This is a genomic window from Ruegeria arenilitoris (assembly GCF_013032855.1).
GTDB lineage: Bacteria > Pseudomonadota > Alphaproteobacteria > Rhodobacterales > Rhodobacteraceae > Ruegeria > Ruegeria arenilitoris.
The window spans coordinates 166,772-220,867 of sequence record NZ_WQDA01000005.1 but is presented as its reverse complement, the minus strand read 5'-3'; the positions used below and the strand labels follow the sequence as shown (position 1 = coordinate 220,867).

Here is a 54,096-nt window from a genome sequence, read left to right as displayed (position 1 = left end):
GCGGGCATCGAAAAGGTCGAAGCCGAGCTCGGCCCGATCGACATCGTTGTCGCCAATGCCGGCATCACCCGCGACGCGCCGTTCCACAAGATGACACCGGAACAATGGCACCAGGTGATCGACACCAACCTGACCGGGGTGTTCAACACCGTACACCCCGTCTGGCCCGGCATGCGCGAGCGCAAGTTCGGTCGGGTGATCGTGATCAGCTCGATCAACGGGCAAAAGGGCCAGTTCGCTCAGGTGAACTATGCCGCCACCAAAGCCGGTGATCTGGGCATCGTCAAATCCCTGGCGCAGGAAGGCGCGCGCGCCGGCATCACCGCAAATGCTATCTGCCCCGGATACATCGCGACCGAGATGGTCATGGCCGTTCCGGAAAAGGTGCGTGAAGCCATCATCGGTCAGATCCCCGCAGGCCGTTTGGGCGAACCCGAGGAAATTGCCCGCTGCGTCGCATTCCTGGCCTCGGAAGATTCGCAGTTCATCAACGGGTCGACGATTTCGGCCAACGGCGCGCAGTTTTTCGTCTGATCGCGGCTTATATGAAAACGGGCCGACCCAACGGGTCGGCCCTCCTTTGATCCCGTAAGAACGCGCGCGCAGCGTTCAGCGGGAACCCAGAACCCACTTCCAGAAACTCCGGATCGCCTTGCCGCGCTCTTGATGAGCGCGCAGAATTGCCTTTTGTGCGGCAGGATTGGTCGTCATCTCGATCATGGCTTTTCCCTTCTACTAAAGGTGAACTTGACTTGCATTCAACATGCCTGTTGTTTTTAATAGGTACAAACGAGAGTTTTTCCGCCTTCAGTTTAGAAAATCTTATGTGACGATGAGCGACCGACTTTCCCCACTTACCGCCCTCAGGGCCTTTGACGCCGCCGCCCGCCATATGTCCTTTGCCAAGGCCGCAGACGAGTTGAACGTGACACCAGCCGCGCTGTCGTTTCAGATCAAGTCTCTGGAAGAGCATCTGGGTCAGCCGCTGTTCCGCCGATTGAACCGTGCGGTCGAGCTGACCGAGGCCGGACGAACCCTGGCCCCAGGCACGGAAAAAGGGTTTGCTGCGCTGCAGGCGGCCTGGTCGGCCACCCGCCGCCTGCAGGACAACACAACACTGACAGTGACCGCTGGGCCGGCCCTGACAGCCAAATGGCTGGCCCCCCGCCTTTACGAGTTCGCCCGCGCCCATCCCGAGATCGACCTGAGATTCTCAGCCACGCTGCGCAATCTCGATTTCGAGCGCGACGACGTGGATGTCGCGATCCGGTTCGGGTACGGGCAGGATGACGGGCTGTATTCAGTTCCCGTGCGGCAAGAGTGGCTGACGCCTGTCATGACGCCCGAGCTTGCGGCCCGGTTTCCGACGCCACGGGACCTGACCGAAGCGCCCCTGATCTACGATGACTCGATCAACTTCCTGAATCCGCCCTGTGACTGGCCCGCCTGGTTTCGTGCGGTCGGGGTGGACTTCACGCCGACTCATGGCGCGCATTTCTCGAACGCGGATCACGCCATTGATGCCGCGGTGGCGGGTGTCGGCGTCGCGTTGGGACGGCGCCCGATGATCATCAAGGATGTGATCGAAGGCCGACTGGTCATGCCCTTCAAAACCGCCATCGAAACCAAGGCCCGCTTCCGGTTCCTGTGCCGTTCGGGAGAAGAGACGCGCCCTCAGATTGCCGCCTTCCGGGATTGGTTCCTTGCAGAGATCGAAAAAACCGCGCACATATCCGACGGTCTTGAAATCATACCCGTCGAGGATATCCCCCCCGCATGACAAAGAACCGCGCCACCGCCATCGGTTTTGTCGCCGTCCTTTTGTGGGCACTGCTGGCGCTGTTCACGGTTGGCTCGGCGCCGACCCCGCCGCTTTTGCTGAACGCCATCTGCTTCACGATCGGCGGAACCCTTGGCTTGATCTGGACATGGCACAGCGGTGGGCTTGCGCAACTGAAACAGGTCAGTTGGAAGGTATTCGCCTTCGGAACGGTTGGCTTGTTCGGATACCACGCCCTGTATTTCTCGGCCCTGCGCATGGCACCTGCGGCCGAGGCCGGATTGATCGCCTACCTCTGGCCCTTGCTGATCGTTCTTTTCTCAGGGTTGCTTCCTGGTGAAACCCTGCGTCTGGGCCATCTGCTCGGGGCATGTCTGGGCTTCTCCGGGGCCGCGCTGATCATCACCGGTGGCGGAACCGCAGGGTTTCAGGCCGAACATCTGCCGGGCTATGCGCTGGCGCTTCTGTGTGCCCTTACGTGGTCGGGGTATTCCGTATTGTCGCGCAGGCTGGGTCAAACGCCGACCAGCTCGGTAGCAGTGTTCTGCGTGCTGACCGCCATCGCCTCGTGGATCCTGCATTTCAGCCTTGAGCAGACAGTCTGGCCGCCCGACGCACTGGCCTGGATGTCGACCGTTGCCCTGGGGTTGGGGCCCGTTGGGCTGGCGTTCTATGTCTGGGATATCGGGGTCAAGCACGGTGACATCCAGATGCTGGGCACCAGCTCGTACGCGGCACCCCTGCTGTCAACTCTGGTGCTTGTGGTCGCCGGGATCGCCACGCCGTCCTGGACGCTGGCGATCGCGGCATTGCTTGTTACCGGCGGCGCTGCAATCGCGGCACGCGCCAGCCTACGACGTTAAGCCGACAGGCGTTCAATCTCTTCCTTCAGCTTCAGCTTCTTCTTTTTGAGTTGAGCAATGTGGAGATCGTCGATACCGGGCGAGCGCTGGGCTTGTTCCACTTCGAGACTGAGGGTTTCGTGCTTCTTCTTCAGTTCCGTCAGATGTGCGCTTACGCTCATGGCGATCCTCCTTCTCTGTTTCTGAATATCACATGGGAAGTTGATCACATCATTTCCAGCCTGTCACGCCGCAGACGCTCGGATTCTTGTTCAAATCCGACAATTTCGGCTGGTCATTGCCTATCGGGCGTCCGGCCAGGGCATTGGTCGGCCCTCGCGCAGGATGCCGGATACCGTGTCGGTATAGCTGTCGCCGTCCCTTTCATGGCGGTCACCGCTGTGGAGAATCAGCGGCGCATGCAACCGAAAATCCGCGCGTCCCCCTTTGCGCGCCCGCAGGATCAGCAACTCGGCCCCGCGCCCCATGCGCGGCGCGATGGGCAGAACTTCTACCGAGCCCAACCGACCCGCGCAGGCCGACAGCATGTCCGGCAAGCGTTCCACGCGCTGGATCATGTGCAGGTACCCGCGCGGTGTCAGCCTGCGCGCCGCCGCATCAAACCAGTCGGACAGCGGCGTCTGCTCGCTCAGCGCCGTTCGCCGACCAGCATCGACGGCCGCGCTATGTGCACCGGGCCGATAATAGGGCGGGTTTGCGATCACGTGGTCGAAGTGCTGCTGACGCAGATCAGTCGGCATATTGGACAGGTCGGCCACGTGGACGGACAAATCGATCTCGTTGCATTGCGCGTTTCTTGCGGCCAGAGCGGCATAGTCGGCCTGAAGCTCGACCCCCGTCGGCCGCAGACCGGGAACGCGGGTCACGAGACAAAGAACCGCAGCGCCCGCCCCGCAGCCCAGCTCCAGCACCGACTGCCCGGCTTTGGCCGGAACCGCGGCAGCAAGCAGCACCGGATCGACACCGGCGCGATAACCGTCTCGCGGCTGCCACAGCTTTAGTCGGCCACCCAGAAAGTCGTTGCAAGTCAGCGCGCTGTCAGGAAACCCGGTCATCTTCCCAGCGGAATGTCATTGTCACGCATCACCCGCTCCGCCCGCTCGAGGTCATCGGTCCGAACCATGAGGCGGCGCGGAAAGATTCCGATGCCTCCCTCGAGGACGCTCATATTTACGTCCATCTCAAAGCAGTCTATATCCTCGCCCTCAAGAAGAGCGGATGCAAAGGCGATGATGGTCGGATCGGTGCTGCGCAGAAGTTCTTTCATGGGGATGGATGTAAGGGCAAGGCAGGACGAAAGTCGAGCCTTGTATCAGGAGTGTGATGACGATCAGCACGATCTCGAAACCGCATGAGCGACTGGCCGAGATTTTGGCCGGGGAAATGGAGGCGGTAAACACTCTGATCCGCACCCGCATGGCCTCGGAACACGCGCCCCGCATCCCCGAAGTCACCGCGCATCTGGTCGAAGCCGGCGGCAAACGCCTGCGCCCGATGCTGACATTGGCCGCCGCGCGCCTGTTCGGCTATGGCGGTGACCATCACATCCGCCTGGCCGCCACGGTCGAGTTCATCCACACCGCCACGCTGTTGCACGACGACGTCGTGGATGAAAGCGCCCAGCGGCGCGGCCGGCCCACCGCCAACCTGCTGTGGGACAACAAGTCCAGCGTGCTGGTCGGCGACTATCTGTTTTCGCGCAGCTTCCAGTTGATGGTGGAAACCGGGTCTCTGCGGGTTCTGGACATCTTGGCCAATGCCTCGGCCACCATCGCCGAAGGCGAGGTGCTGCAGATGACCGCAGCCACCGACCTGCGCACGGATGAGGCCGTCTACCTGCAGGTGGTGCGCGGCAAGACCGCCGCGCTGTTCTCCGCGGCAACTGAGGTGGGCGGTGTGATCGCCGGTGCGTCCGAGGAACAGGTCCGGGCGCTGTTCAGCTATGGCGACGCCTTGGGCATCGCCTTCCAGATCGCCGACGACCTGCTGGACTATCAGGGCGACAGCAAGGCCACCGGCAAGAACGTGGGCGACGACTTCCGCGAGCGCAAACTGACTCTGCCCGTCATCAAGGCCGTGGCCCAGGCCACACCCGACGAGCGTGCGTTCTGGGAGCGCACGATCGAGAAAGGCCGGCAACAGGATGGAGACCTGGACCTGGCCCTGAACCTCATGCGCAAATACGGCACCCTGGAGGAGACCCGGACAGACGCTCTGGCTTGGGCTGCCAAGGCCAAAACCGCTCTGACCGCGCTGCCCGATCACGAACTTCGCGACCTGCTCGGCGATCTGGCCGATTACGTCGTGTCCCGCCTCAGCTGAGGACGCTGGCGCGACACCACCAGTCCGGCTGGGAAACACCAATCTCGTAGGCCGCAAAATGTGCGGCCTTCATGGACGGGTACAGCGCAAAGCAGGTCGAACCCGACCCCGACATGCGCACCAGCAGAACGTCCCGCGTTTCACCCAGCGCCTGCAACACGTCTGAAATCTGGGGCGCCAAGCCTATTGCCGCTTCCTGCAAATCATTCCGTTGCCCGGCCAGCCAGTCAGCGCAGGCCTCGGGCGTTTCGAATGCCGGGATCTGATCCGGCATCCCCGGATTGTCGCGCGAAGCCAGCGCGTTGAACACCGGCCCCGTCGGAACCGGCACACCCGGATTGACCAGCAGCGCGGGCAAAGCGGGCAATGCAACCGGGGCGACACGGTCACCAATGCCCTGCATTCGTGCTGCTCTGCCCAGTACACAAACAGGAACATCCGCGCCCAGGGCCAAAGCCGTTTCCAGCGGAACTTCCGCGTCTTCCCCTGCGATGGCCCGCAAAGTCGCAGCCGCATCCGATGAGCCGCCGCCGATTCCCCCGCCATGCGGCAGAACCTTGTCCAACTGGATTTGCCCGCTCCATCCCATTGCCCGAGCAGCCCTCGAGACGAGGTTGCGGTCGTCGGTCGGCACCCCGGCGGAATGAGGTCCGGTCACGGTCAGGTGAATCTCGGGCCCGGGTGACAGGATCAACGTGTCTCCCACATCGGCAAAGGCGACCAGCGAGTCCAGCAGATGGTATCCGTCGACCCGCCGTCCGGTCACATGCAGGGAAAGGTTGATCTTCGCGGGCGCAAAGGCCTCAGTCGCCATTGGCGACCTTGAGGGGGGCCGCGCCTTCCTCGGCCAGCACCGCGTCCAGTCCGACCTCGAGTTTGCGACGGATCCGGTCGGGGTCGGCCTCGCCATCGGTGTCTTCGGGATCGATGAAGGACAACGCGCGCCGCCATTGGAAATCGGCCTCACGGGTGCGCCCGACGGCCCAGTAGACGTCGCCCAAGTGGTCGTTGACCACCGGGTCCACGGCCATCAGTTCAACTGCGCGCTCCATATGCTCGACCGCTTCGTCGTACCGGCCCAAGCGAAACAGGACCCAGCCCAAGCTGTCGACGATATAGCCGCTGTCAGGCTGGATCGAGACGGCGCGCTCGATCATGTCCAGCGCCTCTTCCAGTTTTTCCTGCCGCTCGACCAGCGAGTAACCGAGATAGTTCAAAACCTGCGGCTGATCCGGATTCAACTCCAGGGCACGCCTGAAATCCGCCTCGGCCTTGTCCCAGGCCTTGAGCCGTTCGTGGCAGATGCCGCGAGCGTAGTGCAGGAACCAGTTGCCACCCGAACCGGTTTCGGTCAGTTCGATGGCTCGGTCATACGAGGTGACAGCTGCGGCGTAGTTTTCCTGACGCCGCTGCAGGTCGGCCAAGGCGACATGGACACTGGGCAGATTGGGCTGCCGGGCTGCCAGATTTTCCAGCACTTCGATCGCCGCATCCGGTTTCCCCGACTGAGCCAGGATTTCGGCACGCCCCAGCTCGGCTGCGTGGAAATCGCTGCTATCCGTGGGAACCTTTCGATAGGCTTCGGCGGCCAGGTCGTACTGGCTCAACTGCTCAAGCAGTTCCGCGCTCAGCAGGATCGCATCGATGTGATCGGGCCGGAGGTAAGTCGCGATCCGCGCGTAGAGCAGCACATAGTCATGTGCGGCCTCGGTGTTCAACGCCGCCCCGACCGAGAAAAAGACCTCGGCCACGCCTTCGGTGGCCGATCCGACATGGGTGAAAGGCAAAGTGCCACCGGCGCTGAGCGTGTCCACGTAGGACTCGATCGACGGGTCGCTGCCCGCCGCAAAGACGTTTTCCAGGAATTGCAGAGCTTCGTCGTTGCGGTTGAGCTGCGACAAGACTTCGACCCGCGCCAGCGCTGCACGTCGCGAGAATCGCGCAACGATACTGTCGTCGGCCGCAAAGATCGCCTCGGCCCCTTCGAAATCGCCAACCGACGCCAGCGCCAACGCCTTGTGATACAGCGCGAATTCCCGCAGACCGTCCTGCTGGGCGACCTCATCGAACTGCGCCATCGCCTTGGTCATTTCGCCCTTGCCCAGATGCGCCCAGGCCGTCATCAACCCATCGACCAGCGGGCCAACGCCCTGGTTTTCCGGGTCACGGGCCAGCAATTCGTCGAACTTTCCGTCAGATACCAGTTTGGCGGAAACAACCATGCGCGCGGCCTGGTTGGGTTGCTCGTTTGCCTCCATGTCCTCGGCGATGGGCAGTGCGCGTTCCACATCGCCAAGCGCCACACGCGCAAGTAGCACGCTTTCCTTGAGCTTGGTGTTGCCCGGATCGAAAATCAGGGCCTTGGAGTAGTACTCCTCGGCAGCCTTGTAGTCGCTTTCATAGATGGCTTGGCGTCCAGCCAGATAGGATCCCGCGCCGGAATCCGCGTGAACCGGAACGACAGCTGCTGTCGCAAGAAACACGGCCAGCGCCGTGCGACGAACCAGTGAAACCACCTAATACCTGCCTTGTCTGCCTACGATTGCAGGATAAGCTAGGGCCTTGGCCCGCCAGAGGCAATGGCCGAGCGTTCACGGCCCCGCCATTGCCCGGGTTTTTGCCTACATGTTGGGGTAGTTCGGTCCGTCCCCACCCTGCGGCGTGGTCCACGTGATGTTCTGGCTGGGATCCTTGATGTCACAGGTCTTGCAGTGGACGCAGTTCTGGAAGTTGATCACGAATCGCGGCTCGGCCTCGTCCTTCACCACTTCGTACACGCCCGCCGGGCAATACCGCTGCGCCGGTTCGTCAAACTTGGGCAGGTTGACCTTCACCGGAATCTCGGGGTCGGTCAGCTTCAGGTGACAGGGTTGGCTTTCTTCGTGGTTGGTGAACGAAAAAGCCACGTTGGTCAGACGATCGAAAGACAGCGTGCCATCGGGCTTCGGATAGTCGATGGGGGGGTGCTTGCTGGCATCCTCGGTCGCCTCGGCGTCGTTCTTGCCATGGCCCAGCGTCCCCAGCAGCGAGAAGCCCAGCGTGTTGGTCCACATGTCCATGCCACCCAGCACCAGCGAAGCGGTCAGGCCGTATTTCGACCACAGCGGCTTGACGTTGCGAACCTTCTTGAGGTCGCGGCCGATCGTACCGTTGCGCACCTCGTCTTCATAGGCGTACAGCTCGTCGCCAGACCGGTCGGCCTTGAGGGCCTCGAACGCGGCCTCGGCCGCTGCCTTGCCCGACAGCATCGCGTTGTGGTTGCCCTTGATGCGCGGCACGTTGACCATGCCCGCCGAACAGCCCAGCAGCGCGACACCCGGCGCCACCAGCTTCGGCATCGACTGATATCCGCCCTCGGTGATCGCGCGGGCGCCATAGGCCACGCGCTTGCCGCCTTTCAGCAGGTCGGCCACCACCGGGTGGTGCTTGAACCGCTGGAATTCCATGTAAGGAAACAGGTGCGGGTTCTTGTAGTTCAGGTGAACCACGAAGCCGACATAGACCTGGTTGTTTTCCAGGTGATAGATGAACGACCCGCCCCCGGCATTGCCGCCCAGTGGCCAGCCCATCGTGTGGGTGACGCTGCCTTCCTTGTGCTTGGCGGGGTCGATCTCCCAGATTTCCTTCATGCCGATGCCGTATTTCTGCGGCTCTTTCCCGGCGGACAGGTCGTATTTCGCGATCACTTCCTTGGACAACGACCCGCGCACCCCTTCCGACAGGAAGACGTATTTGCCGTGCAGTTCCATGCCCGGCTCGGTGTTGGGGCCATAGGACCCGTCGGGTTCCAGCCCGAAGACACCTGCCACGACACCCTTGACCTCGCCATTGTCGCCATAGACCAGTTCGGAACAGGCCATGCCGGGGAAGATCTCGACGCCCAGTTCCTCGGCCTGTTCGGCCATCCAGCGGCAGACATTGCCCATCGAGACGATGTAGTTGCCGTGGTTGTTCATCAGCGGCGGCATCGGCCAGTTGGGGATGCGCAGCTTGCCGGCCTCGCCCAGCATATAGAAGTTGTCTTCGCGCACCGGCACATTCAGCGGCGCGCCCTTTTCCTTCCAGTCGGGGATCAGCGCATCCAGACCGCACGGGTCCAACACCGCGCCCGACAGGATATGCGCGCCCACTTCCGAGCCCTTTTCCAGCACGACCACGTTCAGGTCGGCGTCCAGCTGTTTCAGACGAATGGCCGCCGACAGGCCCGCCGGGCCTGCGCCCACGATCACCACGTCGTATTCCATCGCTTCGCGTTCAATTTCGGCCATCGTGGGCTCCTCCGCTAACTCTCCGAATTGGCGCCTGGGGCGCGGGCTCGGCGAAATTTTGTTTCCCGGCTGATTACCTGCTGGAAAAGACCTTGGTCAATCAAAACACGGCGTAACATTGCTGCAATGCGGCAGATCAGCCCTCGGGCGCGTCACCCATCAGGTACCTGGGACCGCTACCATGGGCCTTGGCCCGATCGTCGGGGTTGTAGAGCGCGCATTTCGGCAGGCTCAGGCAACCGCACCCGATGCAGCCGTCCAGATTGTCGCGCAGACGCAGCAGAGTATCGATTCGCTGGTCCAGATGCGCGCGCAGGCCGACGCTGATCTTTTTCCAATCCGCCGGCGTGGGCGTGCGGTTGTCGGGCAGCCCGGCCAGAACCTCGCGGATTTCGGGCAGGGTCAGGCCGAACTGCTGGGCGATCATCACGAAACTCAGCCGACGGATGTCGGCGCGCTGATACCGCCGCTGACCGCCCGGATTGCGCCAGGGGGAAATCAGCCCCTGCGCCTCGTAATAGCGGATGGCCGACACCGCCAACCCCGTGCGGCGTGCCAATGCGCCGATGGAAAGGCCTTCGGATGCGGGCATGATCTCCTCCCAAAAAAATTTCTTGAGCTAAAGTTAGGTTTAGGAATTACGGTGAGTCGAAACAAGCCTGAACATGAAAAGGAGACCCCATGATGGCGACGCTGGAACACACGAACTTCACCGTCCGCAACCCGCAGGCGACCGCCGCTTGGATGCAGGACGTATTCGGATGGAAGACACGCTGGGAAGGCCCCGCCATCGCGGGCGGCTATACCGTGCATGTGGGCAGCGCGCATACTTATCTGGCGCTTTACGCCCCGGCCGACCCGAAACCGTCGGGCGAAAGCAGCTATGACATCGTCGGCGGGCTGAACCATGTGGGCGTGCTGGTCGAGGACATCGACGCGACCGAGGCCAAGGTCCGCGCCGCCGGGTTCAAGCCGCACAACCACGCCGACTATGAACCCGGCCGCCGGTTCTATTTCGACGATGACAACGGTATCGAGTTCGAGGTCGTTCAATATGATTGAAATGCTCTGGTTCGGCGCCGAGGCGCATCGCTGGAAACGCGGTGATCTGCTGGGGCATCGTCACAATCGGAAACCCCCACCGCCCCGACGGCGTTAAGTTGCGGATTGCAGGGGCCAAACCCCTTGGCCTCTTGCATTTCACGCCATATTTGGGTCAGGTAATTGCCAACCCATCTTTCGCCCCGACGCTGGTCTCATGCGGCGGGGCGACTCAATTTGTGCGTGGAAAAAAGAAGATATGGAAAAGATCCCCATGACGCCCGCGGGCTTTGCCGCGCTCGAGGCAGAGCTCAAGCAACTCAAGTCCGTTGAACGCCCCGCCATCATCGAGGCCATCGCCTCAGCGCGCGAACTGGGCGACCTGAAGGAAAACGCCGAATACCACTCGGCCCGCGAAAAGCAGGGCTTCATCGAAGGCCGCATCAAGGAACTGGAAGGCGTTCTGTCGCTGGCCGAGGTGATCGACCCGACCAAACTGTCGGGTGCGATCAAGTTCGGCGCCAAGGTCACCCTGGTGGACGAGGACACCGACGAGGAAAAGACCTGGCAGATCGTGGGCGAGCATGAGGCCAATATCGAAAAGGGCCTGCTGAACATCAAATCGCCCATCGCCCGCGCCCTGATCGGCAAGGAAGAAGGCGACAGTGTCGAGGTGCGCACCCCCGGCGGCGTGCGCTCGTACGAAGTGCTGAGCATCCACTACGCCTGATCGGAGCGCGTCATGTCGGGCCAAGACCCTGATCCGGACAGCAAACGCCCCACCTGGCTGGGCATCTATGACCGTCCGGGCCGACCCAGCGTCAGCGGGATCGAGATTGCGGCCGCGGCCCTCAGCCTGATCTGGCTGGTGGTGGCCGTAGCCTTTCTTGTGCTGCCCGAGCAGACGCAGGCCGGCAGTTTCATCGTGATGCTGCTGGCGGTGTTCATGCCGGTGGCGATGATCTGGGTCGCGGCGCTGGCCATGCGCGCCAGCCGCATCATGCGCGAAGAAAGCGCCCGGCTGCAGACCGCGATCGACGCGATCCGGCAGGCCTATGTATCGCAGCAACAGCGCTCGGCCAGCACCTACGAACCCGCGGTGGCCCGGAAACTGGATGAAATCGCCGCGGCCGCCCGGCACACCCAAAGCACGCTGGCCACGTTCTCCAGCAAGCGGCGGGATCTTGCGCCGCTGGCAAGACCTGCGGCACCCTCGGGCCAGACCTCGTTGGAACTGGGCACCCCGGCCGAAGAGATAACGACTCCTCTGCCCACCGACATTTTCATCCGCGCGCTGAACTTTCCCGAAACCGCCGAGGATACCGAAGGCTTCAACGCCCTGCGCCGCGCGATGAAGGACCGCAAGACCGCGCAACTGGTGCAGGCCGCCGAGGACGTGCTGACTCTGCTCAGCCAGGAAGGCATCTACATGGACGACCTGCGTCCGGACATGGCCCGCCCCGAGGTCTGGCGCCAGTTCGCCAAGGGCGAACGCGGGCGTGCGGTCGCCGCGTTGGGCGGTATCCGCGACCGGTCGTGCCTGGCGCTGACCTCGGCGCGGTTGAAACAGGACCCGATCTTTCGCGATGCGGTGCACCATTTCCTGCGCCGCTTCGACACCATGATCGCCGAGTTCGAACCTCAGGCCAGCGACGCCGACCTGACCGCTTTGGGCGACACGCGCACGGCGCGCGCCTTCATGCTGCTGGGCCGAGTGGCCGGAACGTTCGACTAGCCACCGTTGGGCACGACCCACCGCATTTTCGTGGCCGAACTGAATCCGAAAAGAAGCTTGAACGGGCCGGTATAGTCCTGCCCGATCGCCTGAAACCCTTCGCGCTCGTACAGGATCCGCGCGCGCGGGTTGGTGTCGATCACGTCCAGTTGCACCTCGTGCATGCCCAGCCGCTGCGCCTCGTCCTTGATCGCCCGCAGCAGCAGGGTGCCGACACCCTGCCCGCGCGCCTCGGTCGCCACGCATATGCCGTCCATCTGGAACACGCCCGGCTTCAGGTCGCGCTCCAGAACGCTCAGGATCACGCCCCGCCACAGGGCGCCGAGCCAGCCATAGACCCGGGCCAGATCCGCCAGCCCGCCCTGCGTCAGCCCACCGTCGCGGGTCTTATACCCCGCCAGCCCCAGCATCCGCCCATCCGCGTCCCGCGCCACCAGAGCGAAATCGGGGTTCAGCGCCCGTTCGAAAAACGTCAGGCCGCGCGCATCCGGCCCCATGACGCGCGACAGTTTGCCCGAGAATGCCTGCCAGAACAGCGCGGCCGCCCGTGCGCGCTCATCGGGGGAAAACCCGCGCGAGACCGAAACCGTCACAGGCCGAAACTGCCATAGGGTATGAAACGCACAGGGTCTCCGGGCTGGATGTCCAGCGGGCCGTCCGGCAGTTGGACCAACCCTTCGGCCCAGCTGAGCCCGCTGATGCGACCCGAGCCTTCCGAGTGGAACACCTCGACCCGGCCGTCGCGGACCCGGGCGCGCAGGTATTCGCGGCGGCCCGGTTTCTTGCGCTTGGCGAACGCGGCGGGCAGGTCAAAGCCCTGCGGCTGCCGCCAGCCCTCGCCCGCCATCAGGCCCAGCGCGGGCCGGGCAAAGATCAGGGTGCAGACCATCGCCGCAACCGGGTTGCCCGGCAGGCCGAACACCGGCGTGCCCTGCCACAGGCCCAGCGCCAGCGGGCGGCCCGGCTTCAGCGCGATGCGCCATTCTTGCAAGGCCCCCGCCGCGCGCAGCAGGGCCGAGACATGATCCTCGTCCCCCGCCGAAGCGCCGCCGCTGGTCAGGATCGCGTCGGTCTGTTGCGCAGCTTGGTCCAACCGGTCCCGCAGCGCGGCCCGGTCGTCGCCCACGCGGCCCAGATCGACCGGCACAAAACCCATCCGTTGCAGCATCGCCAACAGCATCGGGCGGTTCGCATCATAGATCTGGCCCGGCCCCGCGGCCTGACCCGGATCACGCAATTCATCGCCGGTAGACAGAACCCCCACGCGCAAGGGCGTGCGGACCGGGACCTCGGCCACGCCCACCGCCGACAGCAGCGCCAGATCGGCAGGCGTCAGGCGTCGCCCGCCAGACAGAGCCAAGGCCCCGGCCTGCACGTCTTCGCCCGCCTTGCGCGTGTTGGCGCCAGCCTTCAAAGGACCGTTGAAGGCGATGTGGCCGTCCTGCACGGTCACGTCCTCTTCCAGAATGACGGTATCCACCCCCTCGGGCAGCGGCGCGCCGGTCAGAACGCGCAGCGCCTGCCCCTCCGGCACGGCCCCCGCAAACGGCACGCCCGCCGCCGCGCGCCCCTCGGCCAGCGGCAGGACATGCGGGCCCTCGGGCCGGCCACCGGCAAAGCCGTACCCGTCCACCGCCGTGTTGGGCAGCGGCGGATTCGACCGTTGCGCGATCACGTCCTGCGCCAGAACGCGCCCGCAGGCTTGACCAACGGGCAGGGTCTCGACGCCGGCAACCGGGTGCAACCGGTCGCGCAGCAGGGCCAGCGCGTCATCGACCGGGGTCCATTCGACCCCCGGCGGCAGGGCGAAACAGTCGTTTTTCAGCGGTGGAGGCGCAATCTTTGGCATGGTCCGGTCCTCGGGCATGGTCAGGGGCTGGGCCGCGGCCCCAAGCCGACCTCGGCCAGGATGAAATCGGCAATTGCAGGCGTGTCGTTCAAGTCAAAAACCGGACGGTCCAGATCCAGCGGCGTGTCGCTGGCCACCGCGCGGATCGTCGGATCGTCGGCGGCGATCAGCGGGTTTCTGGGCTGGGCGCGAAAGGCCTCGACCTTGGGGTGCGGCGCGCGCTTGTATCCCTCGACCAGCACCAGATCGACCGGGGACAGACGCGCCAGAAGGTCGTCCAACAGCGGCTCGGGCGCGCCGCGCAGCTCTTGCATCACGGCGATGCGGCGGCTGGATGCCAGCAGAACCTCGGACGCCCCGGCGGTTCGGTGGCGGTGGCTGTCGGTGCTCGGCTGGTCCACGTCAACCGCGTGGTGAGCGTGTTTGACGGTCGAGACGCTGAACCCGCGCCCGGTGATCTCGGCCACCAGCCGCTCGACCAGTCCGGTCTTTCCCGCATTCTTCCAGCCGGTGACGCCGTAGACCCTCATGCCCGCTCCAACAGGTGCTGCGCCCGGATCAGATCTTCGGGCGTGTTGACGTTGAAGAACGGATCGAACGGGTCGGCCGGAAACAGCGCCTCGCGCCCGTCATGGCGGTCGGTCCACAGGACCACCTTGCGCAACCCGTCCGTCAGGGCCGCGCGCAGATCGTCGCGCAGAGCGACGGGCCACAGGCCGAAGGTCGGGTGCCGGTTCACCCGGCGGCCACCGCCCGATTTCAGCGCCTCGTCACCGGTGCGCGGCGTGGTGGCCAGAGCCAGCGGATGAGCCTGCCCCTGCGCCGCCCGCGTCAGCCGCTCGACCAGATCGCGCGGAAAGAACGGCGTGTCGGCGGCAGCGGTGACGATGCAATCAGCGCCCTGCCCCGCCGCCCAATCCAACCCGGCCAGAACGCCCGCTAACGGCCCGGCGTAACCCGCGATGCTGTCCGGCAGGACCGGCAGGCCAAGATCGGCAAAGCGCGCAGGGTCGCCATTGGCGTTCAGCGCCAGCCCGGCCACCTGCGGCGCCAACCGGTCGATCACATGCGCCAACAGGCTTTGCCCCCCCAGTTGCAGAAACCCTTTGTCTCCGCCGCCCATCCGCGTGGCCAGACCTCCGGCCAGTATGACGCCGAGGGGGCGTGATGCTTCAACTTCCATCGGCGCTTTTCCTTCGATGCTTCCTGTCCTCGACCGGGACGGTGGCCGGGTCCGCGTCGCGCAGCAGCCGGTCTTCGCCCGACAGGCAGACGAAACGTTTGCCGCGCATCCGGCCGATCAGGGTCAGGCCGACCTCGCGCGCGATTTCGACGCCCCACGCGGTAAAGCCGGACCGCGAAGCCAGCACCGGGATGCCCATCATCGCCGTCTTGATCACCATTTCCGAGGTCAGCCGCCCGGTGGTGTACAGGATCTTGTCGCCGGCCGTCTCGCCTTCGGACAACATCCAGCCGGCGATCTTGTCCACCGCGTTGTGGCGGCCCACGTCCTCCATATAGACCAGCGGGCGACTCTCGCGGCACAGAACCGTGCCATGGATCGCCCCGGCCTGCAGGTACAGCGACGGCGTGCGGTTGATCTTGGCCGCCAGATCATACAGCCACGAGGTGCGCACCTGAACCTGCGGCAGGCGCACGCCCTCCAGCCCCTCCATCATGTCGCCGAACACCGTGCCCACCGCGCAGCCGCTGGTGCGGGTCTTTTTCTTCAGCTTGTCCTCGTACGAGGTTTCGCGGGTCGTGCGCACCACGACGGTTTCCAGATCGTCATCGTAATCGACCCGCGTGATCTCGTCATCGGGGCGCAACATGCCCTGGTTGCGCAAAAAGCCCAGCGCCAGATATTCCGGGTAATCGCCGATAGTCATGGCCGTCACGATCTCTTGCGAATTGAGGAAGATCGTCAGCGGGCGCTCCTCGACCACCGAGATGCGGCTGACCTCGCCGTTCTGGTCCACCCCCTCGACCACACGGGTCAACCGCGCCGCGCCGGGATCGGGGGCGATGATGTATTCCGACAGATCGGTTTCGGTGGCCAATTGCAACCCTCTCGCTGACCCGCTACTGCTGCGCAGACCACCATAGGATCTAGCCATGGCAACCTCCACATCCAAGTCATACTATTGGCAGGGTTTTCGCGACGGGACCCCGTTCATCTTCGTGGCGGTGCCCTTCGGCACCCTGTTCGGCGTCTTCGCGACCGAGGCGGGCCTGAGCATTCTGCAGACCATGGTGTTCACCGCAGCCGTATTTGCCGGCGCCGCGCAGTTTGCATCGCTGCAGCTGCTGCAGGACGGCACACCCACGGCCATCATTCTGGTTTCGGCACTGGCCGTGAACCTGCGGATGGCCATGTATTCAGCGTCTTTGACGCCTTATCTGGGCGCGGCGCCCCTGTGGCAACGGGCCTTTGCCGCCTATCTTACGGTCGACCAATCCTATGCCTGCTCGATCGTCCAGTTCGAAAAGGAACCGGACATGTCGGTTCCGCAGCGCATGACCTATTTCATGGGGTCGGTTTCGCCGCTGGTGCCCATGTGGGTACTGGCAACCTTTATTGGCGCCTACCTGGGAACGCAGATCCCGGATAGCTGGGCACTGGATTTCGCGCTGCCGATCACCTTTCTGGCCATGATCGGCCCGATGATGCGCACTCCGGCCCATGTGGTCGCGGCTCTGGTCGCCATCGTCGTGTCGCTGCTATGCGTGGCAATCCCCTACAATCTTGGCCTGCTGATCGCGGGCTGCGCGGGCATGATGGCCGGTGCGCAGGCCGAAGTGATGCTGGAACGCAGAAAGGTAGCGTTATGACCACCCCCGATCAGACAACGGTCTGGACGATCATCGTCGGGCTGGCGATCGGCAGCTATGCCCTGCGCTTCGTGTTCATCGGCTTTGTCGGAGACCGTCCGTTGCCGCTATGGTTGCTGCGGCATCTACGCTATACGGCGGTGGCCATCCTGCCGGCCCTGATTGCCCCTCTGGTCATGTGGCCCACGGCCACCGAGGGCCAGCCGGACCTGCCGCGCATGGCCTCGGCCGTGGTTGCCCTGAGCGTCGGGTTGATCACCAAGAACGTGCTGGCCGCCATCTTTGCCGGGGCCGGCACGCTGTATGGTCTGCTGTACCTAGTTGGTTGAAGCCGCTTCCAGCTGGTTGAGCGCGGCGTTGTTGGCCGCCAGCCCCGCCTGCAGATCGGCGCTGTCGTTTTCACGATATTCGGTCGTGACGACCCCCGGAATCTGCCCGAACTGATCGGACAACTTGACCGGGTAGAAGGTGGTCTGGATCTGCTCGAACCCGGGAACCTGCTGCAGCAGCCGAGCCGTCGAGTTGGCGCAGTAGGCGCCCGGAACCGGTCCGGACTGTTTGGCCAGCTGATAGGCGATCTCGGCCTGCTGGGGGGTCACCTGGATGGTCTGGATGCGCGCATAATGCGTTTCGCGTGCGTGCGAGCTGCGATAGGCACGCTCGACCGCGGGGGTGATGCCATACAGCACGTCATCCTTGATCGGCACCACGTCGGCGCGGAACGACCCGGCGGGGTCGAAAATTACCCGCTCGCTGGCGCTGATCATCAGCGAGGTATGCGCGCCAGACCCCGTACGCGTGTTGATCATCGTGTACAGGGTCAGCGTTGAGGGCCCCGGGTCACGGTAGGATCGCGCAACGATCTCGGACTGGTCGGCCTGAGGGCGCTGCGACGTGGCACAGCCTGCGACGGTCACTGCCAGCAGGCAGGCAATCAAGATGCGAAACATGACCCGTCAGTCCGGCTTATGCCCCAAAGATCGCAAGAAACAGGGCAATGAAGCAGATCACCACGACGCTGTAGGTGGTGAATTTGATGAACCCGTTGAAGGTTTTGGTCTGGACTGTGATGTCCATCTCGCCGTGCTTGTGTTCAGCCATTTCGAAAGATTCCCAATTCGCGTGTTTGCCGGTTTGGATAAATCATATTTTCCGGCCTGTCACGACGTCAATCGCGCGCAGATGCCCGAGTTCAGTCGCCCGCAGCCTCATCGGTGGCAAAAACCGAGCAGCCGGGATACCCGAAGCCCCACCGCCACGGCAGGCCGGTGCAGGGGCCACCTCCGAATCGGACGGCCATGAACATCGCCTCGGCGGTGATCGACATGGCCGACGTCACCTGCTCGGGCGTCATGTCGTACTGCGTGGCATAGTCCTGCGCATGCACGGCTCCGAATTCCTTGACGCAGGCGCGCAGGGCGCGGTCAGCCTCCAGCCGGGCGTCGAAACTGGCGTCGGCGGACGTGGCGCCCCCGGCGGTGTGATACGCGCGATCATGAGTTACGCAGCAGGATTCCCACGGCGGGTGGCTTTCGTAAACCGCGCGAAATCTGGGAAAGGTCTCTGCCACCAGCCGCCAGCTGGACGACATGCCCCCCGAGCAGCCATCGGTTTCAAACGCGCTCAATGGTTGTCCAACCGATTGCGCGATCAAAGCCCGATGCGCGGGCATCTCGACGCCGCGCATCAGATCCTGCGCCGAAGCCGACCCGGCAAGGCAGGCAAGCAAAAAACCGAAGCTAGGGGCTTTCATCGCGCATCGCCTCGGTATCGACCGACAGGCCGAAGGTCGTGGCCAGCCACAGCAGCAAGCGCTCGCCCGGTTCCATTTCGGCGCGGACACGTAGCACTTCACGCGCCATGGCGGGGCGGTCGGTGATCAGACCGTCGACACCCATCGAGGCCATCGACGACATCTGCAGCGGGTCATTCACCGTCCAGACATAGATATCTTTGCCTGCATCATGGACCGAGCGGATCAGCCCAGGCGTGACCATCCCGGCATTTACCGCGACGAAATCGCCCTCCAGCCCGGTCAGATCGCCCACCGCCGTGGCAGCCAGAACGCCGGCGCGCCAGTCCGGGCGCAACGCTTTCATCTTCTGCACCGCCGGGTATTTGAGCGACATCGTAGCGATGTCCTGCTCCATCCCAAACTCTTCGACGATGGCGGCCACGCGGTTTTCCAGATCCACGTCATGGCCATAGTATTTCAGTTCGATGATGACCTTGGATTTGCCCTTCGCGGCCTCCAGAACCTCGCGCAGGGTCGGAGTGCGCTGATCGGCATATTCGGGGTCGAACCAGCTGCCGATATCGATCTGCCCCACATCCTCCATCGTGGCATCCCAGACTTTCAGGTTGACCCCGCCCAGCTTCATGAAGTCGCTGTCATGGGCCACGATCACCTCGCCGTCGGCGCTTTCTTGTACGTCGATCTCGACCCAGTCGGCCCCGTCTTCGATGGCCTTCAGCACCGCAGCCATCGTGTTTTCCGGCCGCAGCGCCGCCGCGCCCCGGTGGCCGATCACGTCGGCATGATCGGGTGCCGATATCTGGTCCAGGACGTCCTGGCTGAACCAGATCCCGGCCAGCAGGGCCACGATTGCCGCGGCAACGGTCACCAGAACCGGGGCGCGCAGATTTCCGGCTTCGGGATGGGGAAGCTCTGCCGCGCGAGGTTCAAAAAACCCATCCAGCAGAACCGCCAGCGCGCCCAGCGCCACAGCCGCCAGCACCAATCCGGCCAGAGACCACAGCCCGGCCACCAGCAGGCTGAGCGTCAGGGCAAACCGCAGGTTCGTGCCCTGTTCGAGAGGTACAAGGTGGAACAACAGGCTGGCCACGGCGGCAATCAGCGCAGCAATCGCCAGACGTATGGCCAGCCACAGTGCCAGTTCGATCTTCAACCGGCCGCGTTTGCCCTCCATTCGGCGGGCGCTTTCGGCGAAGGCGTCCGAAGGCGCAATTCCCTCGAACAGCACCAGATGCAGGGCGAGCGCCCAGGCCGACAGGCGGCGGATCAGCACCCAGGCCAACGCCAGCACCACCAGCCCGATCAGCGCGACGGCCACCTGGAAGGCGGGCGGATGGAAGGTCAGGTAATAGTTGATGTCGTATTCGGTCAGCGTCCACCACGCGATCAGGCCCGCGACCGCCACGAAGGGCACCGCCAGAACGAGTACCCGCAGAATGAAGCGCACCGCGAAGGAAAACAGCGTCGGCAGGCGCGACAGGATCAATCGCAGCGCCGACCCGCCGGCCCTCCACGGGTCGCTCTCGCCCATCCTGAGCGATCCGGCCATGACCGAAAAGACGAACACCTCGGCCAACAAGAACAGGCCCAGAATGACCACCGCCGCCACGAAACCAACCGGCGACAGGATGAACATGGCGATGTCCTGATCGGTCAGCGCGGTTTGGTCGGACAGCATCACCGCCAGGTTCACGGTGAAGGCCACGCCGGGTGCGATCAGCGCGATCAGCAGCAGACGCACCGCCAGATAGATGGGAACAAAGGTCCGGCGTCGGACCCAGGCCCCGCGATAGGCATCTGTTACGGTTGAGAAATGTGACACGCCGGCCCCCTTTGAATGCTGAATTCATTCAAGGCCGCGCAGATGTGAATTGCAAGCGTGACGCTCAGCTTTCCTCAAGCTTGGCGGCCAGGCGAAAGCCGATCCGGTTGGCGGGCTTGTCCTCGACCGTTTTGGGCAGGGCGCGCAGCATGACGTTCAGCTGGCTGACATGCTGCACCAGCTGGGTGCGTGCGCCCGAACCGTCCGAGCCGTAGAAGGTGATCACGTCGGGGTCAAAATATCCCATCCCCTCGATCCGCATCACCCCGGCGTCACCGCCGGTAAAGCCCATGGCGACCTCGTGATCGGCATCGAGGGTCTGCTCGAAGTTCTGGATGTACAGGATCAGCCGCTCATACGCCCATTGGGCGGGGCTTTTGCTGTCGACCGGCTGGCGCAGGGGTTCGGGCAGATCCTTGGTGCCCGACGTGCTGTCCGGGTCAGCATGAACCTCATAGCACCGGGGCAGAGCCGCCGCTTCGGCGGCCTCGGCCGAGGTTTCGATCTTGTCCTGCATCGTCTCAACCTTTGCGCTGATACACCCATGCGCCGTCCTCACGGCGCGCCCGGGTCACGGCTCCAGTGTGATAAAGTTGGTTCAGATGCGCAACCGCTTCGACCAGCGCAAGACCGTATTCGCCGTCGCGGATCGGACGTTTGAACAGAGTCACGAAACAATCCGAGGCCGCCTTGGGCGCGTCCAGATCGTCCAGCAGGCGTGCAAGAGCGCCGTGATGGTTCTCGATCAGTTGCTTCATGCGGATCGGCAGGCCGATGAAGGGCAGCTTGTGGCCCGGCAACACCACCTGATCGGGCCGTGCCAGCTGTTGCAGGCGCTCACAGGCCTCCAGCCAGTCGGACACCGGGTCAGCCATCGGCTCGGTGGCATAGACGCCCAGGTTCGGGCTGATCGAACTGAGGATCTGGTCGCCCGAGATCACCAGGTTGTCGTCGCGACTCCAGAACGTGGCGTGTTCGGGGGCATGGCCATTGCCCATATGCACGTCCCAGTCCCGCCCGCCCATACGGATCACGTCGCCCTGCTTGATGCGGACAAAGCCCAGAGGCATCGGATAGACCGTGTCGGCAAAATTGAAGGGCCGCTCGGACATGCGCTTGGCCAGGATCTCGGGGGCCATGCCGGCGCTGCGGTAGAATTCCAGCGTCTCTTCCGGCCAGCTCTCCTGCACGTCCAGCGTCAGCATTCGCGCAAACAGCCATGCGGTACGGCTCGAAACCAGATCGGCGCCGTGCTCCGACTGGAACCACCCGGCATTTCCGACGTGGTCGGGGTGGTGATGCGTAACCACCACCCGGGTCACCGGCTTGCCCGCAAGCGGCCCGGCCATCAGGTCGGACCACAGGCCGCGCGTCTTTTTCGATGAAATCCCGGTGTCGATCACCGTCCAGTCATCGCCGTCATCCAGCGCGTAGACATTGACGTGGTCCAGCGCCATCGGCAGCGGCAGGCGCATCCAAAGCACGCCCTCGGCGATCTCGGTGGCTTGTCCGGGCGCGGGCGGCTCGGGCCAGGGATGGCGAAACGCCGGAGGCCGCGCGCCGTCCATCACGCGGCCAGTTCGTCGGCGCTGAGCGCGAACAGGTCTTTGGCCCCGATCTGCGCCTGATCCAGCAGGCCCGCGTATTCCGGCAGGCGCGCGGTGATGTAGTACCGCGCCAGCTTGGCGCGCGGACCATCCGGATCGGCCAAAGCGGCGATCAGGTGGTAATGCGCACCCAGCACGCGGGCAAAGGCGTTCAGATAGGCCACGGCCCCGGCAAAGCGATTGTTCATGTCCTCTTGCGCCACCAGCCACTCGGTCGCCTCGCGCAGGGATTCAGTCGCCTCCCATACCGGGCCGGCCAGCTCGGGCACGGTGGCGCGGGCGCGCTCGGCATGATCTTCGATCTCGTCCAGCAGGCGGGCGGCGGCTTCGCCCCCGTCCATCATCTTGCGGCCGACAAGGTCCATGGCCTGAATGCCGTTGGTCCCCTCGTAGATCGCGGTGACGCGAACATCGCGGTAATACTGCGCGGCGCCGGTTTCCTCGACATACCCCATGCCGCCATGCACCTGCAGGCCGGTCTCGGCCACGCGCATGCCGGTCTGGGTGCCGAAAGCCTTGCAGATCGGGGTCAGCAGGGCCGCCCGCGCGGCCCAGTCGGCGTTGTCGGTGGCCTTGGCCATGTCGATGGCCGCGGCATTGGCCAGCATGATCGCACGGGCGGCGAACAGGTCGGCCCGCATGTCCATCAGCATCCGGCGCACATCGGCATGATCGATGATCGTGCCCGAAGGCGTCTTGCCCTGCTTGCGTTCCAGAGCATAGGCCAACGCGTGCTGATAGGAGCCCTCGGCCGCGCCCACGCCCTGCCCGCCGACGCCGAGGCGCGCGTTGTTCATCATCGTGAACATGGCGGCCATGCCCTTGTGTTCCTGGCCCACCAGCCAGCCCTTGGCGCCGTCATACTGCATCACGCAGGTGGGCGAGCCATGCAGTCCCATCTTGTGTTCCAACGACACCACCTTCAGGTCATTCGCCACGCCCGGATTACCGTTTTCATCGGGGATGAACTTGGGCACCAGGAACAGGGAAATCCCCTTGGTCCCCGGCGCGCCATCGGGCAGACGGGCCAGAACCAGGTGGCAGACATTCTCGCAGAAGTCATTGTCGCCCCAAGAGATGTAGATCTTCTGCCCGGTCACCGAATAGGTGCCATCGCCGTTGGGTTCGGCCTTGGACGTCAGCGCGCCAACGTCAGACCCGGCCTGCGGTTCGGTCAGGTTCATCGTGCCCGACCATTCGCCCGACATCAGCTTGGGCAGGTACAGCGCCTTGAGCTCTTCGCTGGCGTGGTGTTCCAGCGCTTCGATCTGACCCTGGCTCATCAACGGGGCCAGCTGCAGCGACAGACATGCGGCGCTCATCATCTCGTTGACGGCGGTGGTCACGGTCATGGGCAGGCCCATGCCGCCGTATTCGGGGTCACCGCTCATGCCGATCCAGCCACCCTCGGCGATCGCCTTCCAGCCATCGGCATAGCCGGGCGAGGTCCGCAGAACCCCGTTTTCCAGTCGCGCCGGCTCAAGATCGCCGGGGCGCTGCAGGGGGGCCATTACCTCTTCGCACATCTTGCCGGCCTCGGTCAGGATGGCGCTGACCACGTCCGGGGTGGCCTCGGCGAATTTCTCGGTCGCGGCGACGTCCTTGAACCCCACCACCTTGTCCATCAGGAACTCGTAATCAGTGACAGGAGCGCGATATGGCATGGTTTCCCCCGGAAATCGTGTGTCGGTCGCAATGGCGGGCTTGGAATCCATGGCCCGCGCCGGTATTCATCTAAGCTTGTTCGATTACCTATCCGTCCCCCTGTTGCAAGCAACCAAAACGCCGCGTCACCACCCATGATCCCCAACAGCACGCAATATCTGGATGCTGATCCCGCCGGGATTGCAGCCGCGGCCGACCTGCTGCGTCAGGGACTGTTGGTCGCCTTCCCGACCGAGACCGTCTACGGGCTGGGCGGCGACGCCCGCAACGGCGAAGCCGTCGCCGCGATCTACGCCGCCAAAGGGCGACCCAGTTTCAACCCGCTTATCGCGCATGTCGCCTCGGTCGAGGCCGCCAAACGCTATGTCGAGTGGTCGGACAATGCCGAAAAACTGGCAGCTGCGTTCTGGCCCGGTCCGCTGACGCTGGTGCTGCCGCTGCGCGCAGGGCATGGCGTGTCCTCGCTGGTGACGGCAGGGCTGGAGACGCTGGCCGTGCGGGTGCCAGCCCACCCAACCGCGCGCGCATTGCTGAGCGCAGTTGACGGACCCGTCGCTGCCCCATCGGCAAACCCCTCCGGTCGGATCAGCCCGACCACTGCGGCGCATGTGCGCGCAGGTCTGGACGGTCGGATCGCCGCCGTACTGGATGACGGACCCTGTTCAGTCGGGTTGGAATCGACCATCGTGGGCTTGGCCGGCACCCCCGCTTTGCTGCGGCCCGGCGGTGTGGCACTGGAACAGATCGAAACGGTTCTGGGCACGCGCCTGACCCGCCACAAGCCCGGAGATCTGCTGACCGCTCCGGGGCAGTTGCTGTCACATTATGCTCCGGATGCACCGGTGCGGCTGAACGCCACCGAGCGGCGCGGGGACGAACTGCTGCTGGGATTTGGCAATGTCGATTGCGACCGCAACCTGTCTGCCAGGGGTGACCTGATCGAAGCGGCGGCAAACCTGTTTGCGTATCTGCACGAACTGGACGGTACGGGGCGGCCGATTGCCGTCAGCCCGATCCCTTCCGAGGGCGTGGGGGCGGCCATCAACGACCGCCTGCGCCGGGCCGCGGCGCCGCGCAATTCCTGATCAGGCCCGACCGGCGCTGGCCGACAGCGTCAGCGGATCGACACCCAGCGTAGCCAAGGCGGCCTCCCACTTTTCGTCGTCGGCAACGTCAAAAACCAGTTTCGATGTGGCATCGGTCGTCAACCAGCCATTGGCCGCGATCTCATCTTCCAGCTGCCCCGGCCCCCATCCCGAATAGCCCAGCATCAGCATCGAGTTCAGCGGCCCTGTGCCAGAAGCGATATCTTCGAGCACGTCCAGCGTCGCCGTCATGCTGAAATCTCCGGCCACGTGCAGCGAATGCAGATTTGCGTCGTAGTCCGCGCTGTGCAGCACAAACCCCCGGGACAATTCGACGGGACCACCAAAATGCACAAGGCGTTCTCCGACAACCGGGATGCGGCACGCGATGTTCAACTGTTCAAGCAGCGTCTTGATCCGCAAATCCGACGGTTTGTTCACGATCAGACCCATCGCGCCGTCATCGCCGTGGCTGCACAGATACACCACTGAATGATCAAAGCGCGGATCGCCCATGCCGGGCATCGCAATCAACAGTTTTCCAGTCAGATCCATCAAAAAACTCGTGCGGCTTATTCCCTTACAATGACCTTGCGGAAGCCGGATTGGCAAGGGATCACGCCTGAAATCCCGCGATTTCTGCCGGTGACCAGAACGTGACTTGGCAAACCTGCCCGCAAGTCGCATGTATGGATCATGAGATCGCTGTTCAAACCCGTCCTGACCGTTGTTTCAGCTTTTCTGGCCCTGGCCGCACCTGCGCAGGGGCAATCGATCGACTCGATCGTCCGGCTGGACGTGATCGATGGCGGCCAATCCGAGGATGGAACCTATCTCACCGCGATCCGGTTGGATCTGGAACCCGGATGGAAGACCTATTGGCGGGCCCCCGGTGACGCCGGCATTCCGCCTGAATTCGACTGGCGCCGCTCCGGCAATGTCGGCGCGGTTGCGATCACCTGGCCCACGCCGCATGTCTTTGACCAGAACGGCCTGAAGTCCATCGGCTATGAAACCCAGCTGGTGTTGCCGGTTCGGATTACCCCCAAGGACGCATCCAAACCGGTACGGTTGCGCGGCGAGGTCGATCTGGGAGTGTGCAATGATGTCTGCATTCCCGCATCGCTGAAATTTGACCACGAACTGGACGCCGGCGCAGCAAGAAATCCGGCGATCGCGGCTGCGCTTGCGCAAAGGCCCTTCTCTGCACGCGAGGCTGGCGTTACCGGCGCGGCCTGTCGCCTGAGCCCGACCGCGGACGGTTTGCAGGTTCAGGTACAGATCGACATGCCCTCGGCCGGTGGTGCCGAATTTGCGGTGATCGAACCGGGGAACCCGGCCCTGTGGGCCTCGCAGACTGAAACCAAGCGGCAAGGCAACCGGCTGACCGCCACGTCCGAGGTGATCAGCCCAGACGGTCAGCCCTTTGCGCTGGACCGGTCCGCCGTGCGGATCACGGTTCTGGGGACCAAACACGCGGTCGACATTCTGGGCTGCAGCGCGGGCTGAGCGGATGCAGCAGGTTCCCCGGATCGGCGCACTGGCGGTTGTCGTAGATCAGGGCCATGTCCTGCTGGTGCAACGCAGCAAGGCCCCCGATGCCGGTCTCTGGGGATTTCCGGGCGGCCATGTGGAGTGGGGCGAAACCGTCTTGCAGGCCGCCGCGCGCGAGTTGATGGAAGAAACCGGTATCGAAGCAACCCCGCAGGCATATCTGGGCAACCTTGATCTGCTGGTCCGGGATTCGGCCGGACAGATCACCGCCCACTATTTGCTGGTCGGCGTGTCCTGCCGCTTCGGATCCGGCACTCCGGTCGCAGCGGATGATGCGCAGGATGCGCGTTGGTTCCCAATCCGGCAGGTGCTGGACCGCGACCTTGCCATGAGCGCCCGGGTGCCCGACCTTCTGTCTCAGGCACTGGCCCGGGATGAAAGCCTGACATAAAGCGCCCCGGACACGATCAGGCTGACGACCAGAATGGCAACCGCACCGGCCGCGAACGCTCCCAGCCCCATTCTCAGCAACGCCAGACCGTCCTCGCCGCCGTACAGCCCGGACAGCACACCCAGCGGCGCGCCGGCCAGAACCGGCCAGACCATGGTGACCAGCAGCCAGAGGATCATCGCACCGCCCGTCCCCGCGGCCGCGACCCGGACCACCTTGTCCGGCGCCCGCAAGGCGCGGCGCATCGCCGTCATCGGGCGAGAGATATCACTCAGGATCGCCAGCAACGCGGGAACCAGGAGCAGCACCAGCACCATGCCGAACCCGAGCCCGTAGACCAGCGTGATCACCGTGGGTTTGAGGAATTGCGCCTGCTGCGACCCTTCGTACAGCAACGGGGCCAGCCCCATCACCGTCGTCAGCGTGGTCAGCATCACCGGCCGCAACCGGTCAGCGGTGCCTTCTATGATCGAGGGCACCAGCCCGCGATCCTGCTGATACCCATCAATGGTCGTTATCAAAACGATCGAGTCATTGATGATGATCCCGGTCATGCCCAACAGGCCGACGACCGTGAACATGCTTAGCGGAACACCCCAGATGTAATGCCCCCAGATGGTGCCGACCAGACCAAAGGGAATGATCGCCATCACCACCAGCGGCCTTGTCCAACTGGCGAAGATCCACGCCAGAACAAGATAGATTCCGGTCAGGCACAGGATCAGACCGGTACGCGCCTCGGTCAGGAACTCGTCCTCCTGTTCGCTCAGACCGGCCATGCGCCACTCGACCTGATACTCGGCGGCGATATCCGGCAGGATTTCCTCGCGCATGGCGCGGGTGATTTCCGCGGCCTGGGCCGGGTCATCCTCTGATATGTCCCCGTTCACTGCGATCACCCGCAGGCCATTTTCCCGGCGCACCGTCGAGAACCCCGACTCGCGCTTGACCGAGACGATGTCAGCCAGCGGGACATAGACCCCGTCCGGTGACCGCATCAACGTGCGTTCCAGGAAATCTGCGGTCAGCTCGCTTTCCGGCAGTTCGACCCGGATCTCGGCGCTGCGAGGACCGTCGGGGAATGTCGCCGCCTCGATCCCGTTCAAACGGTGACGCAGAACCCTGCCCAATGTCTCGATGCGGAAACCCAGCGCCTCACCCTGTGCCGTCAGATCCAGAATGTATTCTTCCTTGTCATAGGCCAGATTGTCTTCCAGCGCTGAAACCTCGGGGTATTTCGACAGTTCCGCCTGCAGGGCCTCGGACGCGGATTTCAGTGTGTTCACGTCCGCGCCGAAAAGCTGCACGTCGATGGCATCACCACCCGGACCCGAGCGCCAGCCGCGGAACGTCAGCAATTCGACCTTGGGATGGCGCGGCACGAATTCCTGCAGCTCGCCCACGAATTCAAAGCTGGAATAAGGTCGCAGGTCGGCATCGATCAGCTCGATCGAGATACCGCCCAGCAAATCGCCATCCTTGCCATCGGCGGCGGACAGACCATAGCCGGCGCTGCCCCCGATCTCGGCCAGAACATAGTCGATCGGGTTGCGACCGTGGCGTTCTTCGTAGATCTGGCCCAGCTCTTCGGTGGCGCGCTGCAGAATGTGCATCATTTCGATCGTGTCGGCGCGGGTAGCGCCTTCGGCCATGATGAAATTGCCGGTGACCGAGCCCCGCTCGGGCGCGTTGAAAAACCGCCAATTGACGTCGCCCTTGATGAACAGCGCTATCTGGCTGGCCAGAATGGCGATCATCAGGGCCACGACCACGTATCGCGCCCAGATTGCCCACGCCACCAAAGGTCGGAAAAGAGTGTCGCGCACCCAGCGAAAACCCCTGTTCACAACCCGGTTGGGCCAGTCATACCAGTGTTCCTTGGCCGAATGTGCGATGGCATGCGCCATGTGGTTCGGCAGGATCAGAAAACACTCGATCAACGAGGCGATCAGTACAGCGATCACCGTAAAGGGAATGTCCCGGATCAGCTCTCCGAACCGTCCGCCAATGGCAGTCAGACCGAAAAAGGCGATCACGGTCGTGACCGTGGCCGCAAAAACCGGCATCGCCATGCGCCGGGCGGCGCGCTCGGCGGCAACGACCGGTGGCTCGCCCAGACGGCGGGCCCGGAAATCGGCGTGTTCCCCCACCACGATCGCATCATCCACCACGATACCCAGCGTGATGATAAGTCCGAACAACGAGACCATGTTGATCGACAGCCCGCCGATATACATGAAGGCGATGGCCGCCGACATGGCCACCGGGATACCGGCCGCGACCCAGAATGCGATGCGCGCATTCAAGAAGAGGAACAGCAGGCACACCACCAGGCCCAGCCCGACCAGCCCGTTGTCGATCAGAATGTCCAACCGGTCGGTGATGGCCTGCGCCCGGGTACGGATCAGCTCGACCGAGATACCATCCGGCAGGCTCGCCTGCATCTCGGCGACCACATCCTCGACCGTGTGCTGAATGTCGATCGCGTCCCCCAGGTTCGACCGGTCCACCCGGACGGACATGGCCGGATTTTCGCCCACGAAATAGCTGCGATTGCGGGTGACGCCCTCGACCCGGATCTGCGCGACATCGCCGACCACCAGCTTGGACCCGTCCGGATAGGTGCGCAAAGCGATGCGCTCGATCTCTTCCGGGGTGCGCTTTTCGACACCGGTGCGGATCCGGGCGTTTGCTCCGGTCACGTCCCCGGCCGGATTGGCCGTGACCTCGGCCGCGACCGCCGAGGCGATCTCGGACAGGGTGATGTCGTTGGCGATCAACTGCGCGGTGGGAACTTCGACCACGATGCGTGGGGCCGCAAGGCCGCGGATCGTGGTCCGCGTGACACCGGCAGCGAACAGCCGATTGATCAACTCATCCGTGAATTTGGCCAGCTGCCCGGTCTCGATCGGGCCGGTGAGGACAACATCCGTCACCCGGTCTCGCCACGCGGCCCGCCGGATGGACGGTTCTTCGGCGTCCTCAGGCAGGTTGGTCACGCTGTCGACCGCGGTGCGCACTTCTTCGACGGCGCGGCTCATGTCCCAGTTGGGTTCAAACTCCAGCGCGATGCGGGCCGATCCTTCGCGAGAGGTCGACTCGGTGCTGGCAACGCCTTCGACCGCCAGCAATGCAGGTTCAAGGATCTGGACAATCCCGTTGTCCACATCCTCGGGCCCCGCACCATCCCATTCGACGTTGACATTGACCCGTTCCAGGATCACGTCCGGAAAGAACTGCGCCCGCATGTTCGGCGCCGAAGCCGCGCCAAGGACCAGCATGACCACCAGCAGAAGGTTGGCAATGGTCCGGTGACGCGTGAAATAGCTGAGGATGCCGCTGGCCGCGCCCGGGATCTCGCGCATCATGGCGCCTATCCCCCGGCCCGGTTTTCAAGCCGCCGCAGCAGAGACGACGGCACCTTCGCCTCGCTCAACTGAGCAAGAACACGGGTCTTGGCGTCCTGGGACATGCGGTCGCTGGCCTCGACCTGCGCCACCAACCGCGCGCGGTGCTCGTCCGTCAGCTCGACCATGTCCGGCTCGACCGCGGCGCTGTCTTCGATGCGAACCGGGCGCACGCGGACCCCCGACCCCAGCAGCGGGGTCCGACCCACAACGACTTCGCGCCCTTCCAGCCCGGCGCCGCGCAGCAGCACTTCGTCCCCTTGCCGGCGCACCAGTTCGACCGGGAGCGTTTCCAGCCGGTCGTCGTCGCCCAGCACCAGCACTGTGCCTTGCGCATCCAGAACCGAAGACGGGAGACGCACGACATTATCCAGCGGCTGTTCCTCGACCGAAACGGTCACGAAATCGCCGGGCTTGAACCCCGGCGCGTCATCAAGCCGGGCATAAAGCAACCGGCCGGTCTGGCCCTCGCCGGCCGACCCGCTGTCGCGGCTGATCCGACCGGTGGCGCTCAGGTCCGTGCCCGTCACCTCAAGCGAGATGGTCACCGGTGCCGGGATCAGCTTGCCCTGATCGTCCAGCAACCGCACGTATTGCGCGGTCGAAACACGGAACGCGACCTCCAGCGCAAACGGGTCGACCAGTTCGGCCAGCTTTTCATTGGCCGTGACCAGGCGCCCTTCAACCAGCGTGACACCCGTCAGCGTCCCGTCGAACCGGGCGCGGATGGTCATGTCTTCCAGATCGCGTTCCGCCGATTCCAAAGCGATACGGGCCCGCGCCAGCAACGTCGTCGCCTGATCGACGCGGGACTCGGCCTGCGCCAAAGCGATACGGCGCGACAACACGGTTTGCCGGGCCGAGGCCGCGGCCAATTCGGCCTCTTCAACGCTGGCGGTCGCACCCACGCCACGGTCCAGCAAATCCTTCTGACGCTGCAGGGCCCGTTCCCGCAAATCCGATTGGGATTCGGCGGCCTTCAATTCATCCTGCGCCAAAAGCAGGGCGCGTTCGGCATCGCGTTCTTCAAACTGGGCATCCAGCAGGTCCGACCGCGCCCGGTCCAGCGCCGCCTGCGCATCGGCCGGGTCCAGCTCAACCAGAACTTCGCCTGCGCGCACAACCCCGCCATCCTCGAAGTTTTCCGCCAGCCCGATGACGCGGCCGCCCAGCGCCGCCCGCAATTCCAGACGCCTGCGGCTTTGAACTTCGCCGAATGCTTCCAGATAGGGGGTGGCGGTTTGTGGCTCGGCCTTCTGAACCGTGACGGCGAACACGCGTTCGCGCGCCTGCGGGGGTTTGTTGTCGCGGGTCATGACCTCTTGCACTGCGCCGGTGATCATCTGCGCCGCGACAATCAACAGCGCAAGCATCAGGGATGCCAGAAAGACACCGATAAGGCTCTGCCGCAGAAATCGCATAGATCTTTCACTCCGGTTGCAACGGGACGCCGTCTATAAATAGGTAGCCGGGCCGGAAAAAATACCAACCCACAAGGCGGTTATGAGCCGTTAAACGTACGACCAGTCTACTTCCGTCGCAGATGTTCGTCCAATCTGGGCATGATTTCCACGAAATTGCAGGGCCGGTGGCGATAATCCAGCTGTTTTTCCAAAATGCCGTCCCAGGCATCCTTGCAGGCCCCCGGGCTGCCCGGCAGGGCAAACAGATAGGTTCCGCCGGCGACGCCACCTGTGGCCCGCGACTGCACCGCCGAGGTTCCGATCTTCTCAATCGAAATCAGAGTGAACACGGTGCCAAAAGCCTCGATTTCCTTTTCGTAGACATCGCGATGCGCCTCGACCGTGACATCGCGCCCGGTCAAGCCGGTGCCGCCGGTCGAGATCACCACGTCAATCTCGGGGTCGGCGACCCACGCCCGCAACTGCTCGGCGATCTGGGCGCGCTCGTCCTGAATGATCTTGCGGTCGGCCACGGTGTGCCCCGCACGCTCGATCCGATCGACCAACGTTTGCCCCGAACGATCTTCGGCCAGTGACCGCGTGTCCGATACGGTCAGAACAGCGATGCGGATGGGGATGAATTCCATGGTTTCATCAATTCGGGACATGTCGTGTCAGGCTCTTTCCATGATGGCCAGCCGGGCCGCCAGCGCGACGAACACGCCGCCACTGACCCAGCCGAGAATTCGCGACGCCCGCGGGCTTGAAATCAGCGCTCGCCCGGCGCCGCCGGCAAATGACCCCACCAGGGCATTCACGACGAACCCGCCCACAGCGATGATCGCGCCCAGCAGCAGAAACTGAGCCAGAACCGATCCGTTGGCCGGCGATACGAATTGCGGGATGAAAGCCAGAACAAACAGAATGATCTTGGGATTCGTCATGTTGACCAGCATCCCCTCGCGAAAGGCATGGCCCGAAGGCTGCATTGGAGCGTCAGTCCGGACCGCACCGTTCCGGATGGTGCCCCAGGCCAGATACAGCAGGTAGGCCACGCCCAGCCAGCGAATGACGTCGAACAGCCAGGGCATAGTCGCGACCGCCGCGCCAAGTCCCAGCCCAGCCAGCAGAACATGAACCATCAGACCAGTCGAGACACCGGCACTGGCCACGATGGCCGATCGGGCGCCCGACCGAAGCCCAAGCCCGAAGCAGAACATCATGTCAGCCCCCGGCGTCATGTTCAGCGCTATGGCGGCTGGGATGAAGGTCAACAGCGTTGCGTATTCGATCATGGATCGACCTCGAACCAATTCACCTTGGGCCCCAGGTTCGCGATCCGGGTGCGACCGATCTCGCCGCGATAACCCCAGCTGTCGTGGATATGACCGCACAGAGCAAAGTCAGGTTGAATCCGTTCCACCGCGTCGCGCACCGCGCTCGATCCGATCGACTGCCCCTGCGAGGTCCGGTCGCCTTTGCCCTTGGGCGGGGCATGCGTGATCAGGATGTCCGCCGATGCGCAGCGATTGAGCAGCTCTGCCGCCTCGGCTTCGGTCAGGTCGCAGGACCAGTCACCAAATGGCGTGACCGGTACGCCATAGCCAAGTCCGAACAGGCGCAGCCCGTCCACGGTCATCCCTGTTCCGTGCAGCACATGCACGCCGTCCGGCACAGCTGCCGCCAGCTCCTCGGCGTTTTCGGCGTTGCCGGGAACCAGAACCATCGGCGCGGAAATGCCGGAAAGCATATCCATCGCCTCGTCCAGACCCTGACGCATGTTGCAATAGTCACCCGCGCCGATCACCAGGTCAGCTTCGACGCTGGCTGCCACCAGTTCCGCAGCCCGATTGCGGGCCATGTGCAGGTCGGAAAAGGCCAGAATCTTCATTCCTTGTTCTCCAAATATGCGCGCAGATCCAACAGATCGGCCCAGGCCTGGCGCTTGGCATGGGGCTGGCGCAGCAGATAGGCGGGGTGCAGCATGGGCAGAACCGGCAGATTCAGCGCCTGATCCCACTGCCCGCGAAGCCGCGTGATGCCGCGCTTGTTCAGAACCGCCTGGCAGCTGATATTGCCCATCACCACCAGGACGTTTGGCTTGGACAGGGCCACGTGCCGTTCCAAAAACGGCTGCATCATCGCGATCTCGTCCGGCCGCGGGTCCCGGTTCTGCGGCGGACGCCACGGCAGGACATTGGTGATGTAGACGTTTTGGGCGCGGTCCATATCGATCGCGGCCAGCATCCGATCCAGCAGCTGCCCGGCGCGGCCAACGAACGGCTTTCCAGCGCGGTCTTCGTCACGGCCCGGGGCCTCACCGACGATCATGACCGGCGCACCGGGTGTCCCATCAGCAAAGACCAACTGTCGCGCGCCACGCTTCAGATCGCAGTGTTCGAACGCCTCCATAGCGGCGCGCAGCTGATCCAGAGACGATGCCGCAGACGCAGCCTTCTTTGCCTCGACCACCGGATCCGCCTTGGCGGGCTTCTGCACTGCGGGCTGCGCTACGGCGGATTTTTTGACCTTTGGCGCGGTATCCGGCAATGCATAGCGGTCAACCGGCGCGTCGACGATCGCGTCGGTTACGCCCAGCTCAACCTGCCATTCCAGCAGGGCACGCGCGGTGTAAGGGTCAAGGGCCGATTCCATGACCATCAATCTACTCAGCTTTGCGGGAAGGGAAAGCAAATTGGCCTTGCCTTGGCGCATTGCCGGGCCGACGATGGTCCCCGTCATGACGCGAACCCTGGGCCTTCTGCTGATCACTCTGTTCGCCCTGCTGCCCGGCGGGTCGGAGGCGCAGTCGTTTCTCAACAATCAAGGCCAATGCCGTGGGGGCCAGTTTCAGTGCGGTCTGAAATGCTGCTCGGTCGGCCAGCGCTGCAGCTATGACGGGTTCTGCATTCAGGCCGGGGGCACCTATTGCGGCGGCGGGCGGTCCTGCGGACCGTTCGAGAAATGCGTGGCCGGGGGCACCCGATGTGCGCCCGCGGGCGCGAACAAATGCGCCTCGCGGCTGGATTGCCCCAGCGGGTCCTTCTGCAACGCGCGCGGCGAATGCGAGCGCAGTTCGCCGGATTTCGACCCCTCACCGAAACCGGCAACACCCTGCGACGACGGGCGGACCTGCGCAGCCGGTTCGACCTGCCTGCCGGGCGGCGGCTGTACGCGCCCCGGCTGGTATCTGTGCGCAGAGACCGGATCGCAATGCCGCACCGGGTTCAAATGCTCGGCCAATCAGGGCTGCGTGCCCAGAAAGTCCGTCGATTGCGGATACGGCAAGTGGTGCAGACCCGGCGAGCGGTGCCTGCCCGAAGGCGGATGCGAGAAACTGCCCGATGGGGACTGACTCCAGTTGCCCCGACGCGCTGCGCTTTCTATAAGCGGCGCGACTGTCAGACAGGAGCCCGGCCCATGCGTTTCGCCCATCGTCACCTACTTGGCATCGAGCATCTGTCCCAATCCGACATCACCGCCATTCTGGACCTGGCCGAAAAATACGTCGATCTGAACCGGCAATCGGCCAAGCACTCGGACGTTCTGGCGGGGCTGACCCAGATCAACATGTTCTTCGAGAACTCGACCCGCACGCAGGCCAGTTTCGAATTGGCGGGCAAGCGGCTGGGTGCGGATGTGATGAACATGGCGATGCAGGCCAGTTCGATCAAAAAGGGCGAGACCCTGATCGACACGGCGATGACGCTGAACGCCATGCATCCCGACCTGCTGGTAGTGCGGCATCCGCATTCGGGCGCGGTAGACCTGCTGGCGCAGAAGGTCAACTGCGCGGTGCTGAACGCCGGCGACGGGCGGCACGAGCACCCCACGCAGGCGCTGCTGGATGCGCTGACCATCCGGCGTGCCAAGGGGCGGCTGCACCGGTTGAACGTGGCGATCTGCGGGGATGTGGCCCATTCCCGCGTGGCGCGGTCAAACCTGATCCTGCTGGGCAAGATGGAAAACCGCATCCGCCTGATCGGCCCGCCGACGCTGGTGCCTGCGCAATTCGCCGAATTCGGGGCCGAGATCTATGACGACATGACCGAGGGCCTGCGCGACGTGGACGTGGTGATGATGCTGCGCCTTCAGAAAGAGCGGATGGATGGCGGGTTCATCCCGTCGGAACGGGAATACTACCACCGCTATGGCCTGGACGCCGCCAAGCTGGCGCTGGCCAAGCCGGACGCCATCGTGATGCATCCCGGCCCGATGAACCGCGGGGTCGAGATCGACGGCACGCTGGCTGACGACATCAACCGCTCGGTCATCCAGGAGCAGGTCGAGATGGGCGTCGCCGTGCGCATGGCCGCGATGGAACTGCTGGCCCGCAACCTGAAGGAGGAGGCATGAGCGATCTGGACATCTCGACTGGCGAGCGCGGCGTGATCCGCCTGTTCGCGCTGGACATGCGCCCCGAAGAGGCGAAGTTCCTGCGCGAGCCCGGCGCGGCAGACCAGATCCTTGGCGTCACTGGGCTGGACCCCGAGCAGATCGACGTGTTTCCGGTGTCCGACCTCGAGGACCTGGGCCTCTACGGCTATCTCAGCGAGGGCTGCGGCGTGTCCGAGGACCAGCTGGACCGGGCCAAACTGGAGTCGGTCGACGGCTGGGTTTTGGTGCTGCGCAGCGCGGCCCTGAGCGCGCGCGCGGCCACGCTGAGCCCCGACCCGCGCCTGCGCCTGATAGGCCTTTACACCGAAGAGGCCACGAACTGGAGCGGTGGCGCCATCGAGACCGAAAGCGCCCGACCTTACTCGGCCGCGCAAAATCCAGTTTCGAGCGAGCAACCCCGCCGGACGGGATCGGCCTTGCTTGCCTTGATCATCCTGTTGGTCATCGGAGGTGCTCTGTGGCTGATCCTGTGACCTTTGCGCCGGACAAGGGCGCCTATGTCCGTACCAACGCCTGGTTGGCCGTGGGCGCGATGGCGGGGGCGATGCTCGTGCTGTGGCTGATCGGAAATCCCTATGTCTGGACCGGCGCCCCGGCCGGTTTGGCGGCGGTGGGCGTCCGGGCGTGGTACCTGGCCTCGGAGGAACTGGTGGCCAACTGGCAGATGACCGACACCACCCTGACCGGACCCGGCGGGCGCAGCGTGCCGCTGAACCAGATCGCGGCCGTGAATATCATGGGCAGCTTCGTGCAGATCGTCACCAAAGGCGGCGACAAGCACCTGATCAAGTACCGGGCCGACCCGGCCGCCACCAAAGCCGCGATTGAAAGGGCAATGGCATGACCAACCTGATCTTCACCAACGCCCGCCTGATCGACCCCGAAGCCGGATCCGACGCCCTGGGCTGGCTGCATGTGGCCGACGGGCGCATCTTGGCCAGCGGCGACGGTCCGGCGCCCGAGGCGGACGCGCAGGTGATTGATTGCGGCGGTCAGTGTCTGGCCCCCGGCATCGTCGATATCGGCGTCAAGGTCTGCGAGCCGGGCGAGCGACACAAGGAAAGCTACAAATCCGCGGGCCTTGCCGCCGCGGCCGGAGGCGTGACCACAATGGTCACCCGCCCCGACACCCTGCCTGCGATCGACACGCCGGAAACGCTCGAGTTCGTCACCCGACGCGCGCAGGCCGACACGCCCGTCAACGTGCTGACCATGGCCGCTCTGACCAAGGGCCGCGACGGGCGCGAGATGACCGAGATCGGGTTTCTGATGGATGCGGGCGCGGTGGCTTTTACAGACTGCGACCATGTGGTGACGGACACCAAGGTATTTTCCCGCGCGCTGACCTATGCCCGGGCCTGCGGCGCGCTTGTCATCGCCCACCCACAGGACCCGGGGCTGAGCCATGGCGCAGCGGCCACCAGCGGTAAGTTCGCCGCCCTGCGCGGTCTGCCCGCCGTTTCGCCCATGGCCGAGCGCATGGGGCTGGACCGCGACATCGCCTTGCTGGAAATGACCGGCGCGGCCTATCACGCCGATCAGATCACCACGGCCCGCGCCCTGCCCGCACTGGAACGGGCCAAGCGCAACGGGCTGGACATCACCGCCGGCACCTCGATCCACCACCTGACGCTGAACGAGCTGGACGTGGCCGACTATCGCACCTTCTTCAAGGTCAAGCCGCCGCTGCGCTCCGAGGACGACCGGAAGGCGGTTATCGAGGCCGTTCGGTCCGGCCTGATCGACACGATCAGTTCGATGCACACGCCGCAGGACGAGGAAAGCAAACGCCTCCCGTTCGAAGAGGCGGCCTCGGGCGCGGTGGCGCTGGAAACCCTGCTGCCGGCCGCACTGCGCCTGTATCATGCCGATCAACTAGACCTGCCGACCCTGTTCCGGGCCATGACACTGAATCCGGCGAAACGACTGGGGCTGGACTGCGGCCGCCTGAGCGCGGGCGCCCCGGCCGATCTGGTTCTGTTCGACCCGGATGTGCCCTTCGTGCTGGACCGGTTCACGCTGAAATCGAAATCGCAGAACACCCCGTTTGACGGACAGCGGATGCAGGGTAAGGTCGCCGCAACCTACGTTGCAGGCAAAGAAATTTTCCGGAGATCCTGATGCCCGTTTTCGACAGCTCGACGACCCAACTGATTATCTGGGCCGCGATCGGATACCTGATGGGGTCGGTACCTTATGGCATGATCGTTGCGCGGGTTATGGGACTGGGCAACCTGCGCCAGATCGGGTCCGGCAATATTGGTGCCACCAACGTGTTGCGCACCGGCAGCAAGGCGGCGGCGGCACTGACTCTTCTGTTCGACGCCGGCAAAGGCGTGGTCGCGGTCCTGCTGGCCCGGGCACTGGCCGGCGACGATGCCGCCCAGGTCGCGGCGCTGGCGGCTTTTGTCGGCCATTGCTACCCGGTCTGGCTGAGCTTCAAGGGCGGCAAGGGCGTGGCAACTTTCCTGGGCCTGTGGCTGGCGCTGGACTGGCGGGTGGGCGTTGCGTGCTGTCTGACATGGCTGGTCGCTGCTGCGATCTGGCGGATCTCGTCCCTCGGCGCGCTGGCCGCGGCAGCCCTGTCGACAACATGGGTGATGATCCTGACGGACGGGTCGACCTTTTTGCTGGGCGTCGTTCTGACGCTGCTGATTTACTGGCGCCACCGCGAAAATCTGGCCCGCATCAAGGCGGGAACAGAGCCCAAGATCGGGAAATCGTGACCGCGCCGGCCGACTTTTTGGACTCATTCTTTGCCTTGCCGGCGGGTTCGTTCACCGGAACCGCAAACGGTCGAAGCTATTCGGTCACGCGGCTGGCGATGGCCGGCGGCAAATCGCACAAGCTGGTCGCCCATGAACGGGGTGGCGCGGAATACATCAGTATGAACCTGTACCTGACGGATCAAAGCGGCGCTTTGCTGCGCCCCTGCGAGATGCCTGCCGCCAAGGTCGTACGCTTTGTTCTGGCCCTGGTACCCGACAGCTGAACCGCAGACCGATCTGCGCTTGCGAACAGACCGCCTGGTATTTCTGCACATTCACGTTTGATTGCTTTGAACGTGATCGCCGCCTTTCCCACCTGAGTTTTCGTGACGCTCAATTACCGGGTGCACGAAACGCAATTTCGGTGCTGAAACGCCCGCGCTTGGACATGCCGGGCAGCCCGATCACGAAAGGTGGAACCATGAACAAGATCAAATCCCTGTTGGGCGGCGTTGCGCTGTCTGTGGCAATCGCAAGCTCGGCCCTGGCGGCCGGGGTAGAAATCAACGCCTCGTCGACCGGTTTGGCGATGCAGGGTTACGACCCGGTGGCGTATTTCACTGAAGGCGAGCCGACCAAAGGCAGCTACAAGATCACGGCGTTGCACAACGATGCGCTGTACCGTTTTGCCACCGAAGAGAACAAGGCCGCGTTCGAAGCCAATCCCGAGGCCTACCTGCCGGCCTACGGCGGCTACTGCGCCTTCGGAGCGGCCATGGGGTTCAAGTTTGACGGCGATCCGACCTACTGGAAGATCGTGGACAACAAGTTGTACCTGAACCTGTCGGAAGACATCCAGCAGCGTTGGGAAGGCGACATCCCCGGCTTCATCGAGAAAGCCAGCGTCAACTGGGAAACGATCGCCGACAAGGATCCGGCCGAACTGCAGCAATAATCTGCTGAATTGGCGGTAAGGATCGGCGGCAGAATGCTTCTGCCGCCGATCGTGATTTGAAGCCCCACGACCCCGAACCTATCTGATCAGAACAACACTCCAAAAGGGCGGCCGGGCGCCGACCTTGCGGAAATCCGGGTCGGAATAACAGCGAAAAACCAATGATCCGGTCCACCGACCGGAACGTAATGATCAATACAAACCTTCAGGCCAACCAAAGGCCGAGGCAGATAACTTCCAACGAAAGGATAGCAAGATGACGAGCAAACTGGCACTTTTGACCACCGTCGCAACTTTTGCAGCCGGCACCGCCATGGCGCAGTCCTCGGGCGATTGGACCGGGTTCTATGCGGGTGCGCAGGTCGGCTACGCGGATATCGGCACCAGCCTGTCCGGTGTGGACGGAGACGGCGCCATCGGCGGTCTGATCCTTGGTTACGACTATGATCTGGGCGACTGGGTCGTTGGCGGCGGCTTTGACTATGACTGGTCTGATGTCGACCTTTCGGGTGCCGCAACGGTCGAAGACGTCTGGCGGCTGAAAGCCCGCGCCGGCTACAAGGTCAACCCGCAGGGGCTGCTGTATGGTGTCGCCGGTTACGCGGATGCGGGAACCGATACGCTTGGCAGCGACGATGGATGGTTCATCGGCGCAGGCTATGAACAGATCGTCGCGCCGAATGTCAGCATCGCGGGCGAGCTGCTGTACCACGAGTTCGACAATTTCAACTCGACCGGTGTCGACGTGGATGCAACCACGTTCCAGATCCGGGCGGCATACCGCTTCTGATCCCTTGCGCAGAATCGAACGGGCCCGGCACGGCGTGCCGGGCCTTTTTCATGGCACCAGGATCGTGCTTCCGGTTGTCTGCCGCGCCTCCAGTGCGCGGTGCGCCTCGGCAACCTGATCCAGTTCGAAGCGTTGATCGATGTGAATCTTGACCTCGGCGCCCGCCACCTTGCCGAACAGCCGCCGGGCCATGGCCTGACACACGGAATGGTCCGCGATATGGGTGAACAGCGTCGGCCGGGTGATCTTCAACGACCCTTTCTGCCCAAGAATGCCGATGTTGAACGGTGGCACGGGTCCAGACGCATTGCCGAAGGAAATCATCATCCCCAATGGCTTGAGGCAGTCCAGCGAGCCTTCGAACGTATCGGCACCGACAGAGTCCATGACCGCATCGACCCCTTTGCCGCCGGTAATCTCGGCCACGCGGGACGCAAAATCCTCGGTCCGGTAGTTGATGCAGTGTGTGGCGCCGTTGAACTGGGCCAGACGGCACTTGTCATCGGTCCCGGCCGTGCCGATCAGCTTGATGCCTTCGGATTTGGCCCACTGGCACGCGATCAGGCCGACACCCCCGGCGGCGGCATGGAACAGAACCGTATCACCACGTTTCAGCGGCGTGGTGCGGTGAAACAAGTATTCAACCGTCAAGCCCTTGAGCATCATGGCCGCCGCGGTCTCGAATGAGATTCCGCCGGGCAAGGGACACACCTGCGACGCGGGCATCACCCGCGCTTCGCAATAGGCACCGGCCGGCACCGCTGCATAGGCCGCCCGCTGGCCCGGTTTCAGATGCGTCACGCCTTCGCCGACCGCCTCGATCACCCCGGCGGCTTCCATTCCCAGCGCGTGCGGCAGTTCCATCGGATACAGACCGGTCCGCTGGTAGACATCAATAAAATTCAGACCGCAGGCGTGATGGCGGATCCGAACTTCACCCGGTCCCGGGTCTCCCAACGGTCTATCCTCGATCTTCAGCACCTCGGGGCCGCCGGTTTCGTGAATGACTACGGTACGCGCCGTTTTCTGCATGCTGACCTCCTTTTGCCTGGATCCAAGCTATCACTTCGGCGCCGCAGGGCAATCCGGCGATCTCGCAAGGGTGAACCAGGATTGGAAAAAACTGTGGTACACTAGGGTCAGGCGTTGCCGGGTCATCCGGCCACGGGCAACTTTTCGCCGGATGCATCCTGCGGCGCACCTGCGCCAAGGAAAGGGATGACAATGGCAAAGACAATCGGAAACCCGATCAGTTGGACCGCGCAGCAACTCGGCGCGACCAGCGATCACATCGCTGAAAACGTAACGGGCATCGGCAGCGCTGACACCCAGCATCTGCCGACGGTACAAACGCTGACGTTGCAAGACTTGCGAGAGTGCCTGCGCGCCGGATACGAAGACTTTCTGGCGATCCGGGCCGATGCCATTTTCATCGTTCTGATCTACCCGATCGCGGGGCTTTTGATGTTCGGATTCGCGATGCAAGCCAACATGGTGCCACTTCTGGCTCCTCTGGTGGCCGGGTTTGCGCTGATCGGTCCGGTCGCTGCACTGGGCTTGTATGAGATCAGCCGCAAGCGGGAACAGGGGCACGAGGTTCACTGGCTGGACGCGTTGGGTGTTTTTCGATCCCCCTCGTTCGGCGCCATACTGGCACTGGCCTTTTACCTTGTCATGCTGTTGCTGGTCTGGCTGATGGTGGCACACGGCATCTATATCGAAACACTGGGTCCGCAGCCGCCAGAGACGCTGGGCCAATTTCTGACACGGGCTCTGACCACCGGCCCCGGCTGGACCATGATCATCGTCGGATCGGCGGTTGGATTTCTGTTTGCTCTGGTGGCCTTGGCCGTCAGCGTTGTCAGCTTCCCGTTGCTGCTTGACCGCAAGGTCGGCCTGCCTGTGGCCGTGGTCACCTCGGTCCGTGTACTGCGGCACAATCCGACCGTGATCCTGACCTGGGGTTTCATCGTCGCCGCGCTGCTGGTTATTGGTGCGATCCCGCTGCTTTTGGGCCTGATCGTCGCAATGCCTGTCTTGGGGCACGCGACATGGCACTTGTATAGACGCGCCATCGCCTGAGCAAAGCGCGGGGCAACCCCCGCGCGCTGACAGGCCTAGCCTGATACCTTCAAAACGATCTTGCCAATGTGACCGGAGCTTTCCATGCGGGCATGCGCAGCGCCGGCATCGGCCAGATCAAATTCGCTGTCCATGACCGGGGCAACTTTTCCAGCCTCAAGCAGCGGCCAGACCGCCTCATGCAGATCCTGCGCGATGCGTGCTTTGGCCAAATCGCTCTGTGGCCGTAGCGTGCTGCCGGTCAGGGTCAGGCGTTTGACCATCATCAGCGCAAAGTTCAACTCAACGACGGGCCCTTGCAGAAACGCGATCTGAACCAGCCTGCCATCTTCGGCCAACGCCTTGACGTTGCGAGGGATGTAATCGCCGCCAACCATGTCGAGAATCAGATCCGCCCCACCTTCGGCCCGCATGGCAGCAACAAAATCCTCGGACTTGTAGTTGATCGCCCTCTCGGCCCCCAGATCCAGACAGGCCCGGCATTTCTCGTCCGAACCGGCCGTCACGAAGACCCGGGCTCCGAAAGCGTTGGCCAGTTGAATGGCCGTGGTGCCGATCCCGCTCGATCCCCCATGTACAAGGAACCGTTCGCCAGCCTTCAGCCCACCACGAGTGAACACGTTTGACCAGACCGTAAAGAAGGTTTCGGGCAGGCAGGCGGCCTGCTTCAGGCTCAGGCCCGAGGGCACAGGCAGGCAGTGTGCCGCCGGTGTCGCCACGTATTCTGCATACCCGCCGCCAGGCAACAACGCACAGACCTGATCCCCCAGTGCCAACCCCGAGACCCCGGAGCCGATGGCCACCACCTCGCCCGAAGCCTCAAGCCCAGGAAGGTCGCTGGCCCCCGGCGGCGGATCATAGGCCCCTGCCCGCTGCAGAGCGTCCGGGCGGTTGACGCCGGCATAGGCCACTTTCAGAACCACCTGACCGTGACCGGGCTCGGGCATGGGGCGTTCCGTCAGCTTGAGAACGTCCGGACCTCCGGGCGTGGTGATCTCAATGGCGCGCATCATCTGGGGCATTGGCAAAACTCCTTTGCGCAATGGGTATCAGGCGAATCGGGAAAGGCCCAGCAGCAACAGGCGGTTACTTGCGCGGGTTCAGAAGACCCGGCAGATCGGCTCGCATCCTGACTGGCGCTCGGACCTGACTTGCCAGCCAGTTGGGAACCGCAAGGAACGGTTTCAACAGCGGATTGTTGTTCACCTGCGCCTTGAGCTTCTCGAACTGCATCACATCCGCAATGCGGCGATCCAGGAATTCCCATGTCCGCTGGTGGTCCGGGCTGTCATCGCCCAACCAGAACAACAGCGTCGAGGAATACACACCCGACAGTGTTGCGCGTTTGGTGTACCAGTTGACATCATCCGAAGTGTCGCCCAGCGCATCCCAGATCAAGTCACAGGTGCCCCAGACCGCTTTGGCGCCATCTGCTGCATATGACGGCAACGAAAACAAAGTCACACCTCGTCGCACCGCCTCCCTGTCGGGGACAGCCTGCAGGCGGAAGCGCACTGCGGCGGCAATCCTGTCGCGGAACTTCAGATCGCTCAGGTCCTCGGACTTCAGCCGTTCAAGCATCTCGGCGTCCCCGCGGGCGTGAAATGCGAGCGCCAAATCCACGGCGCCCCGCGGGCAGATGACACGGGCCAGACCTTCGTCCAGATCGCAGTCGGCAATGGCCGCGCGAAAGCTCTCTTCGGACCAACCATCAAAAGGAACATGGGTCAGAATTGCGTCCAGCAATTGCTGTTTTGCATCTTCATAGGTCACGGTCATGGCGGTCCTCCGACTGTTGGGCCCAGTACTAGACAAGTTAGGTCCGCTTTGCTATACGGCCAACTCCTGCAATTTCCTTGCAACTCTATCTAGAAAGGTGGTGACAACCACATGCAGGTTAGTGTTCGCGACAACAATGTCGATCAGGCGCTTCGTGCCCTGAAGAAAAAGCTGCAGCGCGAAGGCGTGTTCCGTGAAATGAAGCTGAAGCAACATTTCGAGAAACCGTCCGAGAAAAAAGCGCGCGAGAAAGCTGAAGCGATCCGCCGTGCCCGTAAACTGGCACGCAAGAAAGCCCAGCGCGAAGGTCTGCTCTAAGATCTTCCTCGTCCAGCTTTGGATGACACTATTTGACGACCCCCGAGGCATCGCCCGGGGGTTTGTCGTTTCTGGGGAACAAATCCCCGGTGTGCCTGCAAATCCAAGCCCGAAAACTGACGCCGTCTGGCATCACTCAGCAAGTTGCCGCACATGAATCAGCAAGTTTTGGTGGCAATTCGCCGTCCGATTCCACCCGGCAGATTTGTGACTTTTCTACGCCAAATTCTCGCCACTAATGTCACCTCAAAATAACGCAATCCAATGGAGGCAGAATCGCGTCAGTCGCAAGTTCACTTGAAAGGCAAATGCTGGAGCTCATAAATGCCGAGCGCGCCAGCCGAGGCCTGCAGCCCGTCCAGCTGGAACTGAGGCTGAACGACGCCGCTGAGGATCACAGCCAATGGATGCTGGACGTAGACAAGTTCAGCCACACGGGTGTCGGCAAGTCCCAGCCGTGGGATCGGATGGAAGATGCCGGCTTTGTGTTTTCAGGCAGCTGGCGTGCGACCGAAAACATAGCATGGCAAAGTGTCCGCGGTGCCCCAGGTCTGGCCGATGACGTCCAGAACCTGCACGACAGCCTAATGAACAGCCCCGGCCACAAGGCCAACATACTCGATCCGAACGTGGCCGTGATCGGGATCGGGATCGAGACCGGGAAATACCTGCATAACGGCGTGAATTACGACGCCATCATGGTCACGCAGAACTTCGCGCGGACTTCGGCGGCGGTCCAACTGGATACCGGCGGTTCCGGCGGCGGAGGAACTCCGTTGCCATCCCCCGCCCCGGCCCCAACACCCGCCGGCCCTGTGGAGATTTTTGTCAAACCCGGAAAGAAAGGGAATGCCGAAGACAACTGGTTTACCCTGGAAGTCGGGAAAGCCGGGCGACTGGACGGGCGCGGCGGCGATGACACTCTGACCGGGCAAAGTGGTCGAGATACCCTTCTGGGGCGGTCCGGGGATGACACTCTGCGCGGCGAAGGCGGCCGTGACAGGCTGTTCGGCGGACAGGGCAATGATACTCTGGAAGGCGGCGATGATCGCGATATCCTGAAAGGTCAGGCCGGCGACGATACGATGTTGGGTGGCACGGGTGACGACGTTCTACGTGGCGGCAGCGGAACCAACATCATGACCGGCGGCACCGGCGCAGATGACTTTTTCTTCAGCAACGGTATCAACCGCGTTACCGATTTCGAAGACGGCGACCAGGTTGTCCTGCGCAGCAGCGCCGCCATCAAGAGCTACAAGGATCTGATGAACAACCATATCTCTCAGTCAGGCAACGATGTGGTGATCGACGATGGCAAAGGCCACATGGTGATCCTCGAGGATACCTTGCTGGCTGATCTCGACCGCGACTCATTCATCTTCTGAGGCAGTTGCGGCCGAAAAAAGTGCCCCGATTCTGGGGCACTTTCTTTCAATAAATCTTGGGCACGTACAATTCGTCCGGCAGAACCCGCCGTTCATACTCGGGATTGTATTTCCGATCCGGCAGAGTGACCTTTTCGTGGGGCACCTCTTCGTACGGAATCTTGGTCAGAATATGCTCCATGCAGTTCAACCTTTCCCGCTTTTTGTCGTTGCCTTCGACAATGTACCAGGGGGCCTCGGGAATGTTGGTTCGGAACAGCATATCTTCCTTGGCCTTGGTATAGTCTTCCCAGCGGATCCGCGATTCCAGGTCCATCGGTGACAGTTTCCACTGCTTCATCGGATCGTGGATTCGCATCAGAAAGCGCAGTTGCTGTTCTTCGTCCGTGATCGAGAACCAGTATTTCAGCAAGATGATCCCCGACCGAACCAACATGCGCTCGAATTCGGGAACGTCCTGAAAGAACTGCTCGACCTGGGCCTCGGTGGCGAAGCCCATCACCCGTTCAACGCCCGCCCGGTTGTACCACGACCGGTCGAACAGAACGATCTCACCCGCCGCCGGCAAATGCGGCACATAGCGTTGAAAATACCACTGGCTCTGCTCGCGCCGGCTGGGGGCCGGCAAAGCAACGACACGTGCAACCCGCGGGTCCAGCCGTTGGGTGATCCGCTTGATTACCCCGCCCTTTCCAGCGCTGTCGCGCCCTTCGAACAGGATGCAAACCTTGGCGCCGGTATGCTGCACCCAGTCCTGAACCTTGATCAGTTCGGCCTGCAGGCGCAACAGGTTGCGGAAATAGACCTTGCGATCCAGCATTTCAGGATGCTGTTCGCGATAGATCTTGCGGACCTCCATCGACAGCATGGGTTCACTGAACTCGATCTCAAAATCCTCGTCCAGTGTGTCCTGCAACTCGGCTTCCAGCCAATCGTCGACTGTGTTCTCATAGTCTTCAGCCAAGGGCCTGCTCCTTATCTTTCAACAGTCTCGGACCATATCGGGTACGTGTAACCGGCCAATGTCATGCCGACCTTCTTCCCGCCCCGAAGGCCAATATTGAACCGGCTCAACGGCAGATACAACCGCATCGGCAAGACTGCCGCACCAGGGTCAAACAGGCAGTGCGGTCGTCTTGAAAACGGTCCGCAGGGCGAACGAGCTTTGCATTTGCGCAACTCCGGGCAGGCGCGACAGATACTGGCGGTGGATGCGCGCAAAATCCTCGGTGTTTTCGGCGACCACCTTCAGAACATAATCCGCCGACCCGGCCATCAGGTGACACTCCAGAACGTCCGGAATGCGCCGGACCGCCCGCTCGAAAGCCTCCAGCACCTCCTCGGCCTGACCCTGCAAGGTGATCTCGACAAATACGGTTGTCGGCACCCCCAGTTTGCGCGCATTCAACAGCGCGACATAATCCCGGATATAGCCTTCCGCCTCAAGCCGCTGAACCCGGCGATGGCAGGCCGACGGTGACAGGTTGACCTGCTCGGACAGTTCCGCGTTCGACATACGCCCCTTGCGCTGAAGGGCCGCCAGAATCTTTCGGTCAGTCGCATCAAGTGACATTCACGCACATCCGTTGCAAGATTTTCTCATTTCATCGAAAAATTTCCCACATATTAGCGCAGTTGCGCACCGAGTTTCACAGAAATTGCACCGCTTTCTGCACATAATTTGTGCAGTTTATGAATGGAGAGCCCCATGAAAATCGGATGCCCAAAGGAAATCAAACCGCAGGAATTCCGCGTAGGCATGACCCCCAACGCCGCGCAGGAAGCGGTTGCCCGTGGTCACGAGGTCATCATCGAAACCGGCGCCGGGCTGGGTTCAGGATTTGACAACGACGCCTATGTCGCCGCAGGCGCGCGCATCGTGGACACCGCGGAAGAGGTGTTCGCGACCGCCGACATGATAGTCAAGGTCAAGGAACCGCAAGCGGTCGAGCGCAAGATGCTGCGCAAAGGCCAGCTGCTGTTCACCTACCTGCACCTTGCGCCCGACCCTGAGCAAACCCACGATCTGCTGGCCTCGGGCTGCACGGCGATCGCCTATGAAACGGTAACTGATTCCAACGGTGGTCTGCCGCTGCTTGCCCCGATGTCCGAAGTCGCAGGTCGTCTGGCCCCGCAAGTGGGTTCGTGGACCCTGCAAAAAGCCAATGGCGGGCGCGGCGTTCTGATGGGCGGCGTCCCCGGTGTGGGCCCGGCCAAGGTTGTCGTGATCGGTGGCGGCGTCGTCGGCACGCATGCGGCTCAGGTGGCGGCGGGCATGGGCGCTGATGTGACCGTTCTGGACCGTTCGCTGCCGCGCCTTCGTTATCTGGACGACGTCTTCGGTGGCCGGTTCAAGAACCAGTACTCGACCGCCGGTGCTACGGCCGAGCTGATCCAGTCGGCGGATATGGTGATCGGGGCCGTTCTGATCCCGGGCGCGGCCGCCCCGAAACTGATCACCCGCGAGCAATTGTCGACCATGAAGCCGGGCGCCGTGCTTGTCGACGTTGCCATCGACCAGGGCGGCTGCTTCGAAACCTCCAAGGCAACGACACACGCGGATCCGATCTATGAGGTGGATGGCATCATGCACTACTGCGTGGCCAATATGCCGGGTGCGGTGGCACGGACCTCGACCATCGCGCTGGGGAACGCAACAATGCCGTTCATGCTGGCGCTGGCCGACAAGGGCTGGAAGCAGGCGTGCCAGGACGATCCCCACCTTCTGGCGGGCCTCAACGTGCACGCCGGCCAGTTGACATACTATGCTGTAGGCAAGGCACTGGGGATCGACGTGGTTTCGCCCGCAATGGTCGTCAAGGCCTGATCGAAACGCAACAGCGCCGCGCATCTGCGCGGCGCTTGGCCCAACCGAAGAAGGGCATTTCCAATGCCCGACGGACGGGCGGGAGCATTCAGCCCTCTTTGTGGATTTCCACCGAGTGCGGGTAGGGAATCGAAATGCCCTTGCTGTCAAACGCTTCCTTGACGGCCTTGGTCAGATCAAACTTGACGTCCCAATAGTCGGCGGCCGCGCACCACAACCGCGCGGTCAGGTCTACCGAGCTGTCTCCCAAGTTGGTCACACGCACCCAGGGCTCGGGGTCCGAGTGTATGCGCTTGTCCGCCTTGGCCACATCCAGAATGATCTTCATGGCCGCATCCGCACTGTCGCCATAGTCGATCCCGAACACCAGATCGACACGCCGCGTGTCGTGGGCCGAGTAGTTGGTGATAATCGACCCCCAGGCCTGACCATTGGGAACGATGATCTGCACATTATCGGGCGTGACCAGTTCGGTCGTGAACAGGTTCAGGTCCTTCACCGTGCCGGCTGTCCCACCGATATCCACGAACTGACCCAGCTTGTATGGCCGGAAAACCACCAGCATCACACCTGCGGCTAGATCGCTGAGCGTGCCCTGCAGCGCAAGGCCGATGGCCAGCGAAGCGGCACCCAGAATGGCAACGATACTCGTCGCTTCGATTCCGAAGATGCCAAGCACAGCAACCAGGACAATGGCCAGGATCACCCATTTGACGGTGCTGGCAACGAAATTCCCCAAAGTCGGATCGATTTGCGGGGTCGAATTAATTCGGCGGCGAACGATCCCTGCGATCATGCCAGCGGCTATCCAGCCGACAACAAGAACGATCAGGGCTTTGACCGCGCTCATGATCAATGGGGCAAATGCCCCTACCTGCGTCACGACCTCATCCACGGGCGTCTCCTTTCCAACAGCAACAAACCCGCGACTTTTGCGCGGGGTTTCCTCAACATTGGGCGATAAAACCGCACAGGTCTAGGTTTGAAATGTCCCGGATTTCCCCGCTGTGCTTCAGCAAACAGTCGCTGCCCGGGGTTGCACAGACCGCCATCTAACAATCCGCCCCTGAGTGCCTAGCTTGCAATAGTACCCGAACAAGGAGCTTGCCATGCTGGACACCGCCACCTTCCCGATCATGACCAAATGGCCCCCGCATTCGCCGGAGCGGATCCAACTCTATTCCTTCCCGACGCCGAACGGCGTGAAGGTGTCCATCATGCTCGAAGAAACAGGCCTGCCCTACGAGGCGCACAAGGTCACCCTGTCAGACGCTGACGTCAAAAGCCCCGAGTTTCTGTCGCTGAACCCAAACAACAAGATTCCGGCGATCATCGATCCTGACGGCCCGGACGGACAGCCCTTGGCGCTGTTCGAAAGTGGTGCGATCCTGCTTTACCTGGCCGAGAAAACCGGCAAGTTCCTCGGCCAGAACATGGCCGACAAGTATCGGATCACGCAATGGCTGATTTTCCAGATGGGCGGCGTGGGTCCGATGTTCGGGCAGCTGGGTTACTTCCACAAGTTCGCCGGCAGCGCGATCGAAGACCCGCGCCCGCGCGAGCGGTATATCAACGAGGCCAAACGGCTGCTGAATGTCGTCGAGACCCAGTTGCACGGGCAGGACTGGATCGCCGGTGAGTACTCAATTGCCGATATCGCTTTGGCCCCGTGGCTGCGCGGCCTTGATTTCTACGGCGCCAAAGAGTTGGTCGGCTGGGACGATCATCGCAACACCATCGCCTATCTGAACCGGTTCCTGGACCGGCCCGCGGTTCAAAAGGGTCTGGTCACGCCTCCGCGCGGGTAAGGGATCACGCCGTCGCCGCCTGGCAAGCGGCGTTGGCATTCCGTTCCATCAACCGGGCAGTTTCCCGGTCAGCACATAGCGCAGAATCTCGACCACCTGGCGGGGCTCCTCGGCCACCGCCAACGCGGCGGTATCGACCTCTTTCAGCGCATGCTGATGCTCGGGACCGTGCAGCACGATGATCGACTTGCCCAGGGCCGCGGCATAGCCCGCGTCGAAGGCCGCATTCCACTGCTTGTACTTGTCCCCGAATCGCACCACGACGACGTCGGCATCGGCGATCCCCTTGCGGGTACGGATCGCGTTGACCATCGCACCTTTGTGGTCGTGCCAATACTTGTTCGGCTCGGCCCCCAGAATGGCGACGCCGCAATCGTCGCTGGCCGCATGATCGGTCACCGGGCTGTTGAACGTGACGTCCAGCCCTTGCGCGCCTTCGATGATCTGTTCGCGCCAATCCGTGTGGATCTCGCCCGACAGGTAGACATTCAAACCCATTGCAGCCTCCGCCTTTTGCTTCTGGCCCTGTTTACTGTCCAAACCCGCAAAGCCCAATGCGGAAGTTGCCTGCCGATGCGGCGCTGGCGTCACAGCTTGCGGGCCACCAGATAGCGCGAGGGCGGTTTTGCCGGGAAGTTCCCGCTTTCGATAATCTCGAACCCGGCCTTTTCAATGGCGGTTTCCAGCGTCTTGATGTCGAATTGACTGACGAATGGCGCCTTGCCCAAAAGCTGCATGATCGGCAGCAGCAGCTTGAGCAAGCCGAACTTGAACCCCAATCCACCCTGGGCAAGACAGGGCGTTTTTGAAATGAACAGACCGCCGGGTTTCAACACCTCATGAACCCCGGCCAGCGTCGCCTCCAGATCCCGGATCAGGTGCAGCAGATTGAACGCCATCACCACATCATAGGCCCAATTCGGGGGGCGGTTCGCGTCGGCCTCGACAAAGACGACGTTTTCGATCTGCTCCTCTTGTGCCAACCTGCGGCCCACGGCCAACATGCCCGGAGAGACATCGCTCGCCGTGATCGTATCCGCATGGCCGGACAGCCGCAGCGCGGTGCGCCCGGTTCCGCAGCCCAGTTCCAGCACCTGGTCGGTTGGCTTCAAATAGGACACCGTGCGTTGCAACGTGTGCTCGTAGGACTCGATGTCCCGGATCGGGGATTTCGCGTATTTCTCGGCGATTCCGTCCCAGAATTTGGCTGTGGCGGTCATGTCGGCTCTCCTTTGAGCGCAAGCTAGTGATACGCGTTTCAAAGGTGAATTGCCGAAATTCGCAGAATCCTTATACATTCTTGCATGGATGATCCGCGCAAATTCGACTGGAACCATATCCGCGCCTTTCTGGCCACGGCCGAGACCGGCTCGCTTTCGGCGGCGGCACGACGGTTGGACCAGACACAACCGACCCTCAGCCGCCAGATCGCCGCGCTTGAATCCGATCTGGGCGTGATGCTGTTCGAACGGATCGGACGGACACTTCAGATCACCACCGCCGGGATCGAGCTGTTGGAGCACACCCGGACCATGGGCGCCGCCGCAGATCGCATTGCGCTGGCCGCGTCCGGTCAGGCGCAGTCGATCGAGGGGCAGGTGCGGATCACCGCAAGCGACGTGATGTCGGCCTATATCCTGCCGGATCTGCTGCGCGAGATCCGCGCGCAGGCTCCGAAACTGCGGATCGACGTGATCGCCGCGAACGACATTCGCGATCTGATGCGGCGCGAGGCGGATATCGCCATCCGCCATGTCCGCCCCGACCAGCCCGACCTGATCGCAAAACTGGTGCAGGAGGCTGACGGGCATTTCTATGCCGCCACCGCCTACCTAAACCGCGCTGGACGCCCCAAGTCCCTGTCGGACCTGTCCCGGCACGAGTTCATCAGTTTCGGCGACACCGCGCAGATGATCGCCTATTTCGAACCGATCGGCCTGCGCCTGACCGAAGAAAACTTCCGCCTGGGGTCGCAGAACGGCATCGTCTCGTGGGAGTTTGCCCGGCAGGGCTTTGGCATCGCGCCCATGTCCGAGCCGGTGGGCGATGCTACACCGGGAATGGAGCGCGTCCTTCCCGACATGGAGCCGCTGCGGTTCCCGATCTGGCTGACCACCCACCGCGAGCTGCATACCAGCCGGCGCATTCGGCTAGTCTTTGACCTGCTGGCAGAGTTCTTCGCAAAATGAAACACGCGCACCATCGGCGCGCGTGTCTCTTCGGGTTAGAGCCGCTTCAACCGCGCAGAACGCCGCCGGTGGCCTTGGTGACCTTGGCGATGATCTTTTCCGCCACCGCCTCGATGTCTTTTTCCTTCAGCGTGCTGTCGGTCGGCTGCAGACGCACGGTGATGGCCAGAGATTTCTTGCCCTCACCCAGGCTGCCGCCGATGAATTCGTCGAATACGCGCACCTCTTCGATCAGCGCCTTGTCTGCTCCGGCGGCGGCATTCACCAGCGTCAGCGCCTCGACATCGGCATCGACGACAAAGGCAAAGTCACGCTCGACCGCCTGCAGGTCGCGCAGTTCCAGCGCCGAGCGGGTGGTGCCGGATTTGCGCGGCAGCGGCACCTCGTCCGGCCAGATGGTGAAGGCCACGGCCGGGCCCTTGATGTCCAACTGCTGCAGCACGCGCGGATGCAGTTCGCCGAACACGCCCAGCATTTTTTTTGGGCCCAGGCAGATCTTGCCGTGACGGCCCGGATGCCACCAGGCGTCGCCATCGCGCAGGATCTGCACTTTGGCGGGGGCACCTATGGCGGCCAGCACGGCCTCCGCATCGGCCTTGGCGTCAAACACGTCGACCGCGCGGGCGGCGCCGTGCACATCCTTTTGTCCGGTCCGCCCGACCAGAAGGCCTGCGATCTGGGTGCGTTGCTCGCCGGGTTCCCCGTCATGAAAGACCGGGCCGACCTCGAACAGAGCTAGATCGGCAAAGCCGCGCGCCTGGTTGCGCGCCGCGGCCTGCAACAGGCCGGGCAACAGGTCGGGGCGCATGTGGCTCATCTCGGACGAGATCGGGTTTTCCAGCATCGTCGCGTCATCGCCGCCACCGAACAGCGCGGCCGAAGCCTGATCGATGAAAGTGTAGCTGACGCATTCATTGTACCCCAGCGCCGCGCAGTTGCGCCGCGCCATCGACTGACGCCGCTGGGCCGGGGTCATGACCGGCTTGGGAATACCATCCGTGACACGCGGCAGCGGCTTGCCCTGCAGCTTGGTCAGCGAGGCGATGCGGGCGACCTCCTCGACCAGATCGGCCTCGCCCTGGATGTCGGGGCGCCAACTGGGCACATGGGCCATGTCGCCTTCCAGACGGAAACCCAGCCGGGTCAGGGTCTGGCGCTGCTCGCTTTCGGGGATGTCCATGCCCACCAGCGACTGCACCCGCGCCGCATCCAGCCGATAGGCGCGCGAATGGTCCGGCGCCTTGCCGGCCTCGACCACCTTCGAAACCTCGCCGCCGCAGATGTCCAGGATCATCTGGGTCGCGTGCTCCAGCCCTTCCAGCGTGTATGCCGGATCGACTCCGCGTTCGAACCGGTACCGCGCGTCCGAGTTGATCTTGAGCGCGCGCCCCGCCAGCGCGATCTGGACATGATCCCAGAAGGCGCTTTCCAAAAACACGTTCACCGTGTCCTCGGTACAGCCGGTCTCTTGCCCGCC

At 63.2% G+C, this 54,096-nt stretch carries 62 protein-coding genes (2 of these 62 only partly in view); 27 read left to right on the top strand and 35 right to left on the bottom strand.

What is annotated here, in order from left to right; all coding sequences use genetic code 11:
• The 3 genes from phbB to yddG all read left to right on the top strand — a co-directional run.
• Nucleotides 1–534, top strand: partial view of an acetoacetyl-CoA reductase gene (gene phbB / locus GOW72_RS16645; RefSeq protein ID WP_093963512.1) — the 3' portion only. 189 nt of this gene lie to the left of the window's left edge; the window shows 534 of its 723 coding nt (coding positions 190–723); its start codon lies beyond the left edge, outside the window; its stop codon occupies nt 532–534.
• A 298-nt stretch (nt 535–832) separates the two neighbouring features.
• Nucleotides 833–1,780 (top strand): transcriptional regulator GcvA, encoded by a 948-nt coding sequence (locus tag GOW72_RS16640; protein WP_170367610.1) that lies wholly within the window; start codon nt 833–835, stop codon nt 1,778–1,780.
• Nucleotides 1,777–2,643 carry an aromatic amino acid exporter YddG gene (gene yddG, locus GOW72_RS16635; RefSeq protein WP_170367609.1) on the top strand — a complete coding sequence of 289 codons (867 nt, stop codon included), beginning with the start codon at nt 1,777–1,779 and terminating at the stop codon, nt 2,641–2,643. The genes GOW72_RS16640 and yddG overlap by 4 nt, the downstream gene beginning before the upstream one ends.
• Here the strand turns inward: yddG and GOW72_RS16630 are convergent.
• From GOW72_RS16630 to GOW72_RS16620, 3 genes are all read right to left on the bottom strand, one after another.
• Nucleotides 2,640–2,804 carry a YdcH family protein gene (locus GOW72_RS16630; protein ID WP_093963770.1) on the bottom strand — a complete coding sequence of 55 codons (165 nt, stop codon included), beginning with the start codon at nt 2,802–2,804 and terminating at the stop codon, nt 2,640–2,642. The genes yddG and GOW72_RS16630 overlap by 4 nt on opposite strands.
• A gap of 120 nt (nt 2,805–2,924) precedes the next feature.
• Nucleotides 2,925–3,698 carry a tRNA1(Val) (adenine(37)-N6)-methyltransferase gene (locus GOW72_RS16625; RefSeq protein ID WP_170367608.1) on the bottom strand — a complete coding sequence of 258 codons (774 nt, stop codon included), beginning with the start codon at nt 3,696–3,698 and terminating at the stop codon, nt 2,925–2,927.
• Nucleotides 3,695–3,910 (bottom strand): putative signal transducing protein, encoded by a 216-nt coding sequence (locus tag GOW72_RS16620; RefSeq protein WP_093963516.1) that lies wholly within the window; start codon nt 3,908–3,910, stop codon nt 3,695–3,697. Before GOW72_RS16620 ends, GOW72_RS16625 begins: the two co-directional genes overlap by 4 nt.
• A gap of 56 nt (nt 3,911–3,966) precedes the next feature.
• Between GOW72_RS16620 and GOW72_RS16615 the strand changes: the two genes are divergently transcribed.
• Entirely contained in the window at nt 3,967–4,965 is a 999-nt protein-coding gene (locus GOW72_RS16615; RefSeq protein ID WP_170367607.1) for a polyprenyl synthetase family protein, read from the top strand.
• On the opposite strand, the gene GOW72_RS16610 is transcribed toward GOW72_RS16615, so the two are convergent.
• The 4 genes from GOW72_RS16610 to soxR form a co-directional block, all read right to left on the bottom strand.
• Complete coding sequence (locus tag GOW72_RS16610; RefSeq protein ID WP_170367606.1) at nt 4,958–5,779, bottom strand: 4-(cytidine 5'-diphospho)-2-C-methyl-D-erythritol kinase; 822 nt, start codon at nt 5,777–5,779, stop codon at nt 4,958–4,960. The genes GOW72_RS16615 and GOW72_RS16610 overlap by 8 nt on opposite strands.
• Nucleotides 5,769–7,481 (bottom strand): tetratricopeptide repeat protein, encoded by a 1,713-nt coding sequence (locus GOW72_RS16605; RefSeq protein ID WP_170367605.1) that lies wholly within the window; start codon nt 7,479–7,481, stop codon nt 5,769–5,771. The genes GOW72_RS16610 and GOW72_RS16605 overlap by 11 nt, the downstream gene beginning before the upstream one ends.
• Before the next feature lie 105 nt (nt 7,482–7,586).
• On the bottom strand, nt 7,587–9,233 hold the full coding sequence (locus GOW72_RS16600) for an electron transfer flavoprotein-ubiquinone oxidoreductase (RefSeq protein WP_170367604.1): 1,647 nt from the start codon (nt 9,231–9,233) through the stop codon (nt 7,587–7,589).
• A gap of 136 nt (nt 9,234–9,369) precedes the next feature.
• Nucleotides 9,370–9,825, bottom strand: coding sequence for a redox-sensitive transcriptional activator SoxR (gene soxR, locus GOW72_RS16595; protein ID WP_170342262.1), 456 nt, complete (start codon nt 9,823–9,825; stop codon nt 9,370–9,372).
• Between the two features lie 89 nt (nt 9,826–9,914).
• Between soxR and GOW72_RS16590 the strand changes: the two genes are divergently transcribed.
• The 3 genes from GOW72_RS16590 (at nt 9,915) to GOW72_RS16580 (ending at nt 12,009) form a co-directional block, all read left to right on the top strand.
• Nucleotides 9,915–10,295 carry a VOC family protein gene (locus GOW72_RS16590; RefSeq protein ID WP_170360065.1) on the top strand — a complete coding sequence of 127 codons (381 nt, stop codon included), beginning with the start codon at nt 9,915–9,917 and terminating at the stop codon, nt 10,293–10,295.
• 238 nt (nt 10,296–10,533) lie between these two features.
• Nucleotides 10,534–11,004 carry a transcription elongation factor GreA gene (greA, locus tag GOW72_RS16585; protein ID WP_005978981.1) on the top strand — a complete coding sequence of 157 codons (471 nt, stop codon included), beginning with the start codon at nt 10,534–10,536 and terminating at the stop codon, nt 11,002–11,004.
• A gap of 12 nt (nt 11,005–11,016) precedes the next feature.
• Entirely contained in the window at nt 11,017–12,009 is a 993-nt protein-coding gene (locus tag GOW72_RS16580; protein WP_170367603.1) for a hypothetical protein, read from the top strand.
• Here GOW72_RS16580 and GOW72_RS16575 read toward each other — a convergent pair.
• Genes GOW72_RS16575 through GOW72_RS16555 form a run of 5 tightly spaced genes read right to left on the bottom strand, consistent with a single transcriptional unit; the run spans nt 12,006 to nt 15,975 of the window.
• Complete coding sequence (locus GOW72_RS16575; RefSeq protein ID WP_342355396.1) at nt 12,006–12,602, bottom strand: GNAT family N-acetyltransferase; 597 nt, start codon at nt 12,600–12,602, stop codon at nt 12,006–12,008. The genes GOW72_RS16580 and GOW72_RS16575 overlap by 4 nt on opposite strands.
• Complete coding sequence (locus GOW72_RS16570) at nt 12,599–13,858, bottom strand: molybdopterin-binding protein (protein ID WP_170367602.1); 1,260 nt, start codon at nt 13,856–13,858, stop codon at nt 12,599–12,601. The genes GOW72_RS16575 and GOW72_RS16570 overlap by 4 nt, the downstream gene beginning before the upstream one ends.
• 20 nt (nt 13,859–13,878) lie before the next feature.
• The gene (gene mobB / locus GOW72_RS16565; RefSeq protein ID WP_170367601.1) at nt 13,879–14,388 is read right to left on the bottom strand and encodes a molybdopterin-guanine dinucleotide biosynthesis protein B; all 510 of its coding nucleotides are present in this window, start codon (nt 14,386–14,388) and stop codon (nt 13,879–13,881) included.
• A complete protein-coding gene (gene mobA / locus GOW72_RS16560) occupies nt 14,385–15,041 on the bottom strand; it encodes a molybdenum cofactor guanylyltransferase MobA (RefSeq protein ID WP_170367600.1) in 657 nt (218 codons plus the stop codon). The genes mobB and mobA overlap by 4 nt, the downstream gene beginning before the upstream one ends.
• Nucleotides 15,031–15,975, bottom strand: coding sequence for a formate dehydrogenase accessory sulfurtransferase FdhD (locus tag GOW72_RS16555; protein WP_170367599.1), 945 nt, complete (start codon nt 15,973–15,975; stop codon nt 15,031–15,033). The genes mobA and GOW72_RS16555 overlap by 11 nt, the downstream gene beginning before the upstream one ends.
• On the opposite strand from GOW72_RS16555, the gene GOW72_RS16550 reads away from it, so the two are divergent.
• Both GOW72_RS16550 and GOW72_RS16545 read left to right on the top strand, forming a co-directional pair.
• Nucleotides 15,974–16,690, top strand: coding sequence for an AzlC family ABC transporter permease (locus GOW72_RS16550; protein ID WP_170342980.1), 717 nt, complete (start codon nt 15,974–15,976; stop codon nt 16,688–16,690). The two genes, GOW72_RS16555 and GOW72_RS16550, sit on opposite strands and share 2 nt — an antisense overlap.
• A complete protein-coding gene (locus GOW72_RS16545) occupies nt 16,687–17,019 on the top strand; it encodes an AzlD domain-containing protein (RefSeq protein WP_170367598.1) in 333 nt (110 codons plus the stop codon). The genes GOW72_RS16550 and GOW72_RS16545 overlap by 4 nt, the downstream gene beginning before the upstream one ends.
• Here the strand turns inward: GOW72_RS16545 and GOW72_RS16540 are convergent.
• From GOW72_RS16540 to GOW72_RS16510, 7 genes are all read right to left on the bottom strand, one after another.
• Complete coding sequence (locus GOW72_RS16540; protein ID WP_093963529.1) at nt 17,008–17,640, bottom strand: hypothetical protein; 633 nt, start codon at nt 17,638–17,640, stop codon at nt 17,008–17,010. The genes GOW72_RS16545 and GOW72_RS16540 overlap by 12 nt on opposite strands.
• Before the next feature lie 16 nt (nt 17,641–17,656).
• On the bottom strand, nt 17,657–17,791 hold the full coding sequence (locus tag GOW72_RS16535; protein ID WP_093963530.1) for an aa3-type cytochrome c oxidase subunit IV: 135 nt from the start codon (nt 17,789–17,791) through the stop codon (nt 17,657–17,659).
• A gap of 91 nt (nt 17,792–17,882) precedes the next feature.
• Nucleotides 17,883–18,443, bottom strand: coding sequence for a hypothetical protein (locus tag GOW72_RS16530; protein WP_170367597.1), 561 nt, complete (start codon nt 18,441–18,443; stop codon nt 17,883–17,885).
• Nucleotides 18,430–20,268, bottom strand: coding sequence for a glycerophosphodiester phosphodiesterase family protein (locus GOW72_RS19100; RefSeq protein WP_170367596.1), 1,839 nt, complete (start codon nt 20,266–20,268; stop codon nt 18,430–18,432). Before GOW72_RS19100 ends, GOW72_RS16530 begins: the two co-directional genes overlap by 14 nt.
• Nucleotides 20,269–20,332: 64 nt before the next feature.
• The gene (locus tag GOW72_RS16520) at nt 20,333–20,785 is read right to left on the bottom strand and encodes a DUF6173 family protein (RefSeq protein WP_170342276.1); all 453 of its coding nucleotides are present in this window, start codon (nt 20,783–20,785) and stop codon (nt 20,333–20,335) included.
• Between the two features lie 4 nt (nt 20,786–20,789).
• Nucleotides 20,790–21,836: an MBL fold metallo-hydrolase gene (locus tag GOW72_RS16515; RefSeq protein ID WP_170367595.1), complete on the bottom strand. Its 1,047-nt coding sequence runs from the start codon at nt 21,834–21,836 to the stop codon at nt 20,790–20,792.
• Complete coding sequence (locus GOW72_RS16510) at nt 21,836–23,539, bottom strand: acyl-CoA dehydrogenase (RefSeq protein WP_170367784.1); 1,704 nt, start codon at nt 23,537–23,539, stop codon at nt 21,836–21,838. Before GOW72_RS16510 ends, GOW72_RS16515 begins: the two co-directional genes overlap by 1 nt.
• A 135-nt stretch (nt 23,540–23,674) precedes the next feature.
• Between GOW72_RS16510 and GOW72_RS16505 the strand changes: the two genes are divergently transcribed.
• On the top strand, nt 23,675–24,625 hold the full coding sequence (locus tag GOW72_RS16505; protein ID WP_170360045.1) for an L-threonylcarbamoyladenylate synthase: 951 nt from the start codon (nt 23,675–23,677) through the stop codon (nt 24,623–24,625).
• On the opposite strand, the gene GOW72_RS16500 is transcribed toward GOW72_RS16505, so the two are convergent.
• A complete protein-coding gene (locus GOW72_RS16500) occupies nt 24,626–25,180 on the bottom strand; it encodes a YqgE/AlgH family protein (RefSeq protein WP_170367594.1) in 555 nt (184 codons plus the stop codon).
• A gap of 141 nt (nt 25,181–25,321) precedes the next feature.
• Here GOW72_RS16500 and GOW72_RS16495 point away from each other — a divergent pair, with 141 nt between their 5' ends.
• A complete protein-coding gene (locus tag GOW72_RS16495; RefSeq protein ID WP_170367593.1) occupies nt 25,322–26,134 on the top strand; it encodes a protein-disulfide reductase DsbD domain-containing protein in 813 nt (270 codons plus the stop codon).
• Between the two features lie 4 nt (nt 26,135–26,138).
• On the top strand, nt 26,139–26,570 hold the full coding sequence (locus GOW72_RS16490; RefSeq protein WP_170367592.1) for an NUDIX hydrolase: 432 nt from the start codon (nt 26,139–26,141) through the stop codon (nt 26,568–26,570).
• Here GOW72_RS16490 and GOW72_RS16485 read toward each other — a convergent pair.
• The 6 genes from GOW72_RS16485 to GOW72_RS16460 form a co-directional block, all read right to left on the bottom strand.
• On the bottom strand, nt 26,537–29,938 hold the full coding sequence (locus tag GOW72_RS16485; protein WP_170367591.1) for an efflux RND transporter permease subunit: 3,402 nt from the start codon (nt 29,936–29,938) through the stop codon (nt 26,537–26,539). The two genes, GOW72_RS16490 and GOW72_RS16485, sit on opposite strands and share 34 nt — an antisense overlap.
• Nucleotides 29,939–29,943: 5 nt before the next feature.
• On the bottom strand, nt 29,944–31,398 hold the full coding sequence (locus GOW72_RS16480) for an efflux RND transporter periplasmic adaptor subunit (RefSeq protein WP_170360035.1): 1,455 nt from the start codon (nt 31,396–31,398) through the stop codon (nt 29,944–29,946).
• Between the two features lie 107 nt (nt 31,399–31,505).
• A complete protein-coding gene (gene moaB / locus GOW72_RS16475; RefSeq protein WP_170367590.1) occupies nt 31,506–32,048 on the bottom strand; it encodes a molybdenum cofactor biosynthesis protein B in 543 nt (180 codons plus the stop codon).
• Between the two features lie 6 nt (nt 32,049–32,054).
• Entirely contained in the window at nt 32,055–32,675 is a 621-nt protein-coding gene (locus tag GOW72_RS16470) for a LysE family translocator (RefSeq protein WP_170367589.1), read from the bottom strand.
• Entirely contained in the window at nt 32,672–33,271 is a 600-nt protein-coding gene (locus GOW72_RS16465; protein WP_170367588.1) for a metallophosphoesterase family protein, read from the bottom strand. The genes GOW72_RS16470 and GOW72_RS16465 overlap by 4 nt, the downstream gene beginning before the upstream one ends.
• Complete coding sequence (locus tag GOW72_RS16460) at nt 33,268–34,035, bottom strand: uracil-DNA glycosylase (protein WP_170367587.1); 768 nt, start codon at nt 34,033–34,035, stop codon at nt 33,268–33,270. The genes GOW72_RS16465 and GOW72_RS16460 overlap by 4 nt, the downstream gene beginning before the upstream one ends.
• Between GOW72_RS16460 and GOW72_RS16455 the strand changes: the two genes are divergently transcribed.
• From GOW72_RS16455 to GOW72_RS16415, 9 genes are all read left to right on the top strand, one after another.
• Nucleotides 34,034–34,735 (top strand): scavenger receptor class F, member 2, encoded by a 702-nt coding sequence (locus GOW72_RS16455; protein ID WP_244952462.1) that lies wholly within the window; start codon nt 34,034–34,036, stop codon nt 34,733–34,735. The two genes, GOW72_RS16460 and GOW72_RS16455, sit on opposite strands and share 2 nt — an antisense overlap.
• A gap of 65 nt (nt 34,736–34,800) precedes the next feature.
• On the top strand, nt 34,801–35,736 hold the full coding sequence (locus tag GOW72_RS16450) for an aspartate carbamoyltransferase catalytic subunit (protein ID WP_170367586.1): 936 nt from the start codon (nt 34,801–34,803) through the stop codon (nt 35,734–35,736).
• Entirely contained in the window at nt 35,733–36,251 is a 519-nt protein-coding gene (locus tag GOW72_RS16445) for a hypothetical protein (RefSeq protein ID WP_170367585.1), read from the top strand. The genes GOW72_RS16450 and GOW72_RS16445 overlap by 4 nt, the downstream gene beginning before the upstream one ends.
• Nucleotides 36,236–36,622 (top strand): hypothetical protein, encoded by a 387-nt coding sequence (locus GOW72_RS16440; protein ID WP_342355395.1) that lies wholly within the window; start codon nt 36,236–36,238, stop codon nt 36,620–36,622. The genes GOW72_RS16445 and GOW72_RS16440 overlap by 16 nt, the downstream gene beginning before the upstream one ends.
• Nucleotides 36,619–37,899, top strand: coding sequence for a dihydroorotase (gene pyrC / locus GOW72_RS16435; RefSeq protein ID WP_170367584.1), 1,281 nt, complete (start codon nt 36,619–36,621; stop codon nt 37,897–37,899). The genes GOW72_RS16440 and pyrC overlap by 4 nt, the downstream gene beginning before the upstream one ends.
• Nucleotides 37,899–38,504, top strand: coding sequence for a glycerol-3-phosphate 1-O-acyltransferase PlsY (gene plsY / locus GOW72_RS16430; protein ID WP_170360019.1), 606 nt, complete (start codon nt 37,899–37,901; stop codon nt 38,502–38,504). The genes pyrC and plsY overlap by 1 nt, the downstream gene beginning before the upstream one ends.
• Nucleotides 38,501–38,770, top strand: a complete 270-nt coding sequence (locus tag GOW72_RS16425) for a hypothetical protein (RefSeq protein WP_170367583.1) — start codon at nt 38,501–38,503, stop codon at nt 38,768–38,770. Before plsY ends, GOW72_RS16425 begins: the two co-directional genes overlap by 4 nt.
• 197 nt (nt 38,771–38,967) lie before the next feature.
• On the top strand, nt 38,968–39,441 hold the full coding sequence (locus GOW72_RS16420) for a YHS domain-containing (seleno)protein (RefSeq protein ID WP_093963550.1): 474 nt from the start codon (nt 38,968–38,970) through the stop codon (nt 39,439–39,441).
• Nucleotides 39,442–39,697: 256 nt separating this feature from the next.
• Nucleotides 39,698–40,231, top strand: a complete 534-nt coding sequence (locus GOW72_RS16415) for an outer membrane protein (RefSeq protein WP_093963551.1) — start codon at nt 39,698–39,700, stop codon at nt 40,229–40,231.
• Between the two features lie 48 nt (nt 40,232–40,279).
• Here the strand turns inward: GOW72_RS16415 and GOW72_RS16410 are convergent, their stop codons facing one another.
• A complete protein-coding gene (locus tag GOW72_RS16410) occupies nt 40,280–41,263 on the bottom strand; it encodes a quinone oxidoreductase family protein (protein WP_093963552.1) in 984 nt (327 codons plus the stop codon).
• A 192-nt stretch (nt 41,264–41,455) separates the two neighbouring features.
• Between GOW72_RS16410 and GOW72_RS16405 the strand changes: the two genes are divergently transcribed.
• Nucleotides 41,456–42,313, top strand: a complete 858-nt coding sequence (locus GOW72_RS16405) for a DUF2189 domain-containing protein (RefSeq protein WP_170367582.1) — start codon at nt 41,456–41,458, stop codon at nt 42,311–42,313.
• A gap of 35 nt (nt 42,314–42,348) precedes the next feature.
• On the opposite strand, the gene GOW72_RS16400 is transcribed toward GOW72_RS16405, so the two are convergent.
• Nucleotides 42,349–43,335, bottom strand: a complete 987-nt coding sequence (locus GOW72_RS16400) for an NAD(P)H-quinone oxidoreductase (protein ID WP_170367581.1) — start codon at nt 43,333–43,335, stop codon at nt 42,349–42,351.
• 64 nt (nt 43,336–43,399) lie between these two features.
• Nucleotides 43,400–44,092, bottom strand: coding sequence for a COQ9 family protein (locus tag GOW72_RS16395; RefSeq protein WP_170367580.1), 693 nt, complete (start codon nt 44,090–44,092; stop codon nt 43,400–43,402).
• A gap of 111 nt (nt 44,093–44,203) precedes the next feature.
• Between GOW72_RS16395 and rpsU the strand changes: the two genes are divergently transcribed.
• Complete coding sequence (rpsU, locus tag GOW72_RS16390) at nt 44,204–44,410, top strand: 30S ribosomal protein S21 (RefSeq protein ID WP_005614280.1); 207 nt, start codon at nt 44,204–44,206, stop codon at nt 44,408–44,410.
• A 308-nt stretch (nt 44,411–44,718) separates the two neighbouring features.
• Nucleotides 44,719–45,795, top strand: coding sequence for a CAP domain-containing protein (locus tag GOW72_RS16385; protein WP_170367579.1), 1,077 nt, complete (start codon nt 44,719–44,721; stop codon nt 45,793–45,795).
• A 46-nt stretch (nt 45,796–45,841) separates the two neighbouring features.
• Here the strand turns inward: GOW72_RS16385 and ppk2 are convergent, their stop codons facing one another.
• Nucleotides 45,842–46,759, bottom strand: a complete 918-nt coding sequence (ppk2, locus tag GOW72_RS16380; protein ID WP_170360005.1) for a polyphosphate kinase 2 — start codon at nt 46,757–46,759, stop codon at nt 45,842–45,844.
• A 150-nt stretch (nt 46,760–46,909) separates the two neighbouring features.
• Nucleotides 46,910–47,368 carry an Lrp/AsnC family transcriptional regulator gene (locus tag GOW72_RS16375; protein ID WP_093963556.1) on the bottom strand — a complete coding sequence of 153 codons (459 nt, stop codon included), beginning with the start codon at nt 47,366–47,368 and terminating at the stop codon, nt 46,910–46,912.
• Between the two features lie 135 nt (nt 47,369–47,503).
• Here GOW72_RS16375 and ald point away from each other — a divergent pair, with 135 nt between their 5' ends.
• Nucleotides 47,504–48,622: an alanine dehydrogenase gene (gene ald, locus GOW72_RS16370; RefSeq protein WP_170367578.1), complete on the top strand. Its 1,119-nt coding sequence runs from the start codon at nt 47,504–47,506 to the stop codon at nt 48,620–48,622.
• An 88-nt stretch (nt 48,623–48,710) separates the two neighbouring features.
• On the opposite strand, the gene GOW72_RS16365 is transcribed toward ald, so the two are convergent.
• Complete coding sequence (locus tag GOW72_RS16365; protein ID WP_170367577.1) at nt 48,711–49,517, bottom strand: mechanosensitive ion channel family protein; 807 nt, start codon at nt 49,515–49,517, stop codon at nt 48,711–48,713.
• Nucleotides 49,518–49,731: 214 nt separating this feature from the next.
• Between GOW72_RS16365 and GOW72_RS16360 the strand changes: the two genes are divergently transcribed.
• Nucleotides 49,732–50,430, top strand: a complete 699-nt coding sequence (locus GOW72_RS16360) for a glutathione S-transferase family protein (protein WP_170367576.1) — start codon at nt 49,732–49,734, stop codon at nt 50,428–50,430.
• A gap of 48 nt (nt 50,431–50,478) precedes the next feature.
• Here GOW72_RS16360 and GOW72_RS16355 read toward each other — a convergent pair whose 3' ends face one another.
• Nucleotides 50,479–50,928, bottom strand: a complete 450-nt coding sequence (locus tag GOW72_RS16355; protein WP_093963775.1) for a YtoQ family protein — start codon at nt 50,926–50,928, stop codon at nt 50,479–50,481.
• 89 nt (nt 50,929–51,017) lie between these two features.
• Nucleotides 51,018–51,650 (bottom strand): class I SAM-dependent methyltransferase, encoded by a 633-nt coding sequence (locus GOW72_RS16350; protein WP_170359999.1) that lies wholly within the window; start codon nt 51,648–51,650, stop codon nt 51,018–51,020.
• A gap of 84 nt (nt 51,651–51,734) precedes the next feature.
• Between GOW72_RS16350 and GOW72_RS16345 the strand changes: the two genes are divergently transcribed.
• Complete coding sequence (locus GOW72_RS16345) at nt 51,735–52,619, top strand: LysR family transcriptional regulator (RefSeq protein ID WP_170367575.1); 885 nt, start codon at nt 51,735–51,737, stop codon at nt 52,617–52,619.
• Nucleotides 52,620–52,665: 46 nt separating this feature from the next.
• Here the strand turns inward: GOW72_RS16345 and pheT are convergent, their stop codons facing one another.
• Nucleotides 52,666–54,096, bottom strand: the 3' portion of a protein-coding gene (pheT, locus tag GOW72_RS16340; protein ID WP_170367574.1) for a phenylalanine--tRNA ligase subunit beta. The gene runs 966 nt beyond the window's last position; the window shows 1,431 of its 2,397 coding nt (coding positions 967–2,397); its start codon lies beyond the right edge, outside the window; it ends in the stop codon at nt 52,666–52,668.

Excerpts from the sequence above, each read along its gene's own strand:
- GOW72_RS16640 (WP_170367610.1), top strand. The coding sequence starts at position 833 with ATGAGCGACCGACTTTCCCCACTTACCGCCCTCAGGGCCTTTGACGCC.
- yddG (WP_170367609.1), top strand. The coding sequence starts at position 1,777 with ATGACAAAGAACCGCGCCACCGCCATCGGTTTTGTCGCCGTCCTTTTG.
- GOW72_RS16630 (WP_093963770.1), bottom strand. The coding sequence starts at position 2,804 with ATGAGCGTAAGCGCACATCTGACGGAACTGAAGAAGAAGCACGAAACC.
- GOW72_RS16625 (WP_170367608.1), bottom strand. The coding sequence starts at position 3,698 with ATGACCGGGTTTCCTGACAGCGCGCTGACTTGCAACGACTTTCTGGGT.
- GOW72_RS16620 (WP_093963516.1), bottom strand. The coding sequence starts at position 3,910 with ATGAAAGAACTTCTGCGCAGCACCGATCCGACCATCATCGCCTTTGCA.
- GOW72_RS16615 (WP_170367607.1), top strand. The coding sequence starts at position 3,967 with ATGACGATCAGCACGATCTCGAAACCGCATGAGCGACTGGCCGAGATT.
- GOW72_RS16610 (WP_170367606.1), bottom strand. The coding sequence starts at position 5,779 with ATGGCGACTGAGGCCTTTGCGCCCGCGAAGATCAACCTTTCCCTGCAT.
- GOW72_RS16600 (WP_170367604.1), bottom strand. The coding sequence starts at position 9,233 with ATGGCCGAAATTGAACGCGAAGCGATGGAATACGACGTGGTGATCGTG.
- soxR (WP_170342262.1), bottom strand. The coding sequence starts at position 9,825 with ATGCCCGCATCCGAAGGCCTTTCCATCGGCGCATTGGCACGCCGCACG.
- GOW72_RS16590 (WP_170360065.1), top strand. The coding sequence starts at position 9,915 with ATGATGGCGACGCTGGAACACACGAACTTCACCGTCCGCAACCCGCAG.
- greA (WP_005978981.1), top strand. The coding sequence starts at position 10,534 with ATGGAAAAGATCCCCATGACGCCCGCGGGCTTTGCCGCGCTCGAGGCA.
- GOW72_RS16580 (WP_170367603.1), top strand. The coding sequence starts at position 11,017 with ATGTCGGGCCAAGACCCTGATCCGGACAGCAAACGCCCCACCTGGCTG.
- GOW72_RS16570 (WP_170367602.1), bottom strand. The coding sequence starts at position 13,858 with ATGCCAAAGATTGCGCCTCCACCGCTGAAAAACGACTGTTTCGCCCTG.
- mobB (WP_170367601.1), bottom strand. The coding sequence starts at position 14,388 with ATGAGGGTCTACGGCGTCACCGGCTGGAAGAATGCGGGAAAGACCGGA.
- mobA (WP_170367600.1), bottom strand. The coding sequence starts at position 15,041 with ATGGAAGTTGAAGCATCACGCCCCCTCGGCGTCATACTGGCCGGAGGT.
- GOW72_RS16550 (WP_170342980.1), top strand. The coding sequence starts at position 15,974 with ATGGCAACCTCCACATCCAAGTCATACTATTGGCAGGGTTTTCGCGAC.
- GOW72_RS16555 (WP_170367599.1), bottom strand. The coding sequence starts at position 15,975 with ATGGCTAGATCCTATGGTGGTCTGCGCAGCAGTAGCGGGTCAGCGAGA.
- GOW72_RS16545 (WP_170367598.1), top strand. The coding sequence starts at position 16,687 with ATGACCACCCCCGATCAGACAACGGTCTGGACGATCATCGTCGGGCTG.
- GOW72_RS16540 (WP_093963529.1), bottom strand. The coding sequence starts at position 17,640 with ATGTTTCGCATCTTGATTGCCTGCCTGCTGGCAGTGACCGTCGCAGGC.
- GOW72_RS16535 (WP_093963530.1), bottom strand. The coding sequence starts at position 17,791 with ATGGCTGAACACAAGCACGGCGAGATGGACATCACAGTCCAGACCAAA.
- GOW72_RS16530 (WP_170367597.1), bottom strand. The coding sequence starts at position 18,443 with ATGAAAGCCCCTAGCTTCGGTTTTTTGCTTGCCTGCCTTGCCGGGTCG.
- GOW72_RS16520 (WP_170342276.1), bottom strand. The coding sequence starts at position 20,785 with ATGCAGGACAAGATCGAAACCTCGGCCGAGGCCGCCGAAGCGGCGGCT.
- GOW72_RS16515 (WP_170367595.1), bottom strand. The coding sequence starts at position 21,836 with ATGGACGGCGCGCGGCCTCCGGCGTTTCGCCATCCCTGGCCCGAGCCG.
- GOW72_RS16510 (WP_170367784.1), bottom strand. The coding sequence starts at position 23,539 with ATGCCATATCGCGCTCCTGTCACTGATTACGAGTTCCTGATGGACAAG.
- GOW72_RS16505 (WP_170360045.1), top strand. The coding sequence starts at position 23,675 with ATGATCCCCAACAGCACGCAATATCTGGATGCTGATCCCGCCGGGATT.
- GOW72_RS16500 (WP_170367594.1), bottom strand. The coding sequence starts at position 25,180 with ATGGATCTGACTGGAAAACTGTTGATTGCGATGCCCGGCATGGGCGAT.
- GOW72_RS16495 (WP_170367593.1), top strand. The coding sequence starts at position 25,322 with ATGAGATCGCTGTTCAAACCCGTCCTGACCGTTGTTTCAGCTTTTCTG.
- GOW72_RS16490 (WP_170367592.1), top strand. The coding sequence starts at position 26,139 with ATGCAGCAGGTTCCCCGGATCGGCGCACTGGCGGTTGTCGTAGATCAG.
- GOW72_RS16485 (WP_170367591.1), bottom strand. The coding sequence starts at position 29,938 with ATGATGCGCGAGATCCCGGGCGCGGCCAGCGGCATCCTCAGCTATTTC.
- GOW72_RS16480 (WP_170360035.1), bottom strand. The coding sequence starts at position 31,398 with ATGCGATTTCTGCGGCAGAGCCTTATCGGTGTCTTTCTGGCATCCCTG.
- moaB (WP_170367590.1), bottom strand. The coding sequence starts at position 32,048 with ATGTCCCGAATTGATGAAACCATGGAATTCATCCCCATCCGCATCGCT.
- GOW72_RS16470 (WP_170367589.1), bottom strand. The coding sequence starts at position 32,675 with ATGATCGAATACGCAACGCTGTTGACCTTCATCCCAGCCGCCATAGCG.
- GOW72_RS16465 (WP_170367588.1), bottom strand. The coding sequence starts at position 33,271 with ATGAAGATTCTGGCCTTTTCCGACCTGCACATGGCCCGCAATCGGGCT.
- GOW72_RS16455 (WP_244952462.1), top strand. The coding sequence starts at position 34,034 with ATGACCATCAATCTACTCAGCTTTGCGGGAAGGGAAAGCAAATTGGCC.
- GOW72_RS16460 (WP_170367587.1), bottom strand. The coding sequence starts at position 34,035 with ATGGAATCGGCCCTTGACCCTTACACCGCGCGTGCCCTGCTGGAATGG.
- GOW72_RS16450 (WP_170367586.1), top strand. The coding sequence starts at position 34,801 with ATGCGTTTCGCCCATCGTCACCTACTTGGCATCGAGCATCTGTCCCAA.
- GOW72_RS16445 (WP_170367585.1), top strand. The coding sequence starts at position 35,733 with ATGAGCGATCTGGACATCTCGACTGGCGAGCGCGGCGTGATCCGCCTG.
- pyrC (WP_170367584.1), top strand. The coding sequence starts at position 36,619 with ATGACCAACCTGATCTTCACCAACGCCCGCCTGATCGACCCCGAAGCC.
- plsY (WP_170360019.1), top strand. The coding sequence starts at position 37,899 with ATGCCCGTTTTCGACAGCTCGACGACCCAACTGATTATCTGGGCCGCG.
- GOW72_RS16420 (WP_093963550.1), top strand. The coding sequence starts at position 38,968 with ATGAACAAGATCAAATCCCTGTTGGGCGGCGTTGCGCTGTCTGTGGCA.
- GOW72_RS16415 (WP_093963551.1), top strand. The coding sequence starts at position 39,698 with ATGACGAGCAAACTGGCACTTTTGACCACCGTCGCAACTTTTGCAGCC.
- GOW72_RS16410 (WP_093963552.1), bottom strand. The coding sequence starts at position 41,263 with ATGCAGAAAACGGCGCGTACCGTAGTCATTCACGAAACCGGCGGCCCC.
- GOW72_RS16405 (WP_170367582.1), top strand. The coding sequence starts at position 41,456 with ATGGCAAAGACAATCGGAAACCCGATCAGTTGGACCGCGCAGCAACTC.
- GOW72_RS16400 (WP_170367581.1), bottom strand. The coding sequence starts at position 43,335 with ATGCCCCAGATGATGCGCGCCATTGAGATCACCACGCCCGGAGGTCCG.
- GOW72_RS16395 (WP_170367580.1), bottom strand. The coding sequence starts at position 44,092 with ATGACCGTGACCTATGAAGATGCAAAACAGCAATTGCTGGACGCAATT.
- rpsU (WP_005614280.1), top strand. The coding sequence starts at position 44,204 with ATGCAGGTTAGTGTTCGCGACAACAATGTCGATCAGGCGCTTCGTGCC.
- GOW72_RS16385 (WP_170367579.1), top strand. The coding sequence starts at position 44,719 with ATGCTGGAGCTCATAAATGCCGAGCGCGCCAGCCGAGGCCTGCAGCCC.
- GOW72_RS16375 (WP_093963556.1), bottom strand. The coding sequence starts at position 47,368 with ATGTCACTTGATGCGACTGACCGAAAGATTCTGGCGGCCCTTCAGCGC.
- ald (WP_170367578.1), top strand. The coding sequence starts at position 47,504 with ATGAAAATCGGATGCCCAAAGGAAATCAAACCGCAGGAATTCCGCGTA.
- GOW72_RS16360 (WP_170367576.1), top strand. The coding sequence starts at position 49,732 with ATGCTGGACACCGCCACCTTCCCGATCATGACCAAATGGCCCCCGCAT.
- GOW72_RS16355 (WP_093963775.1), bottom strand. The coding sequence starts at position 50,928 with ATGGGTTTGAATGTCTACCTGTCGGGCGAGATCCACACGGATTGGCGC.
- GOW72_RS16350 (WP_170359999.1), bottom strand. The coding sequence starts at position 51,650 with ATGACCGCCACAGCCAAATTCTGGGACGGAATCGCCGAGAAATACGCG.
- GOW72_RS16345 (WP_170367575.1), top strand. The coding sequence starts at position 51,735 with ATGGATGATCCGCGCAAATTCGACTGGAACCATATCCGCGCCTTTCTG.